Here is a 57671-nt window from a genome sequence, read left to right as displayed (position 1 = left end):
GGAGACAATCTGACACCTATTGATGCTGTGAAATTTGCTGCTTCTTACGGAATCTGGTTGAAAGACTATTCTAAAAAGGATAAATTAAAAGTTGTTATTGGTCGCGATGCTCGTTTGTCTGGCGAGATGATGCAGAATCTTGTAGTTTCAACTTTGGTAGGTTTAGGTATCGATGTAGTTGATTTAGATTTATCTACAACACCAACTGTAGAGATTGCTGTACCAATGGAGAACGCCGATGGGGGAATTATATTAACAGCAAGTCATAATCCAAAACAGTGGAATGCCTTAAAGTTGTTAAACGAAAAAGGAGAATTCTTAGATGCTGCTCAAGGTGCTAAAATTCTTGAAATAGCAGAAAAAGAAGATTTTGATTTTTCTGATGTTGATGATTTAGGAGTAATAAATAAGAACGACAGTTATATAGATATACATATAGATGAAGTTTTAAACCTTTCTTTGGTAGATGCCGAGGTGGTTAAAAAAGCTAAATTCAAAGTAGTTGTTGATGGAGTGAATTCTACAGGAGGTATTGCAATACCAAAACTTTTAAAGGAATTTGGAGTGGAAGTGGTGGAATTGTATTGCAAGCCAACAGGTCATTTTCCACATAATCCAGAGCCATTAAAAGAGCACTTAAAAGATATTTGCGATTTAGTTATTAAAGAAAAAGCTGATTTCGGTATAGTAGTAGATCCAGATGTAGATCGTTTGGCATTCATTAGTAACGATGGCGAAATGTTCGGTGAAGAATATACATTGGTCGCTTGTGCTGATTATGTTTTAGGTAAAACAAAAGGTAATACGGTTTCTAACCTATCATCTTCTCGTGCATTACGTGATATTACCCAAAAACATGGTGGTACATATGAAGCTGCTGCAGTAGGTGAAGTAAACGTAGTTACGAAAATGAAGGCTAATAACGCTATAATTGGTGGTGAAGGTAACGGAGGTATTATTTATCCTGAAAGTCACTATGGTAGAGATTCATTAGTAGGTACGGCTTTATTTTTAATGCTGATGGCTGAAAAAGGAGGTACAGTAGCAGAATTAAGAGCTAGCTACCCAAGTTACTTTATGAGCAAAAAGAAAATTCAGTTAACACCTGGGTTAGATGTTGATGGTATATTAAAGTCCATGGCAGAAAAATATGCCGCAGAGGAAATTTCTACGATTGATGGTGTAAAGGTTGACTTTGCTGAAAACTGGGTGCATCTTAGAAAATCTAATACAGAGCCTATTATTAGAATTTATACGGAAGCTAAAAGTCAGACCGAAGCAGATGGTCTTGCAGATAGAATAATTGGAGAGATAAAGGCTATAGCTGGTTTATAATTTTAGAACCAGTTGATAAAACAAAAAACCGGAAGCAGTTTAACTGCTTCCGGTTTTTTATTTTCTATAGTCTTAACTGACATCGGCAAAAGCTGCAGGTTTTTTACCTCTATGTTTCCAACGTTTGTGGGTCCAAAGGTAGTATTCTGGTTTTTCTCGAATTTGCTCTTCGGTGAGTCTTAAGAATTTGTCCGTGATTTCATGTTCTTTGGTTTCTTTACTATTTATAGCAATAGGGGTAAACTCTGCTTTGTAGTGTCCACGTTTTACTTTACTTACTTTTAAGAATACCGTTGCTAATCCTGTTTTTCGTGCTAGGGCTTCGCCACCATTAAATATTGGAACAGTAATGCCCATGAAATCTGTCCAATAATGTGCTCTATGCGCTTGTGGAGACTGGTCGCTTACCATACCGTAGGTAGCACGGACATTATTTCTAAAATTATGAATGACTGTTTTTGCAGTCTGTGCTTGGGTTATTAAAGTAGTATTCCATCTAGCTCTAGTTTTTTTGATGAAATTATCAAAATAAGAGTTGTTTATTTTTTGGTAAACGGCATATCCTTTAGAGTTTACATAATTGTTAATGCTTACGTTCCATTCCCAATTGGCATAATGTGCGCACAAAATAATAATACTTCGTTCTTTTTCGATTTCCAGTAGAACTTCAGGGTTTACGAGATGGTATTTTTTAGCGACAGCCTCTTTACTAAGGTTCATGGTTTTGACCATTTCTAAAAACATATCACAAAGGTGTTTGTAGAATTTCTTTTCAATACGATGAATTTCATCAGCAGACTTATCTGGAAAGACCAAATTCAAGTTCTCTTGCACCACTTTTCTTCTATATCCGAATACGCGGTATATGAAAAAACAGGCAATATCGGATAAGCCATAAAATAAGCGATGTGGCAAAATAGAAACAACCCATAAAAATGGATAGATCAAAACAAAGGCCAGTAGTTGCATTTTCAAAAAAAATTATGGGCAAATATAGTTATATTTGACGCCAAATAAAGGCCAGATAATGTACAACATTGATATAGCGACCATAGCAATAATAGCGGCAAATGTATTAGTTTCAATGAAGGGATTCAGTGATACTACTTTTTTTGAACGCTATAAATTTAGTATTGGTGCAATTAAAGCAGGTCAGAAAGAACGTATGGCAACATCGGGGTTTCTGCATGTAGATATTTCACATTTATTGTTTAATATGCTTACCCTTTATTTCTTTGCAGGGGTAGTTATCAATTGGTTTGGTACAACACAGTTCTTAATCATTTATGCTGTAAGTCTTATTGGTGGGAGTTTGTTGGCTTTAAGTTTTCATAAAGATGAACCCTATTATTCTGCTGTTGGTGCAAGTGGTGCCGTAACTGGTATATTATATTCTGCAATTCTTTTGCAGCCAAATATGCAATTGGGTATTATGTTTATTCCAATTCCGGTTCCTGCATATGTTGTTGGTATAGGTTATTTGCTATATTCTATTTATGGTATGAAAAAGCGATTAGGCAATATTGGGCATACTGCTCATTTTGGAGGTGCTATAGGAGGGTATGCTTGTACCTTATTGTTCATGCCCAGCTTGTTACAAACAGAAACCCTAATGGTAGGTTTACTAGCATTGCCAATACTACTTTTATTGGTACTTGAGAAAATGGGTAAGATTTAGATTACTTTCCGATTATTTTATTAATAAAGTGTATGATTCACCTTAAATAAGTGTATTTCATCGTATTTCTCTGTGTATAGACAACAAGAGGGCAGTTTGGGACGTTAGTGCCAAAACCCCGAATTAAAATGAAATCAACCCTATCTGTAAGAAATGTATGGCTAATGGCTATTTCTGCTTCATTTTTAGTAGCAAGTTGTAGTGATGAAACCACAATTTTTGAAAATCCTGAAGACAATTTAGTTAGTGAAACCGACCAATCTAAGCTTGACAATAGCGTAAGTTTTGAGCGTGCTGGTGTTTTGGATATTTATGAAGATCCTATTGAGAGTGCAAAAAGATCGAGTTTAACTGGTAAAGATGAAGAAGCTGGTGATTATCCACTTTCGTTAGTTGCTCAAATTGCACCTCCAACATTTACAAATGGAGAAAATTTAGCCGCTACTCATGTTATCTTAGATGGTGATTATGGTTATGTGTCTTACAATACTGTAGGTCAAAATTATGTTGGTGCCATAGATGTCATCGATATTAGTGATCCTACAAACCCGACAATAACATCAAGAGTCTATTATACCAACGCAGATTTGAATTCTATTGCGTATGATAATGGTTATATATATGTTGCAGGTGGCGTAGATTCTGAGCAATCAGTTACTGCAACAGCAAATTCATTAATAGCTAAGATAGCTGTGAGTGGGGGTCGAATGAATACTGCTAATATTGCTTACGGTTTTCAAGAGGGCTTCAATGCTACAGATGTTAGAATTATAGATAACAACGTTGTAGTAACCAGTGGGCAAGACGGCTTAGTCGTTGTATATGATAAAAATGATTTAACAGTTTTAAATGAAGCTCCTTTTTCAGATTTACGTGCCGTAGCGTATAGTGGTAATGAAATCGCTGTTTTAGATGCAGCGCAAGGTGTTAGCTTCTTAGATCAGAATTTGAATACGATTCGTAGTATAGCTATAGAATCTGATTTTGGTATAGATGCCAAACGTACCTTAGATTATTTAAATGAAAACATAGTTGTTTCGGAAGGAACAAAAGGTGCCGGAGTATATAATGCAACGTCAGGAAGCTTTGTAGAATACTTGCCGATTTTAACTAGTCCGGAAAACGCTGAGCCAGGTGAAATTGTGACTAATGGTGTTGCAGTGAACGAAAATGTTCTTTTGATGGCTAACGGTGCTGGCGGATTAAGTCTTTCGGAAACTAGTGATAATAGTACTGTTGGTGTTGGTGTAATTGAGCTAACTGGTTCAATAAATTATGTAGCCACAAAAGGTGATTATATTTTTGCTGCATCAGGTAAATCAGGATTTCAGATTATTAAACTTAATAGACCTAGCGATAGCTTAACAGATCGTTGTTCAGAATTAGAAAGTTATTCTGGCAGTGCAAATTTAAATGTAAATAGCGGAGACGATTTTGCATATAGAGGCTCAAAAAGATTCAATAGTATGAACATTGGTGGCAATTTGTTGCTATGTGGCTCTTGGACCGTAAAAGAAGGCGTCAATATCAATTCAAATGGATTGTTTGAGATGAATGGAACGATAGTGGTTGGTAGAAATAATAGCCAAAGAAATATAACTGTAAACGCAGGAGCAACTTTAAGAGTAGAAGGTAATTTAACCATATATGGTAATTTAAGCCTTAATGAAGGTGCGACTATAGAATTTATAGGTGATGATTCTGTAGTTAATATCTTTGGTAGTGTTACTAGAGGAGCGAATACTACAGTTGAGGGTACTTTTAGAGATGTTAGAGATGTTTTCTAATTGATCAATCGATAAAGACATAAAAAAAAGCCAGAACATTAAATGTTCGGGCTTTTTTTTATGTCTTATTTAAAACCTAGTTCAGTAACTCTGCAACCTTAGCCTCAAGTGCAGGACCTCTTAAATTTTTTGCAACTATTATTCCGTTTTCATCTAATAAGAATGCTGCAGGTATTGCATCAACATTATATAGCTTAGCGATTTTATCATCGAAATATGCGATGTTTGAAATATGGTTCCAAACTAATCCGTCTTCCACGATTGCTTTTTTCCAGGCTTCATCAGTTCTATCTAAAGAAACACCTAGAACGTTTAATCCTTTGTCGTGATACTTATTATAAACAGCAACGATGTTAGGGTTTTCAGCTCTACAAGGTCTACACCATCCGGCCCAAAAATCGATTAAGGTTACTTTTCCCATAACATCTTTCAAGGCAAGTTCAGTTCCATCAGGACTTGGACCTGAGAATTCAGGAGCCTTTGCGCCAATACTAGAGTTTTTACCTGCTGCTTCAGAAGCCTTTAGTTTTTCAATGCCTTCTGAAATTTGCTTTCCTGGTTTAGAACTTTTAATTTCTTCTGAAAGAGTTTTGTAAATTTCTTCTGCTTCTTCTAATTCAACTGCTTTTGTGGCAACAGCTCTATCTAATACCAAAGCAGATATTAATGCTTTAGGATGACTTTTTACATAATCAAGCTCAAATGTTTTATACTCTTCTTGAAGTTCTTTCATTTCATCTTGTAAAGCCAATGCCGCTTCACCAGATGCAGCTTTCATATCTTGTTGAATAGATTGCGCTTGCATAGAAATTTCTCTCGATTGCTCCATATAGTCGGCGAAGGTGTCATTTTGAAAAGTTCCGCTTATATCGGCGAAGCCCATGCTGTCTCTTTGTGCACTAAATTGTATTTCTCCGTTTTCAAGAATTACAGCGGTATAACCAGGTAGTTGTTCAACAAAGATGTAGTGAAGTTCAGGAATATCAGATTTTCCGGTGAAAGTAAACTCACCATTTGTTGTGGTAGCGGTATCAACTTCCATCGGTTGATTGTTTTCTCCTATTTTCTTCAAGAAAACACGAGTGCCATCAGTCATTTCGCCTCTAAGCTTTCCGTTAAGGGTAAAGCTTTCTGGCTTTGAGTTACAGCTAAACAATAAGACTCCTGCAAGCAGTATTAAAATACTATGTTTCATAAATTTCACTTAGGTTAAGTTGCAAATGTACTTATATATAGGATATAAAAAAAGACCTCTAACGCAATGGTCAGAGGTCTTTATCATATTATTTCAATAAAGGTTAAAACTGGTAACGAATACCGAGTCCGATATCAAAATCAAAATTATCAGAGAATCCGTCATAACCGACAACTCCTAACTCTGGTCTAAAATCTAACGATAGTATTAGTGGAATGTCAAAATTATACTCTATACCAATGTCACCAGCTGCAAAAACGAATAGACCGCCATCATCACCGGGGAAATCAACATTTCCTAATCCGCCACCAACGCCGTAGTACCATTGAAAATCACCTTCAATTGGGCGTACCCATTGGTAAAGTCCGGCAATTTTAAATGCATTAAAATTTCTACTATCTCTCCATCCAAGATCAAATTCAACCCTTGTGTCTCTTGTAAGAGATTTTTGATAACTGACTTCAGCTCCAAATCCGTCACTGTCTCCTAATCGTAATCCTAATGCATGATTCGATATTTCTTGTGCAGAAAGCGAACAGGTTGCCATAAATATCAATACGGTAATACCTTTTAAAATCTTCATATAGTTATTCTTTTTTGTGATGAAAAATGAGCCGATTTGTAATGTGGCTCACACAATAAAACTTAATTTAGCAATCAAAATTGTGTTAAGTTGGATAATAATTCGCTGTCAAAGTTACGACAAGATATAGAGGGAGATGTACGATTTGATAATCTTACCAAGACTATTTACGCTACAGATGCATCTGTATATAGAAAAATACCTTTAGGGGCTGCTTTCCCAAAAAGTGTTGATGATATTAAAAAAATTATAAGGTTTGCCAATGATGAAAATATTGGTCTTATACCTAGAACTGCAGGTACATCGTTAGCAGGGCAATGTGTAGGAGACGGTTTAGTAGTTGATGTATCAAAACACTTTACAGAAATCATAAGCCTAGATCAAGAAAAGAAGCAGGTAACCGTTCAGCCAGGTGTTATTAGAGATGAGTTGAATCAATATTTAAAACCCTTCGGATTGTTTTTTGGTCCTAATACATCAACATCAAATAGATGTATGATTGGTGGCATGGTCGGTAACAATTCATCGGGTACCACATCAATACAATATGGGGTAACAAGAGATAAGGTTATCTCAATGAAAACCATTCTGTCAGACGGGAGTGAAGCTGAATTTGGAAGAATTACAGCGTCAGAGTTTAGGAAAAAGCAACAAGAGCATACACTTGAAGCATCACTTTATAATAGTATATTTAAAGAACTCGATAATAAAGATATAGCCTCTGAAATAATTGAATATTTTCCGAAGCCAGAAATACATAGAAGAAATACAGGTTATGCCGTAGACGAGTTATTGAAGTCAGATGTATTAGGTGGTGATTTACCTTACTTTAATATGGCAGAATTGCTGTGTGGTAGCGAAGGTACTTTAGCTTTTACAACAGAAATTACGGTTCAATTAAATGATTTGCCACCAGCATTATCGGCAATGGTCGTTACGCATTATACGTCTTTAGAAGATTGTTTAATGGATGTAGTTCCTGTTATGAAACACCCTTTGCAATTGTGCGAAATGATGGATAAAGTCATTTTAGATTGCACAAAGAATAACCGCGCGCAATTAGAGAATCGGTTTTTTGTAGAAGGTGATCCGGCAGCATTATTAATGCTACAAGTATCAGCACATACAGAAGCTGAATTGAAAGAGGCTGTTGAAGCGTTACAAAAGACAATAGCACAATCAGGACTCAGTTATGCCAACCCTGTACTATTTGGAGATCAAATACCAAGAGCGATAGAGTTGCGTAAGGCAGGCTTAGGTTTGCTGGGTAATATAGTAGGTGATATGAAAGCTGTAGCCTGCATAGAAGACACTGCAGTAGCTTTAACGGATCTTAAAGATTTTATAGCAGAATTTTCTGTGATTATGAAGGGTTATGATCAAAGTGCGGTGTATTATGCACATGCAGGTGCAGGCGAATTGCATTTGCGTCCTATTTTAAACCTAAAGAAATCAACCGATGTTGGGTTGTTTAGAGATATTACTACCGATGTTGCTAAACTAACTAAAAAGTATAAAGGTTCTTTTAGTGGAGAGCATGGCGATGGTATTGTACGTGCCGAGTTTATACCTATAATGATAGGCGATAAGAACTATGAACTTTTAAGAAGAATTAAATCTTATTTTGATCCTAAGGGCATATTCAACCCTGGTAAAATTGTAGATGCCTACCCAATGGATAAGTCATTTCGATATGAGGTAGACCGCAAAGAACCTGAGATTAAGACATTAATGGATTTTTCTGATAGTGAAGGTATACTTAAGGCGGCAGAAAAGTGTAATGGTAGTGGCGACTGTAGAAAGACCCATCATATGAATGGTGGTATGTGCCCTAGTTATCATGCAACCAAAAATGAAAAAGATACGACTAGAGGTAGAGCGAATACTTTAAGAGAGTTTTTGACGAATCCTGATAGTGTGGCAAAGAATAGTTTCGATAGTCCAGAGATTAAAGAGGCTTTTGACCTTTGTTTAAGTTGTAAAGCCTGTGCAAGTGAGTGTCCTAGTAATGTAGATGTAGCAACTTTGAAAGCAGAGTTTTTATATCAATATCAAGAAGCAAATGGCTATTCTTTACGAGGAAAATTATTTGCATATAACACCAAGCTAAACGGGTTGGGAAGTAAGGTTTCTGGTTTGACAAATGCAATTTATGACTCCAAATTTCTAGGCGGTTTGTTGAAAAAAACGAGCGGAGTAGCTAAAGAACGTACTTTACCTAAGGTATATAGCTTTAATTTCGATAAACATCTTCAAAAATATGGTAATCAAAACATTAAGTCTAATAGAAAAGTAGTTTTGTTTATTGATGAATTCACTAAATACTTAGATATTGAGGTTGGTAAAGATGCTATTGAGCTATTAACGAAACTTGGCTACGATGTTGAATTGTATTATGCTGAAAGTGGGAGAACATTTCTTTCTAAAGGATTTTTAAAACAAGCTCAAAAGCTAGCGATTAAGAATACGCAAGAATTAAAAAAGTTTGCAGAAGCTGGTTTGCCAGTTTTAGGTTTAGAGCCTTCGGCAATCTTATCTTTTAGAGATGAATACAAACGTATGACATCAGATAAAGACACGGCTCAGAAAATAGCTGATAATTCATTTTTGATAGAAGAGTTTCTAGCAAAAGAAATAGCAGAAGGTAATTTAAATTCTTCTGAATTTACAGAAGAAGCTAGAGATATAAAAATTCATAATCATTGTCATCAAAAAGCGTTGAGTAATCAGAAAGTAACTTTTGATGTATTGAATTTGCCAAGGAATTATAAGGTTACCATTATAGCATCTGGTTGTTGTGGTATGGCTGGTTCTTTTGGGTATGAAGAAGAGCATTATGAAACCAGTATGAAAATTGGCGGATTAAAATTATTCCCAGCGGTCAATAAATCAACTCCAGAAACAATTATCGCTGCCAACGGTACAAGTTGTAGGCATCAAATATTTGATGGTACGAAGAGAATAGCACAGCATCCGGTGAGTATATTGAAAGAAGCTTTATTAAAGTAGCTAACCTTTAAGTTCGTCTTTTTCTTTTTGGTCGTTTAGTTCTCTTGTCTTGCGTTGTGTAATTGTTTCGATAAGCTCGTTTATGTTCATAGACTTAAGTTCTTCATCCATATAGAAAGTAGCAAGCTTATCATTTTCGTAGCGGTAGAGTTTCCAACGTTTAAAAGAATATTCAAGGGCAGTCATGTGTTTTACCCAATCTCCAGAGTTTAAGTAAAGACATTCTCCCTTTCTAGTTTCAAAAAGTTGCTTGTTCGGTGCGTGACTATGTCCGCAAACTACATGGTCATAATCTTGTTTAATAGCCATTTTGGCTACGTTTTTCTCGAAAAGTGCAATTTGTTTAGGGTCACGTTCTCCATATTCCAATTCCTGATTTGAAAAAGGTTTGTTCTTTTTCCCGAAAACATGAAACGTTTTTGTTTTGAGCTTGGCAAGTTTTAAAAGCAGGTCAAAACCTGTGCCCCCAAAATTCAATAACCATTGCGAGTGCCGAAATGAAAAATCAAAAATATCTCCATGGAAAAAGAGTGTGTTTTTCCCGTTCAGTTTCAATGTTAATCTATTAGAAACTTGTATTGCTCCCATGTAAATCTCATCAATTTTACGAAAAGGTTCGTCACGGTTACCGGTGATATAATGTACATCGGTGCCTTTTGAAGCTAGCGAAAATATTTTCTTAACTACTTTTAGATGGGAGGGAGGAAAGTAATTGTTACGCATTTTCTTTGCGTCTAAAATATCGCCATTCAGAATTAAGATTTTTGGGTCAATACTAGATAGGTATGTTAGTAATTCTTCTGCATGGCATGCATAAGAACCTAAGTGAATATCAGAAAGCACAACAATTTCAAGACGTCGCTTTTTCAAGAGAATGATTTTTAAGGCAAAATTAAACCCAATGGTATAGGTAACAACTACTTGCTAGGTCAACAATTTTTAATCATAAGGTTAAATAATCATTATCACAAATCCATAAGGTTAAGCTAATATTATGCGCTTTTAAAATTTTTCTTTCCAGCATTTAACATTTACCTTTGAAGTCGGTTGATTTGTAAGTATTACAATCAGTATTACATTATTAAGAACGCATATATTATGGCTGGAAATACCTTCGGAAACATATTTAGGGTAAGCACTTTTGGAGAATCTCACGGAAAAGCAATTGGAGGGGTTATAGATGGCTGTCCATCAGAAATAGAATTAGATTTTGATGCCATACAGAATGATCTTAATCGTCGTAAACCAGGGCAATCCGCAATTGTTACTCAGAGAAAAGAGCCAGATGAAGTAGAGTTTTATTCAGGAATATTTGAAGGTAAAACTACGGGGACACCAATAGGTTTTGCGATTCATAATACAAATCAAAAATCTAAAGATTACGGACATATAAAAGATTCGTACAGACCATCGCATGCAGATTACGTGTATGATAAGAAATATGGTTTTAGAGATTACCGTGGTGGCGGTAGAAGTTCTGCGCGTGAAACGGCAAGTAGAGTAGTGGCAGGTGCTATTGCGAAGCAGTTTTTGAAAGGTGTTGAAATTCAAGCTTTTGTATCTCAAGTAGGAGATATGAATTTAGGTAAGCATTATACTGAATTAGATTTATTGTTAACGGAAACTAATGACGTGCGTTGTCCAGATCCAGAAATGGCAGCAAAGATGGAAGAATATATCAAGTCTATTAAAAAAGACGGCGATACCATTGGCGGTATTATTACATGTGTAGCCAAAAATGTACCGATTGGTTTAGGAGAACCAGTTTTCGATAAACTTCATGCCGAATTAGGTAAGGCAATGTTATCTATAAATGCTGTAAAAGGCTTTGAGTATGGTAGCGGTTTTGAAGGTGTTAAGATGAAAGGCAGTGAACACAACGACCAATTTAATAATGATGGTTCTACAAAAACCAACTATAGCGGTGGTATTCAGGGAGGAATAAGTAACGGAATGGATATCTATTTCAATGTAGCTTTTAAGCCTGTCGCAACCGTAATTCAAGGCTACGAAACAATTGATAAAGAGGGTAATACTATTAAAACTCAGGGTAAGGGTAGACATGACCCTTGTGTAGTACCTAGAGCAGTACCAATAGTTGAGGCTATGACCGCATTGGTTTTGGCAGATTACACTTTATTGAACAGGACCATTAAATTATAGGTTCCGTTTTTAGCACTTTTCCTTGCAAAATACTATCTTACTTCCCTAAACTAATTTATATATGAGGAAGCTTGAGTTGCATTGGCAAATTCTAATAGGAATGTTAGCAGGAGTTTTATTTGCTTTAGCCATGGTTCAATTAGATTGGGGACCAAAATTGATTTCAGATTGGATCAAACCTTTTGGTAATATTTTCATCAACTCATTAAAGCTAATTGCCGTTCCTCTTATTTTAGGTTCATTGATAAAAGGAGTATCTGATCTTAAGGATATCTCTAAGCTTTCTCAAATGGGTGGTCGTACTATTGGTATCTATATCGCTACCACAGTTATCGCTGTTACTATTGGTTTAGGTGTTGTAAACATTGTAAAACCAGGTTCTTCTATAAGTGAGGCAACACGTACCGAACTAGTTGAAAATTACAAAGGTGATGCAGATGCAATCAAAAGTAAAGCAGATAAACAAAAAGAAGCCGGACCATTACAGGCTTTAGAAGACTTGGTGCCAAGTAATATTTTTGCTGCAGCATCTGACAATGGTAACATGTTACAGGTTATATTTTTTGCCATTTTCTTTGGTATAGGTTTAATATTGATTCCAGAAGAACAGGCAACACCGGTTAAAAAGTTTTTTGATGGCTTCAATGAGGTAATTCTGAAAATGATAGACCTTATCATGTTAGCGGCACCATTTGGTGTTTTTGCATTATTGGCGGCTTTAGTGGTGGAATCACCTAGTCTAGATTTATTTAAAGCGTTGGCATGGTATGCTTTCTGTGTTGTTTTGGGGCTATCGTTAATGTTAGGTGTATATCTACTTTTGGTTTGGGTTTTTACAAAAACGTCACCAAGTACATTTATGAAAGGTATGTCACCGGCTCAACTCTTAGCATTTTCAACAAGTTCAAGCGCAGCTACCTTACCAGTAACCATGGAGAGGGTAGAGGAGCATTTGGGCGTAGATGAAGAAGTTACAAGTTTTGTATTACCAATTGGTGCAACTATAAATATGGATGGTACTAGCTTATATCAAGCCATTGCTGCAGTATTTATTGCGCAAGCATTTGGTATGGATTTAAGTTTGTCGGCGCAATTGGGAATTATCGTTACCGCTACCTTGGCTTCAATTGGCAGTGCTGCCGTACCAGGAGCTGGTATGGTAATGCTAGTTATAGTACTCGCTCAAGCAGGTATACCTGAAGCTGGTTTAGCATTAATATTTGCTGTAGATAGACCATTAGATATGTGCAGAACGGTTATAAACGTATCAGGAGATGCAACTGTCTCCATGATGGTAGCGAAATCTGTAGGTAAGCTAAATGAACCAAAAGTTAAGAATTGGGATGATAACTATAAAAAGTAAACCTATTTCTTTTTAGTTTTTTTGTTATTCAACTTATCGGCACCTTCAGTGGCATCTTGATAATTAAGATCATCATCTACAACATCCTTATAAGCCTGAATCCATGCATTTCTGAATATTCTAGTGACTGTTGGCCAAACCTTTGTTTTCACATTGTTTAAGTCTCCTTCTACTGGTATTTTAGTAGCAAGGGTATCTTTCTTATGATTTTTTAGAACAAACTTAAAAAAGCCTACAAATCCTTCCCAGAGGGTTTGTAGAAATCCGTCGTCTTTGCCTATAAGTTTTGCATTGTTTAAAATAGGTTTAAAAGAGCCTTTCATGTAACCATCTGCAATTGCTAATTCTCCGAATAAATCGAAAGAGCCTTCATCAAAATCAATACCTGCGTAATAGTTGGTAAAATCATTAAGAGCCTTTGCATTTGCGTTTTCAAGACTAAAAGAAGCATCCATATCGGGAATCTCCTTAACCAAGTTCATATCCCCGTCCAATATGACGTCTCCATTTCCAATTGATGTGGCTGTAGCATGTATATTAGAAGGTAACGTTCTTGTCTTCTCCACAACGTTTCTAAGATTAGATGCTGATAACTCTACGTTAGATAAGTGTAAATCAATATTTGGATCAGCTTGTAATTGTAAAAATGCAAATTTTCCATTCTTAATCGTAAATTGGTTAATGTCAATAGGGACTAAATTGGTTAGCGCTTTAGACCAGTCCTCAGTATCGGCAACTCCTGTGGTGTCCTGTTGATCTTCAACTACATATAATATGGTAGGATCTGTCATTTCAATTTCACTAACTATTTTTCCATGAAAAAGTGCATTCCATTCTACTGAAATGTCGGTTTTTTTGAAGTCTAAAAAAGGAAGTTCAGTATTACCATCGACTGTATTTAAGTACATGCCGTTTATAGTATAAGCTCCACGAATAATAGATAAATCAATATCTTCTACTTGACCGTAGTAACCGGGTATGTCGGCAAGGACTTTATTTATGTAATTTTTTACAAAATAGGGGAGGGATAAACGAATTATAATGAGAAGTATAATTAATACTACCGGTATCAAATATCTTTTTTTCTTATAACGTTTCCTATGTATTTCATTCATATAACTCAATCTTTATTTCAAACATTGATAAGATAAATGAATGAAATTAAAAGTGTTGGGTTACGGGGTAATAGGGTTAAAAGTTTTGTTGTTAGGATTAAAAATAGTTTTAAGGGGTTATTAATGAAGTATTTAAATGAATTTGCTCTTTAATTCTTCGGTAGGTATCATACAAGCCTCTTTTTTACCGTACCATTTGTATCTATTGGCGGCAACAAAATCGTATACGATATTTCTAAAGGATTCTGGTAGCCATAGTAAAATAGAAGATACGGTATTAAGTCCTTTTAAATCCTTGCCAATTTCGAGGGCAGCTGTTGATTTGGTGTAATAGGCAATATTTGGTTCTATTAGAATTATGGAATCGATTTCATTAGTATCGATATTGCGTTCGGTTAATAACCTTTTCCCTGTTTCACTTTGTATGGCAGCATATCTAAAAATGTCATGCTCATCTCGCTTTATAGCAAACTGAACGCTGCTGTTGCATAAGTTGCAAACACCATCAAAAAGAATGATTTTTTTATTTGAATTCACATTGTAAAATTAAAACAATTCTTGATCAACATCTCACAACATTTATATAATAAAACCTCAGTAATTATTCCAAAATATGATGTAATGAATACTATGTTTAGTTTCAAAAGTCACTTGTAAATCGTATACGATTTCATATAACTACCTGTAATATAGTGTTATTTCTTCCTTTCAACCATTTCTAGCTGGTCTACACTTACGTTGGTAGTAAATATGCCGTAATTAACAATAGCCTTACCTTTTTCAAGAGAATCTATACTGCCCACGGCCTTACCATCTAACATGCGAACACGGTCACCTATATTAAAAACCGGTCTAGGTTTGTTTTTTTCCTTAAAGATGGCTTTCTTCTTTTCAACCTTCTTTTCAACCTTCTTTTTCTCACGAATAACCTTTACTTCTTTTTGAACTTCTTCGGCGACTTTTGCTTTTTTAACACGTTCGGCTTTGGCTTGATTAGCAGTCTTCTTCTTTCTTTTGCTATTCTCGGTTTCAACGATTCTCAATAGCTCAGATACTAAAGGACGTTTCTTATTGTCTTGAAAATATTTGTCGGCAGCAACATTTACTTTGTTGCCCAATTGTATCATACGTTGGTCATGGTCGTAAAGCTCTTGATAGTTTTCGAGTTTAGATTTGATTTTAGCGTTCAGCTTTTCTAATCTTTCGTTTTCTTCTCTTGCTTTTGTTTCCTCTTCTTTTAACCTTGAACCAGTTTCAGCCATTTTACTACGCTCTTTTTGTAGTTTGGCAATAGTGGCATCGAAACGAACCTTGCCACGTTCTATTTTCTTCTTCGCTTTATTAATAAGCGAGTAAGGGATTCCGTTCTTCTGCGCTACCTCAAATGTAAATGAACTACCGGCTTGCCCTAAAATCAGTTGAAATGTAGGTTCTAATGTTTTACCATCAAATAGCATATTAGCGTTGGTAACATGGGGTAATTCATTGGCCAATGCTTTTAGATTAGCATAGTGTGTTGTAATAACGCCATATGAGCCTCTTTCGTAAAATATTTCTAAAAAGGCTTCTGCCAATGCACCACCTAATTCAGGATCACTACCAGTACCAAATTCATCGATTAGAAAAAGGGTGTTATGATCACAACGCTTTAGAAACTGGTTCATGTTCTTCAAGCGGTAACTGTACGTACTTAAATGATTTTCAATACTTTGGTTATCTCCGATATCTGTTAAAATCTTTTTAAAGAAGCAAACTTCACTTCTTTCATGTACCGGAATCAACATTCCACTTTGAAGCATTACTTGAAGTAAACCAATGGTTTTCAACGTAATACTTTTACCGCCTGCATTGGGTCCAGAAATAACTATAATTCTGTTTTCTTGATGCAATTCAATTGTTTGCGGATATGTCTTTTCATTTTTGTGCTTATTATTCAAAAATAATAGCGGATGGTATGCATCTCGTAAATACAATCTATTGTCTGAGTTAATTTTAGGCAATAGAGCGTCAATATCTTCTGCGTACTTGGCTTTTGCAGCAATAACGTCCACTTGCATTAAAAAATCTTGATAATCGCTTAAAAGCGCTCTAAATGGTCTTATCTGATTTGTTAGTTGCTTAAGAATACGTTGCACTTCTTCCTTTTCTTCAAACTCTAAGTTATTGAGTTCTCTACTGTATTTCAAAGCCGCTTCAGGCTCTATGTAAACAATGCTTCCAGTTTTTGATGTACCCATAACGGCACCCTTAACTTTCTTGCGATACATGGCTTTAACTGCTAAAACACGTCTATTCTCTACTACAGATTCCCTGATTTCATCTAAATAATCAGATGATTGGTAGGTATTCAAGGCAGAACCAAAGCTTTGACTGATTTTTCCCCGAACTGCGTTTATTTGCCTTCTGATCGTAAACAACTCATCAGATGCGTTGTCTTTTACTTCACCAAAACGATCGATGACATTGTTGATTAAAATCGGAATTTCAGCGTTCTGCTCCAATTTCAAAGCAAAATCATGGAAAAGGGGATAATACTCTTTGAATTTTTTAAAGAATTTTTGGTGTTGTGCAACAGTGGTACAAATGCTCGCTATTCTTTTGAACCCTTGTAGTTCTAAGGTTGTATTTTCAATCTTCAGAAGCTTTAGGTCGGCATTAATAGCGTCGAAACCATGATTAGGAATTCGGTTTTCACTAATAAGTGAAGATAGATATTCGGCTGTTTTGCCAAGTTCTACTTTAATAACCTCGTCAGTGATAAATGGTGCAATTTCTAATGCCGCTTCTTTACCTAATTCGGTATGGCAACGCGCAGAAACTTGTTTTAATACAGAAGGAAATTCTAAGTCTTGTAATGTTTTGGAATGTATGTTAGCCACGTTATGTTTTAATGAGCTGCAAAGGTACGCATTGACAATGAAATTTTATAAATGAGTAAAGTGTCGGACTTATAAAATGCAGTGTAAATACTAATTACTAATTTATGTTGGGTGAAATTAACCATAGTTCTAGGAATTTGGGTATTGTCTTACAGCAGGGTTAACAGTAACTTTGATATATAAAAAGAATGAGCATCATGGATATTGATTTGGTTAAGAGTTGGAAAAATCAGTTGCAGTCAGAATTTGACAAGCCTTATTTTAAAGATTTAATGCAATTTGTTAAACGTCAATATGAGGAGCATACGTGTTATCCGGAGTATGCTGATATATTTTCTGCTTTTAATCACTGTGACTTTGAAGACGCAAAAGTGGTTATCATTGGTCAAGACCCATATCATGGTCCTAATCAAGCAAACGGTTTATGCTTTTCGGTCAAAGATGGTATCAAACATCCACCTTCGTTAATCAATATTTTTAAAGAAATTGAAAGTGATTTAGGTATTCCTTACCCAGAAAGTGGAAATCTTGAACGTTGGGCTAAACAGGGCGTTCTATTATTAAATGCTACGCTTACGGTAAGAGCCCATGAAGCTGGAAGTCATCAAAAACATGGTTGGGAAGTATTTACGGATGCCGTAATTTCAAAACTATCAGAAAATAGCGAGCATATTGTTTTTATGCTTTGGGGTGGTTATGCTAAGAAAAAGGTAAAACTTATTGATGCAGAGCGGCATTACTTATTAACATCAGGTCATCCATCGCCATTAAGTGCCAATAGAGGATATTGGTTTGGGAACAAGCATTTTTCGTCTTGCAATAAAATACTAGGTGATTTAGGCAATAAAAATATAGTGTGGTAAGTTAGATACTTATTAAATGGTTTAAATTTTAGATTGTACTTTGGGGTACAATAGTGGCTAACAACTTAAATAACAGCTCAAATGAATAACTTAGAAAGATTAAATACTATTTTACTGGTAGATGATGATGATGCAAGTAACTTCTTACATTCCATCTTTATTAATAAATTAGATATGGATGTGAATATCAATTCTGCTCTTAATGGTCAAGAAGCTATTGATTTTATTCTTGGTAAAGGTCAAGAGAAATTAGAATTGCCCTGTATGGTCATGTTAGACTTAAGAATGCCTGTTATGGATGGGTGGCAGTTTATGGATGCTTATGAAGAGTTGGTGCCTAAAAAACTAAAGGAACAGATTACTATTGTACTAGTTACAATTAGTGATAACAAAGAAGATAAAGAACGCGCAATTGCTAACCAATATATTGCTGATTTTGCTCAGAAACCTTTATCTGACGAAACTTTTAAAGCATTGATTCAAAAGCATTACAGCCTAGCTGCAATCTAAATTATTTTAGAATTTCGGATACGGGAATTACTTTTTCAATTAGATTAAGTTCCTTCAGCGTATTTTGTACTTTGATCAAAGTAGGTTCCGGTAGTTGTTTTTGACTCCATTTGGTTATTTCTAGCCATTCTTGTATATCTTCTAACTTTTGATGGTATCTGTTTGCTAACGTAGAATCAATACAGGGAATTTGTTTGAATTCAACTGTATACATGTTGATAATTTCAAGAATATGCTTTAAAATTCCCTCGTTTTCTTTCAAAAATGAATTTGTCCCTACCAATACAAAACATGGCCAAGGTGTAGGGCAGTTTCCTAAGTGCTTAAATACACCACTATCAACTAGTGGTTTTGTAGTAAAACGCTCCCACATAAAGTAATCTGCAGTTCCAGAAGACAAACCTTCAACAGCTCCATCAAGATTATTAATTAAATTGAATTTTAAATTTTCAGTGTCCCAGCCCATATTTGTAGCTTGAACGTAAGACATTAGGTGGCTACCGCTACCGTAACGGCTAATAGCAGCTGTAGTGTCCTTTAAATCATTTAGAGCGCTATATGAACTATTGGCGTCCACATGAATTCCCCATAGTAGGGGCGAGGCAATGTATTCTTGAATAATTTTCACCTCATTACCTTCGGTTATGCTTTTTACGATTCCCTCAGTTAAGATGATGGCTAAGTCAGTATCCTTATTTTTAAGCATTTCGCTCATCCTACCTGTACCTTCTGGCACTTCTGTCCATTCTAAGTTTATGCCTCTTTCTTTAAATGCACCTTCTTCTATAGCTAAATGCCAAGGAAGGTTAAAATGTTCGGGTACACCAATAATCTTAACGGTTTTCATCTAATTTATTTTTAAGGTAATCGTAAATGGCATATTGAGAACGTATATTTTCTTGACCAAGTGCTTGAGCAACCTTTTTATTAGAGTTTTCTAAATCTAGAACACGTGCTTTTTGGTTGTCATTTAGCTGTAATGTTAGAATATGCTTCAACTCATCAAAAATATCTGGGTCTAGAATAGGGGTCAGCACTTCTATTCTTCTATCTAAGTTTCGCGTCATCCAATCTGCAGAACCAATATACATAAGTTCGTCTCCATCATTTTCAAAATGGTAAATTCTACCATGTTCTAAATAGCGGTCTACTATACTTGTGATGTAAATATTATCTCTCATTCCTTCACTAGGGTCATCGTTAGCAGTTAAGTAACAGCAAAAGCCTCTGATAATAAGGAGAACATCCACACCGGCGTTAACTGCTCTGTATAAGGCCCTAATCATATCAGAGTCTTCAAGACTGTTCATTTTAGCGGTAATAGCAGCTTTTTTACCCTCGCGAGCAGCATTGATTTCGTTCTGAATAAGATTTAGAAAGGTAATTCTAGTAGTAAATGGTGAAACCAATAAGCGTTTCAACTTTGGAACTATAATTTTTCTTTCTAAAACTTGAAACACTTGACCTAAGTCTTTCGTAATTTTTTTATCAGCAGTAAAGAGTCCGTGGTCACAATATATTTTAGAGGTTTTGGCATTGAAATTACCAGTACCTATGTAGGCATAACGTTTTACTTTATCATCTTCGTTACGGTAGACCATTGCTATTTTAGAATGCACCTTTACTTGTGGTATGCTGAAAATCACTTTGGCTCCTTTCTCTTCAAAAATACGCCCCCATTTAATATTATTGGCTTCATCGAATCGAGCTTGGGCTTCAACAAATAGAGTAACTTTTTTGTTGTTATCTAATGCTGTTAAAATAGCGTCTGCAAGCGAAGACGACTTTGCAATGCGATAAATAGTCATTTTTATAGCACTTACCTGAGGGTCTGTAGCTGCTGTAGTCAAAAATTCTTCGACTACTTTAAAGTCTTGATACGGAAAATGTACCAGTTGGTCTTTTTTTGAAATACTTTCAAAGATATTTTTGGTATAAGATAATTCTGGATGTGGTAATGCCGGTTTTTCGTGGTATTGTAAATGTTCCGTGCCTTTTGGAAGTGGAAAAGAAAAGAAGTCGGATAAATTGTGATACGCCCCACCGGGAGACAAATCTACCGAACCCAATTTGAAATCCGATTTTAAAGCATCTATTAGCCAGCTAGGCATAGTTTCATCGTAAAGAAGTCTTGTGGCTTGTCCTGATAAGCGTTTATTTAGAGAATTATATATTTTTTCTACTAATTCAATATCAGAGTAGTCGTCTTCTAAATACAATTCGGCATCCCTAGAAAGTTTGATAGAGTAGCAGGCATCAATTTCTTTGTTGGGCAATAATTTTTGAATGTTCAACCTAATAGCATCATCTAAATAGCAAAATTGATGACCATCGCCTGGTAAAACTATAAAGCGATCTTGGTTTTCTGTAGGTATCTCGACAATACTGTATTTATGGTCAGAATGTGTAACCGCTAGATAAAGTGCCCCATCGGTTAATTCTAAGTTTTCTTTATGTACCGAACAAAATTCTTTAATACTTTTATCGAAAAGCGATTCTAAGAATTGTTTTTGTTCGTTTGTAAAATTAGATGTGTTGCGAACATAAATATTATGTTCCTCAAGTTCAGAAAGGGTCGCTTTAATTACTTTACCGAACTCAACTTGTTGCTCATTGATCGTTTTTAATATGTGTTGTAACGTGCTATTAGCTTTAAACATTAGCTTCTTTCGAAATTTTTTGTCTAGATGCTTGATTTGGCGAAGTTGAGAAACACGTACTTTAAAGTACTCATCTAAGTTAGAGGAAAAAATGGCCAAGAACTTTAATCGCTCTAATAATGGCGTGTCGGTACTTTTAGCTTCAAGCAAAACGCGTTCATTGAAATAGAGCCAATTAATATCTCTATGCTTCAGGTTGTCTTTTTTCATGATAAGATTTGCGTAAAAATAAGAAGTACAATAGTAAAATACTGTAAATGTATGTTAAGCCAATCGTTTCAAGCAAAATTCAATGAGCTTATCTACAGATTCGGTGGGTGTAATGGAAAATTCCCCAGTCGATCTATTGGCTAAAATACAATTTAGAGATACGGCTTCATGACCAAGAAGTTGGGCCAGTGCATAAATACCCGAAGTTTCCATTTCTAGATTTGTCAATTTTAGATCATTGTAGCTAAAGGTGGATAATTTCTCCATCAATTCCATTTGACTGGGCTTTAATCTCAACTGACGCTGTTGTGGTCCGTAAAAGCCCGTATTTGTTGCGGTAAAACCTAATCGTATACGATTATCGCTAAACAATTCTCCTAGCTTTTTAGAATAGGAGAGTACATATGGTCTTGCTTTATTGGTGTCCCAAGAAGTATGGGCGATAAATTCATCTTCTATCTTAGTATAGTTAATTTCATCATGCTCGTAGAAATGTAAAAGTCCATCAAAACCGATAGAATATTTACTAATCAAGAAAGAATCAATCGGAATATCTGGCTGTATAGCACCTGTAGTTCCAATTCTAATGATATTTAAGGAAATATGATGTTCTTTAAGCGTTCTTGTGTTGAAATCGATATTTACCAAGGCATCTAACTCGTTTAAAACGATATCGATGTTGTCTGTTCCGATTCCTGTAGAAATCACTGAAATACGTTTACCATTTAAATGACCAGTATGTGTATGAAATTCACGCTTGCCCTTTTTAACCTCAATAGTATCAAAATGTCTAGATACTTGATGCACCCTATCTGGGTCGCCAACGGTTATAATGGTGGTTGCAATATCTTCTGGTAATAAATTAAGATGGTAGATACTGCCATCATCATTGATGATAAGCTCAGCAGGCTTTAGTTGCATGCTATAATTTTAAAATTCGGTTTGTACTAGTATTATAAAGGAAATTGTACTTCAAAGCGCCTCCTAAATACACATCATTGTCTTGTATGCAAGAATAATAGCTGGTTTGACCATCTAAAATCTCTTTGCCTTTCTTAGAAATACGCACAGGGTTTAAACTAGTTATTAATGGTTTTAGCCTCGTTAAAGCACGGTCATACTGTGTATTAGAAAAACCTAAGTTACCTTGATTTTTAAGTAAAACATCTATGTATTCAGTTTTAGATTTTGGTTTCCTGTCTATAGCAAGCTGTAAAATGGTATTTTCCATTTCATTTAAGCCGTTGTTAATACTAGGAAAACGTTTTAGATGCGATTTTACCGCATCACCAAGATAATCGAATTGGTAATCGTTAAAATCAGTAAGGTTTTCTAAACGAATAGGATTATTGCTGCAGTACAATTGCCAAACATAATCAGCATACTCGGTATCATCTTGTGTTAATACCTTTTTATTCTTATATAGACCTAATAATTGGTCATCGGTAAGCTCATTAAGGCTGTACATTTTATCTGTACCATCTTCTTTGCCGCTGCACACTAAAGATATTTGAGCATATTTTCTGTGTGTTAATAGCCAGCTAATAACGGCAAGCATATTCACTTGACAAAAAAGATCATACTCGAACCAAAGAACGATATGATCTTGTTGTTTGTGGTTACAAAGAGACCTATATTCTTTAAGGGTCTTTTCAATAAACCAAGATTTTGAAACTTTATAGTTTTTATGGAGAAACTCAAAACGAGCTTTCCAAAAGGTTTCTGAACCAACATTAGGTAGTGTCTGTCCTTCACATAGCATTTCACGCCAAGTGATGACGTCGCCATCTAAGTTTAATTTTTGAAGACGTTCGGTGAAAACATCTCCATTGGTAATGTGCAAGAGAGAACTCATACCAGGTTTGATTTTAGTTTGAATAGATTAAAAATAATACTAATAACAACGTTAAAAAATTATTTAACAGAAAACAAATGGAACTTTTAATGTAGTGTTTTTCGCTAAATTATCCACCTACTCGTTTAACAGAGAAGCCTTTGTCTTTCAATATGCTCATAATTTTGTCTCTGTAATCTCCCTGAATTATTATTTTGCCATCTTTAAAACTACCACCAACACTCAATTTTGTCTTTAATTCTTTAGCTAATTTCTTAAAATCTTCATCGGCACCAGTGTACCCTTCTAGAATTGTAATGGGTTTGCCTTTTCGTTTTTCGTACTTGCAAATGATAGGGTCATCTTGAAGCCAAATAGGATTATCCACTGTTTTTTCGATAGGAGTTTCCTCTGGTTCGTGCTCTGGAAATAGATTTTTTAACTGGTCTTTAAGATCCATATAGACTATTTTTTGATTAATCCTAAATCGATTAATCTTTCATGTAAAAATTCACCTGCAGTAATATCAGTATATAGTTTAGGGTGTTCGTCATCAATACAGTTATCTAAGCAATTCAATGACATTTCACTCACCGGATGCATAAAAAATGGCACAGAATATCTTGAAGTCCCCCATAATTCTCTTGGCGGGTTCACCACTTGATGTATGGTAGATAATAATTTATTATTGGTTAGTCGAGAAAGCATGTCGCCAACATTTATCATCAATTGATCAGGTCTCGCGATAGCATCAACCCATTCACCATCATGGTTTTGAACTTGAAGTCCTTTACCATGAGCACCCATTAACAATGTAATTAAGTTAATATCACCATGCGCTGCAGCACGTACTGCATTTTTAGGTTCCGAGGTAATAGGTGGGTAATGTATAGGACGTAAAATTGAATTTCCATTTTTAATATAATTATCAAAATAGAATTCATCTAAATTTAAATGTAGAGCTAACGCACGTAATACGTATCTCGCTGTTTTCTCTAGCATTTTATAGGTTTCCTTTCCTACTTTATTAAATTCAGGTAGTTCTTTAACCATTACATTGGCAGGATATTCTTTTTCCAGTTCATCATTATCCTCAACATATTGGCCAAAATGCCAAAACTCTTTTAAATCGCCTTCTTTTCTTCCTTTGGCATGTTCTTTACCGAATGAGGTATAACCACGTTGCCCGCCAATACCTTCAATCTGGTATCCGTCTTTTACATTTTCGGGTAAATCAAAGAATTCTTTAATTTCACTATATAATGTATCCACTAATTTTTCAGACAAAAAGTGTCCGCTTAAAGCAACAAATCCGATTTCTTCAAAGGCTTTTCCGATTTCATTAATAAACTTTTGTTTTCTTTTTGGGTCTTCCGAAAGAAAATCCGACAAATCAACACTAGGTACTAAGCTCATATTTATAAAGATTTTACGTAAAATTAATAATTATTGTCGATTTATAAGCGTTGTTGTAATCTATACTTACTATATACATTTTTGTTACATTTATATATTAATAGCCAAAATTGCCTTTATCAATGAATTACACCGATTTTAAAGTAACTCAAGACGTCAAATTAAAGCTTTATAAATCAATGCTCAAGCCTCGTATGATTGAGGAAAAAATGTTGATATTATTACGACAAGGTAAAATATCTAAATGGTTTAGCGGCATTGGTCAAGAGGCAATTTCTATTGGTGTTACTTCTGCGTTAAATAGTGATGAGTATATACTACCTATGCATAGAAACTTAGGAGTATTTACCGCTAGAGAGATACCACTGTATCGGTTATTTGCACAGTGGCAGGGGAAAGCAAGCGGATTTACGCAAGGTCGTGATCGTAGTTTTCATTTTGGAACCCAAGATTTTAAGATTGTAGGCATGATATCTCATTTGGGTCCGCAATTGGGTGTGGCAGATGGTATTGCCTTAGCTCATAAATTAAAGAACGAAAAGAAGGTAACCGCTGTTTTTTCAGGCGAAGGAGCAACGAGTGAAGGTGATTTCCATGAAGCTTTAAATGTTGCTTCGGTTTGGGGTTTACCGGTTCTTTTTTGTATCGAAAACAATGGATACGGATTATCAACACCGACAAACGAGCAGTTTAAATGTGAAAACATTGCAGATAAGGGAGCTGGTTACGGAATGGAATCTCATATTATAGATGGTAATAATATTCTTGAAGTATATTTAAAAGTATCTCATTTGGTTAGAGATATGAGAATAAACCCAAGACCGGTCTTATTAGAATTCAAAACTTTTCGCATGCGTGGACATGAAGAAGCGAGTGGAACAAAATATGTACCACAAGAGCTTTTAGATACTTGGGCAGAGAAAGATCCATTGGAGAATTTTACGCAATACCTTATAGGCGAGAAGTTATTGACCGAAGAAAGTATCGCCAATTATAAGGCAGATATTCAGGCAGAAATAGATGAGCATCTGCGAATAGCTTTTAGTGAAGATTTCATTACACCTAATGAAAGTAAAGAATTAAGTGAAGTATATCAAAAATATGATTTAAAAGAAATTAGACCAAGTAGATTTGTTACAAATATACGTTTAGTCGATGCTATTTCTGAAGGGCTAAGACAGTCTATGAAAAAATTTGACAACCTAGTTATCATGGGGCAAGATGTTGCCGAGTATGGTGGCGTTTTTAAGATAACAGATGGTTTTGTAAACGATTTTGGTAAAGAGCGTGTACGTAATACGCCCATCTGTGAGTCGGCAATTGTATCTGCTGCAATGGGCTTATCAATTAATGGAATGAAGGCGGTTATGGAAATGCAATTTGCAGATTTTGCAAGTAGCGGCTTTAATCCAATTGTGAATTATTTGGCTAAAAGTTTTTATAGATGGGGAGAGAATGCAGATGTTGTAATTCGTATGCCTTGCGGCGGCGGAGTGTCTGCTGGTCCGTTTCATTCACAAACGAATGAGGCATGGTTTACTAAAACTCCAGGTTTAAAGGTCGTATACCCAGCATTCCCGTATGATGCTAAGGGTTTGTTGGCAACTTCGATAGAAGACCCTAATCCCGTTTTGTTTTTTGAACATAAAGGATTGTATAGAAGTTTATATCAAGAAGTACCCGTTGATTATTATACCTTGCCATTAGGGAAAGCCAGTCTTTTAAAACAAGGTGATCAAATTACCATTGTTACCTATGGTGCCGGAGTTCATTGGGCTTTAGAAACCTTAGAAAACAATCCGGGTATTCGTGCAGATCTTTTGGATTTGCGAACATTACAACCCTTAGATACCAAAGCTATTTATGATTCTGTTGTTCGTACAGGCAAGCTAATTATATTACAGGAAGATAGCCTTTTCGGAGGAGTAGCCAGTGATATTTCAGCAATGGTGATGGAGAATTGTTTTGAGTATTTAGACGGTCCTATAAAAAGAGTAGGGAGTTTAGAGACACCGATTCCTTTTAACACTAAGCTTGAAGAGCAATACCTTGCTAAGTCTAGGTTTGAATCTGATTTAAAGGAACTTATCGCGTATTAGGGAAATACGTTAAGAAATATGTTAAAAGAGGTAATAGGTATTTACATTTAGCAGCATCTTTGTAGTGGCATTTGGTCGAATAAATAAAATTAATTCATCCAAAGAATAACAAGCAACGTATATAGATCAAACCTAAATTTTTTACTTATGAAAAAAATAATTTTACTTTTTAGTATTGTACTTTTAATAACCTCATGTTCAGTGTCTAAAGATGCTCGTGCAAAAAGAAATCTACTAAGCGGCACATGGACTTTAAATGATGTTTCTTTTGAGGGTAATACTGGCAATGTAAAGGCAGTATTATTTAATGACGTAGAAGATATATGTTTAGAAGGTAGCGAATGGTTCTTTCGTGATAACAATAGCACTGGTAGATATACTATTGACCAATCTACTTTTTGTACTGGTGGAGACCGTTATATTAGATGGTCGGTTGTTGAACGTGAAGAGAACTACACTAGTCAGTTACAATTCAAATTCATTAACGAAAAAAATCAAGATATTTCTGGAGGTGCAGGTTATCGTTTAAATATAGAAAACCTTACCGAATCAGCTATGACGTTAAAATCTAATGTCATGGTAGAAGGTGCTCCAATAAATGTAGTGTACCAATTCAGTAAAAAATAAATTTACTTAAAATTTAAAATAAGCATATGAAAACAATGATATTACGTAGAACTAGTTACATAATTGCTCTTGCCTTGGTAATGAGCTGTAGTACAGTAAAGAATGCAAATAAAACACAAAAAGGAGCGGTTATAGGTGCTTCAGGAGGGGCTTTAATCGGTGGAATCTTGGGGAATAATGTTGGTAGCGGTAATAATACGGCGCTTGGTGCCATTTTAGGTGCTGCAATAGGTGGTGCTGCCGGTGGTTATATTGGTAATAGAATGGACCGCCAAGCAGAACGTATTGAAGAAGAAATACCTGGTGCAGAAGTAAAGCGTGTTGGTGAAGGTATCAACGTAACGTTCAATGAAGAAGCTGGTGTGTATTTTGATACCAACAAATCTAATGTTCAAGGAACATCTGCAGTGACACTAGATAAACTAGTAGGTATTTTCAAAGAATATCCTCAATCTAATATTTTAGTAGAAGGTCATACCGATAGTGCTGGTGCCGATGAGTATAATTTGAACTTATCTAAGCAAAGAGCAGAATCTGTAACGAACTATTTAATCAGTCAAGGTATCGACGCTAGTCGTTTTGATACGAAATGGTATGGTGAAACACAACCAGTAGGTGATAATACAACTACAGCCGGTAAAGCAAAGAACAGACGTGTTGAATTAGCGATTGTAGCTAGTGAGTCTTTAAAACAAGAAGCACAAACACAAACGAACTAAGAGATACAAATTTTAGTATTGAGTTAAAATAAAAGCCCTGCACTTGCAGGGCTTTTTTGTTTTTGGTGTAACTTCCATGCAGTGAAAGAACACGGCATACTTATTATAGGAGGTGGACTAGCGGGATTAACAGCTGCTATTCATTTGGCTTCGGAAGGATTGGATGTCGCTGTGATTGAAATGCAGCAATATCCGCATCATAAAGTATGTGGCGAATATGTATCTAAAGAAATTGATCCGTATTTAAAACGGTTAGGAGTAGACCTAAAGGCAGAAGGGGCCAAAGATATTTCACAATTTCAAATAAGTACAGAAGACGGATTTATCGTTGAGACCGATTTGCCCTTGGGCGGATTTGGCATAAGTAGATATACGCTTGACAATTTGCTTTTTGAACGTGCAAAAGAGCTTGGGGTCATTTTTTACTTGGAGAAGGTCATAGCGACAGTATTTAAGAATGATATTTTCACTATTACTACCAAGTTTTGTACCTATTATTCTAAAATTGCCATAGGAGCTTATGGTAAACGATCGGTCTTAGATAAGGATTTAGATAGGGCTTTCAGTAAGAAAAAGCAATCATGGTTGGCGGTAAAAGGACATTATGAACTTGAAGATTTTCAGGAAGATGTAGTTGCGCTGCACAATTTTAATGGCGGTTACGGCGGACTCTCAAAAACGGAAACCGGAGCGGTGAATTTTTGTTATCTAGTTAGTTATGAAAGCTTTAAAGGATATAAGGATATTCAAAGTTTCAATACTGAAGTAGTTGCAGAGAACCCGTTTTTAAAAGAGTTTCTATCAAATGCAATCCCTGTTTTTAAGAAACCTATGACCATTGCTCAAATAGCCTTTGACGAAAAAGATAACGTGGTCGATCATATGTTGATGTGTGGCGATACTGCTGGGCTTATACATCCACTTTGTGGAAATGGTATGGCAATGGCTATTCACAGCGCTAAGATTGTATCTGAATTAATATCAAAATATGTTAGTGAATCAGATTATAAACGTATTGACTTAGAAATTGATTATAAAAAGGCATGGTCAAAAGCTTTTAGTAAACGTTTATGGTTCGGCAGAAAATTACAGTCCGTCTTAATGAATAAAAGATTAGTTTCAATGGGAATTAAAACTGTTGGAAAATCTAAATCAATATTGAAGTTTATTATTTCTAAAACCCATGGAGAATTAATATCATAATGGTAGATTTTACACAAAGAAGTAGTGAAGTGGAAATCATGGATACCTTTTTAGGTACAACTAATGAGCTAGAAACGATACTGCAAGATATTAATAGGGTAAATAGGTTGCTTGGGGGTTATAGTATAACCTTAGGTTCTGTTTTTGAGTTACTTGAGAAAAACAATAAAGAATCGTATACGATTTTAGATATGGGTTGTGCCGAAGGAACCATGCTTAGAAAGCTGGCATTAGCAGCAAGAAAGAAGAATGTAAAACTTAAATTGATTGGAGTTGATTTTAATGAACAAGGATTGCAATTAGCAAAGCAATACTCATCTGATTATCCTGAGATTAGTTACCTAAATACCGATATTTTAAAAACTGATTTTTCTGAATGGAATGTAGATGTGGTTATGACGACTTTGACCTTACATCATTTTACAGATGAAGGAGTAATTAAGTTCGTAAATCGCTTTGTAGATATCGCAAAGTTAGGAGTGGTTATAAATGATTTGGAACGGAGTCCCGTTGCATATTATTTATTCAAGACATTTAGTCTATTTTTTATTAGAACAGAAATAGCAAAGAAAGACGGACTGTTATCTATACGTAGAGCATTTAAAAAGGAAGAGTTACAGCATTTTGCCAGTCAGGTTAGCAACGTATCACACTATATTAAATGGAAATGGGCTTTTAGATATGTATGGGTCTTAAAAAAGAAATAAGTAGATTGAAGTTTAAGAATAGCTATGAATTATACAAGAATTGTTAGTGTTACAAAAGAATTACCACCGTATTCTAGAAATACAAAAGATATCATTCCCCTTGTAGAGTTTTGGCTAAGTGGTCAAGAGGAACGCTTTTCTCGTAAGGTCGTTAAGATTTTTGAAGGTGCTGCAGTAGATAAAAGGTTCTCTATTATGCCACCTGAAGATGTATTTGTAACTACTTCTTTTGAAGATAAGAACAAAATTTATAGTAAAGAAGCCAAGCGAATGGGTGCTAACGTACTTAGAAATGCACTTCAGAAAAGCGATTGGGAAGCTTCATCCATTGATTATATTATTACGGTAAGTTGCACAGGTATTATGATACCGTCTTTAGATGCGTATTTGATAAATGAATTAGGGTTGCGTCAAGATGTGGTAAGACTTCCAGTGACTGAAATGGGTTGCGCTGCGGGAGTATCTGGGCTCATATATGCCCATAATTTCTTAAAATCCAATCCTGGTAAGCGTATTGCATTGGTTTCTGTTGAGAGTCCGACGGCAACATTTCAACTCCAAGATTATTCTATGGCAAATATGGTAAGTGCGGCTATTTTTGGTGATGGTGCGGCTTGTGTACTATTATCATCCGAAGAAGATGCTGTAGGACCAAAAATAATAGGAGAAGAAATGTATCACTTTAAAGATGCTACGCAAATGATGGGTTTCGATTTAACCAATCATGGTTTAAAAATGATTCTTGATCCGGCAGTACCTGAAACGATATCGAATCATTTTGCCGATATCGTACATCCGTTCTTAGAAAAGTATGGCAGTGATATTCAAAAGGTGGACCATTTAATTTTTCATCCCGGAGGAAAGAAAATAGTACAAACTGTAGAATCGCTTTTTGGTGCTTTAGGTAAAAATATTGATGATACCCGAGAGGTATTACGTCTTTATGGAAACATGAGTAGTGCTACTGTTTTATACGTGTTAGAGCGTTTTTTAGAAAAGGATATAACAGCCGGTGAGCAAGGGCTGATATTAAGTTTTGGTCCCGGTTTCTCTGCACAACGCGTATTGATAGAATGGTAGCATCTAAATAAAAATTATGAAAAATACCTATTGGGCTTTAATATTAGGCGGAAGTAGCGGACTCGGACTAGCTACGGCAAAGAAATTGGCTAGTCACGGTTACCATATTTTAATTATGCACCGAGATCGACGTGCAGTTATGGATGAGATTGAAAAAGGATTCGATGAAATTCGTGCCTTTGGAAATGAATTGATAGCCATGAATGTAGATGTATTGAATGCTGAAAAACGCGAAGATATTATTTCTAATATTCAGCAACAGTTACCAGAAGGGCATCAAATAAAAGTATTGATACATAGTGTAGCTAAAGGAACGCTTAAGCCCATGTATTCTGAAAGTAGACCAACCTTGGTCGATACCGATTTTAGAATCACTTTCGATGCCATGGCTTTAAGCTTATATGATTGGACAAAAGCACTGGTTACGGCAAATTTATTTGCAGACGATACGCGTATAGTTTCATTTACAAGTGAAGGTAATAAGAAAGCATTACCAAATTATAGTGCTGTTTCGGTGGCTAAAGTAGCTTTAGAAGCACTAACCAGAAGTATTGCGTTAGAGTTTGCACCTATTGGTATAAAAGCAAACTGTATACAAGCAGGTATTACTATGACCAAATCGTTATCAATGATTCCCGGTTACGAGCGAATTAAAGAAAATGCCTTAAAAAGAAATCCGCAGAACCGTTTAACAACTCCCGAAGACGTTGCAAATGCAGTGTATTTGTTAACTATGAATGAAGCAAAATGGATTACGGGAACCGTCATAAAAGTTGATGGCGGCGAAAGTTTGATGTAACATTTATAGATGATGAAAGAATCTTATAATTGGATATTGAAGCAACTACCGTATTCAGAGCCTTTTCTATTTGTGGAAGAGATATTAAATATTAATGATAAAGGCGTGGAAGGTGCTTATCAGTTTTCGCCCGATGCAGATTTTTATAAAGGGCATTTTAAAAACAATCCCGTTACACCAGGTGTAATTTTGACCGAATGCTCCGCGCAAATTGGCTTGGTTTGTTTGGGTATTTATTTATTGGGTGAAAAAACTAAATTGGAAAATATAGGTATAGGAATGAGTAGTTCTGAAATGGAATTTCTATTACCGGTATTTCCTGGAGAACGTGTCAAGGTAGTTTCAGAATTGGTGTATTTCAGGTTTCAAAAGCTTAAATGTGAAGTAAAAATGTATAATGAAGATGATAAACTGGTCTGTAAAGGGATTCTAGCAGGCATGATAGGTGTAGCGAATGAGTAGACGTGTAGTTATTACGGGCTTAGGAGTATGTGCACCAAATGGTGTAGGTCTTACTGATTTTACAAATGCGTTGCTAGAAGGTAAAAGCGGACTTCGGCATCAGCCAAATCTAGAAAAACTAGGTTTTGGGTGTCAGGTTGCAGGTGAGCCATTGGTGAAAGACAATCTCATTGACAATTATTTTACCCCATTAGAGCGCAGAGGATTAAATGCTACGGGAATTGTATATGGAGTAATTGCAGGAGTAGATGCTTGGAAAGATGCTGGTTTAGAAAAGAATACGACCAACGAACCAAGTTGGGATCGCGGAATCATTTTTGGTACCGGTATTTTAGGAGTAGATAAGTTTAGGGAAGCCATACATTTAATAGATGAAGGTAATGTTCGTAGACTTGGTAGCACTTCGGTGGTACAAACTATGGCAAGCGGTATAAGTGCCTATTTAGGTGGATTATTAGGTTGCGGAAATCAAGTCACTACAAACTCAGCGGCATGTACAACAGGTGCAGAAGGTATTATTATGGCATACGATCGCATTAGTCAGGGAAAAGCAGAAATTATGTTGACCGGTAGTTGTAGTGATAGTGGACCGTATGTATGGGGCGGCTTTGATGCCATGCGTATTTTACCAAGATCGTATAATGATAATCCAACCAAGGCAAGTAGACCTATGAGTGCCACTGCAGCAGGATTCATTCCTGGTAGTGGAGCAGGAGCATTGGTGTTAGAGTCCTTGGAAAGTGCCCAAAAACGAGGTGCACATATTTATGCAGAAGTACTTGGAGGTGAAATTAATAGCGGCGGACAATTAGGAGAAGGATCCATGACCGCGCCAAATAGTATTGCGGTGCAACGTTGCATACGAAATGCGGTGACTAATGCGGGTATTGATGCTTCAGATATTGATGTAATTAATGGGCATTTAACTGCAACTACGAAAGACGGACTAGAAATAGAAAACTGGAGTAAAGCACTTGGGAGAAATCATGACGATTTTCCGTATATCAATTCATTCAAGGGTTCGGTGGGTCATTGTTTGGCGGCAGCTGGTAGTATTGAAAGTGTCGCCACGATATTACAATTTAAAGAGCAGGTAGTGTTTAAGAATGTGAATTGTGATGATATACATCCAGAGATCTTAAAGTTGATATCTGATACCTGTATTCCAAGGGAAACAAATAATCATGCTCCGAAAGTTATCGCAAAAGCAAGTTTTGGATTCGGAGATGTAAATGCTTGTGTTATATTTAAGTCATTTACAAAAGAATAATCAAAACTAAAATAATACCAAAGGGTATTTTAATTGAATTAATATATGCTTAAAGAAGAAAAATACCAGAAATTGAAAGATATCATTAAAATCTATCTTCCCGAAGACGTAGCGGTTACTGATATTGAGCAAGATAGTCACTTCATGAATAATTTAAATATCAATTCTGCAAATCTTGTAGATATTGTATTAGATGTAGAAGACGCTTTCGACATTCGCTTAGAAAATGATGATATGGATAAAATGCAAACTGTCAATGATGCCATGGCAATTATCGATGCCAAGCTAGCAGAAAAGTAGCATTTTACAAATGCTTTAAAGAACTATTCTTTATCCTTAATTAACATTGATGCTAAAATTCCTGATACCAGCGCAACTGAAATAACAGTTAAAGACACCCATTCCGGTAAATGTATGTAATGGGAGAATAACATCTTTAATCCAACAAAAGCAAGAATAACTACCAAACTATAATTGATATACTTAAATTTCTCTAACATTCTAGAAATTAGAAAGTACATAGAACGCAAACCTAAAATAGCTAAGATATTCGAAGTAAATACGATAAATGGATCAGCTGTAATTGCTAGAATCGCAGGTATGCTATCTAAAGCGAAAAGAATATCGGTAAGCTCAATAACAATAAGTGCTACAAATAGGGGAGTAGCAGCATTTAGTCCCATTCTTTTCACAAAGAAATCATGACCGTGCATTGTAGAAGTTACTGGGTATATCTTTTTGATCTGTTTAAATACGAAAGAGTTCTTAGGATCAAAGTCATCATCATCACCTTTTAGCATGTTAAATGCTGTATATAATAGGAACACGCCAAACACATAAATGATCCATTCAAATTTGGTGATAAGGGCAACTCCAAAAAATATCATTAATGCTCTAAATACAATTGCACCAAGAATTCCCCAAAACAATACACGATGTTGATATAATGGCGGAATCTTAAATGATGAGAATATAACTGCAATTACAAAAACGTTGTCAACGCTTAATGAAAGTTCAATAAGGTAACCGGTAATATACTTTAAAACCGCATCGTTTGGTGTTAGTCCTGTTGGGTTGGCAATAATTTCTGCACTGAACAACCAATAGATAACGCCACTAAAGGCAAATGCAACCGTTACAAAAATAGCAGTCCAGATTCCTGCTTCTTTAGATTTAATAACATGTTCATCTTTATGAAAAACACCTAAATCTAAGGCAAGGAATATTAGAACGAAGGAAATAAAGACAATCCAGACTATCATACATAAAATTTCAAGATGCAAAGGTATTAAAAATTGACTTTACCTATTTCAATTCTTTATAATGTTGGTGAATTAGCAATGGATTTACAAGTTCATCCTATTATATTACAAATTTGAATTATTATCTCCTCATAGATTGATTTTTTAATTCAAAATTGTAACCTAAAAAAATAGAATCTAAAATTAGCGCGTATCACTGTTAAAAAACAGAGGTTAGCAACTTTATTCAACTTAACAACATTGAAGTGTAATTGAAGGTTGTTTTCTTAAAATATTGAAAATCAGATGGTTTAAGGGGGTGCTTCAGGATTATTGTATAAATTGGATGAACTAACTTCTTTATCCGATTAACTACTATTTTATTTCATATTCAAAGGAATATCGGATTTTTTATCTTAATTTTAAAGTAGAACAAGCTATTAAAATGAAAAAACTAACCATTTTTTGTGGTTTTTTGCTATGCGGTATTTTGAGCATGCAAACTGCCCAGGCACAAGACTCTTTGCAGTCAGATGCTAGAGTAAAACAACGTATGCTATTAAATCAATTTGAGTCTGATTATGTACTAACCGCTTCTGAGCGAGTGGCATTAAGACAGAGTCGTATTGCATATCAATTGCGAATGAAAGAAATATTAGATACTATAAATATATCTGATTCAAGAAGAAAACGTTTAATACAAGAATTGAAGAAAAACCCATTTTCTGAGAGGGTTCAAACGGTGATTGCCAATCACATGGTTTCTGAAGATACTATAAAACAATAAAAAAAATGCAGTCTAATGAGACTGCATTTTTGCTTTTCTTTTTTCCAATTGTCGTTGTAAATCTTCTATAGATGAAGCAATTGCAGCTTCAAAACTAGCAGAAGACGACTGTGCGAACAGGCGAGGACCTGGAGCACTCAAGCGTATATTACATACCATACCTGAATCGGGGGAAGAGGTATTCTCTTTTTTAAAGAAAACATCGGATCTTACGATAAAATCGAATTTATCCAATAGTTTCTCTAATTTCTCAGCAGCCATTATTTCTAATCGGTTGCTTGCTTTTACATCGTCGTATTCAAAATTGATATTCATAAGCTAAAAGTTTAGTTTAAGGTACTCATTTCAATGATGCATTGCAATTAAAAAAATCTTAATAATTTCAATAATTAGATTAAGAATTTCTAATCCTTTTGTTTCTATAAAGTTAGCAAAACCGGTACCAATTTAAAATTAAGTTAAACTTACACAAACATAATTTAAATATGGACTGTTTGTCTTAAATTGAAGTAAATTTCCCACAACTATGTTTTTAAATCTACGGCTATGCAGAATGTACAGAATAAATCTATGTGTTTAGGTAAATTAGAACGTTGTTACAATACGATACAACAATTTAAGGTAAGAGTAGATTCTTATTTATATGAACCAAAAACTATGGCCCTTTTTGAGACAAAAACATATTTAAAGAATAAGATTTCAAAGCTTTCTGATGCTAATGAAAAGTTGTTGAAATATATGAGGTCTTCTAAAGAATTAGTACCAGAGCAATATAAGCTGGTCAATCATCATATTAGGGAAACTTTTGAGCTCGAATTTGATTTTTTAGAGTATACCATGAGATTTAGACAACCCGTTTAACTACCTATATTTTAGTTTATTGGTCATAATTAATTTAATTTCCTGTTAAGTTTTCTGTTTTAGAGCGATTTAAAGAAAATGTTACTAATTTAGACTTAGAACACTAATGAAATTGATATGAAAATTTTTATGCGGCTAGCTATATGCTGCACATTTTTCTGTACAGGTATTTCGTACTCACAAGCGAACGATTCTACAAAAGTAAACTCGAAAGAAGAAGACGAAGGTCCGGTTATGTTTCAATTTGAACCTAATTATGAAACAGCAGTAATGCTTCAAAGAGCTGCATTACAAGAAAAAATTAGAGGATTGGATACTTTAAATATTTCTGATCGTAAACGTCAACGATTAATCAAGGCATTATATAAAGAATCTCGAAATCTTAATTTTAAAAAGTCAGTTTTAGTAAATACTGAATTTGAAGAAGAAGAGTTTGAAGATTAAATTTCATCTTTTGGCATAGATTTCGTAAGTTATTAGGTGATTTAAAATAACACTTATGAGAAGCTCATTTATATTTCTATTCACCTTTAGTATATTATTTGGCTGTTCCTCTTCAAAAACTGCAATTAGCGATTCGCATGCTATTCATGGTTTGGTAGCGTCAAAACAAATAGAATTTACGGCAACATCTGCCAACCCAACAGTCACACAAAGTTTAAATGCCGTTGCAAATAGCGGACTCATTCCGCCCGGTAGTACCATTTCACGTATAGATTTAACGGGTAATGGTAATTACCTAAAGATTTTTGGGGATAGTGTATCGGCTAACTTACCTTATTATGGAGAACGCCAATTTGGTGGTGGTTATGGTTCTGCTACAGGAATTGAGTTTAACGGGCTACCAGTTAATTATACACAGAAGTTTAATAGCGATAAGCAAAAGTATACCATTAGCTTTCAAGTAGCCGACACATCTGATCGGTATACTATTTATATTGATATCTATCCTAGCAAGTCAAGTGTTGTTTCGGTAAACATGGCAAATAGAAATACTATTCAATATAATGGGAACGTAAATGCTATCAAGGAAGATGAATAAGGTGTTCATTAAGAGGAATTTGACCTTGTTTTTCGACTTTTAATGTTAAGAAGAGGCTAAATAAGGAAGGTTTTAGCATAATCTTCGTTATTCCCTATTGAGAATAATACCTTAGCACCTCAATTAAGTTAAATAGTAGAATTTAATAGTATGAGTAAAGTAAAAGCAGATAGTCAGGTAAAAGTACATTACACAGGTAAACTAAGTAATGGTCAAATATTTGATAGTTCAGTAGATAGAGAACCTTTAGAGGTAAAATTAGGACAAGGTAGTTTAATACCAGGTTTTGAAAAGGGATTGTTAGACATGGAGGCAAACGATAAGAAAACAATCGTTATCGCTAAAGAAGATGCATACGGTGAAAAGCAAAAAGAGCTTTTTCAAACCGTTCCAAAATCAGAATTGCCACAAGAAATGGAGCCAAAAGTAGATATGGCACTTATGGCAACCAATGCAGATGGTAGTGAAAGACAATTACGTGTTGCAGAAGTAAACGAAAATGATATCGTTGTAGATGCAAACCACCCTTTAGCTGGTGAAGATTTAACCTTCGAATTAGAATTGGTTGAAGTTAAATAAGAAGTAATAGTTATTATATGAAAAACCGCCTAATAGGCGGTTTTTTTGTTTCTATGCGTGTCGGTTTCATGGCACTAAATATTATATTTGAATATGCATTTAAGAATAGTATATTTTTTAATTTTAGGGGTTGTTTTGGTTGGCTGTAAAGAAGAAAAAACCAAGACAGTAGCACCTGAAGTAATAGAAGCTGTAGTGGAAAAAATTTCCACTACAGCTTATGAAGATTTAGAAGGTAATCCTATAGAATTAAGCAATTACAAAGGTAAGCGTGTATTGTTGAACTATTGGGCAACCTGGTGCAGACCTTGTATTGAAGAAATGCCAGATATGGAGAAAGCACAGACTATTTTAGAACAAGAAAACTATGTATTTCTATTTGCATCTGATCAGTCGGTCAAGAAGATACTAGCTTTTAAAGAAGCACGCGGATTTCAATTAGATTTTATAAAATTTAACGGTGTGTATGCCGAAGAAAATGTGAGTGCCTTGCCGGCAACATTTATATATAATGAAGTAGGGGAGCAGGTATTACGTTTTGATGGCGGATTGAAGTGGGATAGTCCAGAAATGATCGAAAAACTTAGAGCAGTAAAGTAATGCGTAAAATAACGAATACCTTTTTTCTTTTTGTTGCATTCAGTTTGATGCTAGGTTGTAAAGAAGAACCTAAAAATGTACAACCGGAAGCACCGGTAATCGCGATTGTAGAAATGATTTCTCCTGCTGGCGATGCTAGTGCTTTGCCGCACTTAATGTCGAATAAAGATGTTGCATTACTTTCATGGGTAGAAATTTCTAATGATACAGTGGCGACCATGCGGTATTCAGAATTGATTGATGGCGAGTGGCAAGAGGCGCAAAATATATGTAGCGGTACAGATTGGTTTGTCAACTGGGCAGATTACCCTATGATTACCGAAAACAATGGTAATTTATGGTCTCACGTTTTAAAGAAATCCACAGAAGGTACGTATTCGTATGATGTAAAAATGAATGTGAAACCAAAGGGAGCGACAGATTGGAAGACCAATTTAGACCTGCATACCGATGGTACGCCAACCGAACATGGTTTTGTAAGTATAGTACCTTATAATAGCAATTTCTTTGTCAATTGGTTAGATGGTAGAAATACCGAAGAAAATGAAACAGGAGAACGCGGAGCCATGACTTTACGTGGCGGAGTGGTATCTACTACTGGCGAAATGTTAGAGGAGTATGAGTTGGATAATAGCACTTGCGATTGCTGCCAAACGACTTCTGTAATAACAGATAACGGACCGGTGGTAATTTATAGAGACCGCTCAGATGATGAAATTCGCGATATTAGTATTGTACGCCAGGTGAAGGGGGAGTGGTCGGCACCTAAAGTAATACATGAAGATAATTGGCAGATAAAAGGGTGTCCGGTAAACGGACCAAAAGTAGATGCCTTGGGTAATAATTTGGTCGTGGCATGGTTTACGGGTGCTTCGAATAAGCAAAAGGTTCAAATCGCTTTTTCTTCAGATGGTGGAGGGGTATTTTCAGAACCAGTTTCCGTTGCAGAAGGTACAATTATGGGGCGTGTAGATGTTCTTTGGATGGATGAAGATCAAGCAGTTGTAAGTTGGATGGAAGCCAATGACGAAACCGCATTATTTAAAGCTATGATTGTAAATAAAGACGGAACAACTTCTGAAAAACAATTGATTACGGAAATGGCAGATTCTCGAAAATCCGGATTTCCTCAGATGGAAATTGTTGAAGAAACCCTCTATTTTGCTTGGACCGAGCAAGTAGCTGCAGTTACGCAAGTACACACTGCAAAGATGTCAGTCGATGCATTTTCGTTTAATTAACCGAAATTAATTCAATATCAAAAACTAAAACAGAACCACCAGGAATACCGTTAAAATCAAAACTACCATAAGCTAAGTGAGAAGGAATAAGTAATACACCATTTCCACCTTCACTAAAAAGGGGAATACCTTCTGTCCACCCAGCAATAACTTGATCTAGACCAATTGATAATCCCTCAGTGCTTTGGTCAAAAACAGTACCATCTAAAAAATGTCCTCTATAAACAACCGTAACATTTGATGTAGTCGTTGGTTGTGCACCGTCACCTTGGTTTTCAATGATGTAATGCAAGCCCGTTGCTGTGGTTTGCGATTCTAGTTCGTTTGCTATTAAATACGCATTTATTTCTTCTTCATTTATAGCCGTATAATCAATAGCTTCGACTACCGTAGGCGTTTTGTCATCTGATGATAAGCAAGAAACCATAGTGGTTGCAAGAAAAAGTAGAACTAGATATTTCATTATTTAAATTTTTAGGGAAGATAGCAGTTGAATTACTAGTATTAATCCATCTTAAGAAGTATTTAACCAATAAGATGTTATGGCAATAAATGAACTAGGCAATAAAGGTGTTTACAGAAAACCGAACACTACAATTTTTGTAGAGGTATTTTTGAAATTTTATAGCATGAGATTGCGAGTCAAAAATAACGGCTTCGGTAATACTGTTCGCTAGAACAAGATGCCCAATAAGGTATTCTACGTAGTAGGTGTTATTTTCAGAAAGAAGAACAAAATTTGGTTTGGTCGTCACAGTAATTATTTTACGATACTAAAATAAAGCATTTATTTAAGTGATCCTAATTTTTTTGAATTTCCTTGTCAAAAGGGATGCTATTGGGGTTGCAGCTAAAGTTTATTGTGTGGTCAACACTACAACGATTACCTCATATGATGATGATATTAAAAATATAATTATGGCAGTTTTCAATTCTTGGCATCATAGTTGCATCTCTTTTAGTAATTATTAATATCAAATTATATTACATTTATGAGTACAGGAACAGTAAAATTCTTCAACGATGCTAAAGGCTTAGGATTTATTACAGAAGAAGGTTCAAACGAAGAACATTTCGTTCATATTTCAGGATTAGTTGATGAGATTCGCGAAGGCGATGAAGTTGAATTCGAACTAACCCAAGGAAAAAAAGGATTAAACGCAGTTAACGTAAAAGTTATAGATTAAACTTCAATAAGTCCGTCAGCAATGACGGACTTTTTTTTGGAAAATAGTCCAAATTCGGATGGTAGACAGCCGAGCCTATAAAATGTCTATTTTTATAAAATACACAAGGTAATTACAATCTTGTAACACCTTGTTCAAAAACGAATTATACCATTATTAACTATAAATTTTAAACACAAATGTTAGATCAATTAAAGCAAATGGCAATTGAGAAATTGCAAGAAACAATGAGCGCAAATTCTTTAAATTCTGAAGCAACTAGTGGCGCTGCAGAAGAAGGAGCATCATCACTTATCAACAGTCTTATGGAGAAAGTAGGTGCAGGAGATTTAAGTGCGGTAACAAGCTTATTTTCAAATGACGGTAATGCTACAGAAGACAGTGGTATTGTTGAAAACTTAAAAGGAAAACTAGCTGAAATACTAGAGAGCAAAGGTATGAATGCTGCAGATGCTCAGGCAGAAGCTAGCAATGTTGCACCAGGTTTAGTAGATAGCCTTAAAGAGAAGTTCGTATCGAACGAAGCTTCAGATTCAGCGTTTAGCTTAGAAGGTCTTAGCGGTTTAGTTGGTGGCGATGCCGCTAGCTTACTTGACAAAGCAAAAGGTCTTTTCTAAGAATTCAACTTAGAAGATTAGAATTAGAACCGCTCAGAAATGAGCGGTTTTTTTGTTTTTAATAGGCAGGTAATTTATTTTGCTATTATACGATATCATGAAAGAAACTTTCTTTTTTAACACAATCAATTTAATAATGTCTCGTTAGTTATATAAAATAAATTGGTTTATGAAAATTTCAATGAGTTCCCAAAAAGTAGCTGTATTGACCGAATTAGAACGAAAGCGTAAATCGGTGGAACAATTATTATTGAAATTGGAATCTTATTTATATGAACCTCAGACGCATAGTTGCTTTGAGAAAAAAGAAAACTTGAAATCAACTATTAATCGTACTGCAAATAGCACCAATTCTTTGATGTCTATTCTAAAAATGAATGATATCTCTATCATGGAAAGTATGGATGATGTAGAGCGCCAAATGGAAGAGTGCTACGAATTAGAACTAGAAGTAGCATCGTACATGTTAAACAGATAAATATAATTTTATATTATAATACAAACTGCTCAGAAATGAGCGGTTTTTTTGTTTTTAAAATTTCCGACAGTAGTAGGGTATTTAAATATTCTATGAAAGATGTTGCAACTACAAGTTATAGGAGGGTTATTACAAAGTCTATTTTACAAGTATTTACTGCTGTTTGTTCATATTGCTTGGAAAGGTCAATAAATAATATGAATTGGGTTGAATTGGAATAATAGTGTTCATATTTTATGTCCATATTTAATGCTGATAACTTTTCTTATTAATATCCAATTTAAAAACTAATACTAGAAAATTTTTAAAATACTTTCGTCAAAATTACCTTAAGATATCAATGAGTTTTCTATCAAAATTAAATGATTTGATTTTCCAAGATGATTCTCTTTCAATCCAAACTAAACCTAGTTTTTCAAGTTGGTTTATTACTTTCCATATAGCTTCATCTTCTATATTATTATTGAAAATATGTCTATAGATTAGAAATTTTGTTTTCAGATTAATAATCCCTTTTAAAACATTATGTTCCTCCTCAGACAAAAGAGCTAAATTGTAATATAGATCATTTGAAATTAAAGCATCTTTCTTATAATTTGGGGAAAATAATTTACATTTATCACATATCAGATTATTACAAACAGTTACCTCCAACAGCTGCTTTCTATCATGAATAATTATATTTGAATTAGAAGCGCACAGTGCACAGGGCTTGGCTTTAAAAATACAGTAGGAATAACTTAAAATTTCGCTGATTAATATTTTACTAGGAGTATCCTCAAACATAATTTCTTTTAAATTATACTTGAATTTTTCATTATCTATAATCCAGTATTTGTGTATAATTTTTAAAAGTTCCTCTGAAGCATTGTTAGATATAACTATTTCATAATCCATCTTATCTCTATCTTACAACAAATATAATGACATATATGTCATTATTAAAATCATGTTTTATTTAGAGATTTCATCCCACTATGGGAGGTCGTTTACGAAATGAAGAATTACTACAGAAAATTTCAACTCAGTTAAAGCATCTTAGGGATATTAAGGGTTTATCGCAAGAAGATGTATACAATGATACTGGCATACATATTTCTCGCATTGAAACTAGCAAAGTAAATATTACTGTTAGTACTTTGGAATCTCTTTGTAGTTACTTCGGAATATCCATTTATACTTTTTTTAAAGATTTCTAAATTAAAAAAGTAAGATTACTTGTTATTCAATTGAGAATTTAAATACATCCGATTTAGAATTATTATTAGTACTATCAATGGTGAGGATATACCAATAATAGGTGGAATTTGCTTCTATGTCTACTGTTATTTCACTTTGCGATGCTGACCCTATTTTATTTGTAGGTGGATTGTCAGTGCCGAAGTATATATCAAAATATTCAATATCCTCATCTATATCAGCTGCTTCCCATTGTAATGAAATGTTCCCGGATACAGCATCTACTCTTGAATTATTGGAAGGACTGACTGCCTCTGCTGGAAACGGTGCGTAATTTACAGTTGCTGGTGCCGCATTATAAAATTGCCAGATTTCACTCTCCGCTATTTTCTCGCTCATTTGAGACTTTGAGACTACATACCACCGATATGCGTTTCCCCTTTCAAGTGTAATTGCCAATTCATTTGTTACGCTTTCAAATTCTGAATCAATATTTAAATCTATATTTTCAAGATATAACTCATAACTGTCAGTATTCTCTGAAGCGTTCCATCTAAAAATCACTTCACTTTGGGCATCGTTGATTATAACTCCTTCTTGACATTCCAAATTATCTTCAGGAAATACAAGAGTAACAGCCACTGGGTCTTCAATTAACTCTATTTCTTCCTCAATAAGTGGGTCTTTCGATCCTCCACAAGAAAAAACTAATAGTATAAAGACTATAACTAGTATTCGTTTTAAAAAATCCATAGCCTATATTATTTAATAATTATTCTACGAGATTCAGAATTATTTCCTATCTCGATATTTAAATTGTAAATACCTGAAGTTAATCCGCTTACGTTAATTTTGATTGGGTCTCCATTGTTTTTTTCTATCATTTTAGCTACCATTCGTCCATCATTGGCGTATAGTGTCAAGTGAATGTTTTCGTCAAATGAATGAGGTATTTGTACCGAAACTTCATTGCCAACAACTGGGTTTGGAAAAATTAAAATTTCCGACACATCAATTAAAAACATTTCATCATAAATACCTTGACAATCTTTATCCGTTTTAATCTGGACGTTATTTTGCGTATCTGAAAGTGGCAAAATAATTTCTTCAGAAGTTGTTTGGTAAATTACATCGTTGATAGATATCGTATAATTTTCTCCACCTTTCATTTTCAAAGTAATCGATTTTCCAGTATTATCAACTTTTGCATCGATATCCAATGGTTCAGGCTGTGATATATTTATATTGAAACATTGCTCAAAATTAGATTCGCCGGAAACCGTTATGCAGATGTTATAAGCTCCAGCTTCCAAATCTTGAAAAGCGACAAATGTTCTAAAATCTTTGTCGATGGTAGTACTAACGTAATTTAATGTTGCGGTATAATCCAGGTTTTCCATTGCCGTAACTAGAATACTACCATTATTGCTAGAAGCACAGGTTTCACCTACTACCTGAATGGAAAAATTGGTATTGGGCAAACTGAATTTTACACAGCCCGAATTATCTATGTCTGTACCTAAAGGTGTTTCTGTGCAATTATCTAGATTATTGGTAACTCCGTCACCATCAATATCATCATCACATTGATCTCCAATTCCATCATTATCAAAATCAGGACTGTTTGGTTCTGAAATAACCACTTCATTTGAAACAACACATCCATTGAAGTCTCTACACCACACAGTATAATTGCCGGGAGCTATATCATTAAACTCGTTGCTTAATAAAAATGTAGTTCCATCTACACTATATTCATGTGGCAATGTCCCACCCATAGCATTTATTGAAATGTTACCGTCATTTAGCCCTTTACAGCTAATATCAGTAACGGTAGTATTAGCCATTAGAACTATAGGTTCTGTTATTGTTAATGTTTCGGAAATTACACTACAGCCATTCATGTCAATAGTTTCAATAACGTATTGATTTGGTATAAGGTTTTCAAATAAGTTTGATTGTTGTAAATCACCTCCATTTATACGATATTGGTAGGGAGCATTTCCATTAGTCGCAAATACTTCTATCTGACCATTGTTAGCTCCAAAACAAGATGCATCGGTTACTTCAAAAGTAGTTTCGATAGTAAGGGCTTCCAGAATGGTAATATTGAAGAATGATTCTTCGCCATTATTATCAATAACTTTTGTGATATAATTACCTGGACCAAAGTCACCGAAGGTATTATTCGGCTGAGAAATAATTAGTGGGTTAGAGTTTTCATCCCACAATTCGTATAGATAAGGTTCAGCTCCTCCGTTAGCGACAACTTCAATAATCGCATCATTCGCACTTGGACATGAAATTAGATTTATTATTTCCGCTGTAGAACTTAGGAGTTCGCTTTCGTCAACAAACTCAGTATTAACAGTGTTTGTGAAAATAGGTGGATTGAAATCAAAATAAATACTTGCTTGTCCATCGATTAAATCACCCACTGCTACATTTGATTTAGGTTTGATTTTAAATGCTATATATCCATGACTTTCAGGTTCGTTAGACGTGCTATCAGGTAGTTGAATGTTCTCAAAAAGAAATTCAACATATTTACCGTCTGTTATAGTTGTGGTATTACCATGGCTCGATGAAAGCGGGGTAAAGGTTTCCCAATCCAAATCAGCATCTAACTCATGGTCAATTCTCACATTTATAGCTGAGGCTGTTCCTGTATTTTGAAAACGTATTACGTAATTTAAATAAGCTTCTACATTGTCAATATGCACCTCTTCGCCTTCTAAAACCGTAATATCGTTTGGGTCATAAGAGCCTATTATGGTTTGTTCAAGGGTAAACGTATTGTCTTCTTCAGTGAAATCGCCAGTTAGTGGATTTACTGTGGCTGTAAAATTCAGTACATCATTTAAGTTTACTGTAGGTGGGGGAGGAATATCAAATTTGATAGTAATTTTTTTAGTTTCCAAAGCTTTAAAATTTTCAAATTCGAATTCCAATGAATTTAGATTTTGAACACTAGGTGATTCGGAAGCTTCTAAAAAAGTAAGTAGTTGATTAAAATTTAGTTGAACATTTATATTTTTAGCTAAGGTTCCAGCATTATTAATAATTAAAGCATACGTTGTATTAAAACCTGCTCTTGCCTCTCTAATTGGTATAAAACTTATATTTAAATCACTAATGTTCTGCTCGCTGCTAATACAGAACGAAGCATCTATTTGTTTGCCAGTATCAGTAAAAGTTGTCTCTTGAAAATTTGGTGACACATTAAAATAATCTGGCAAATCATGTACTACTGAAGTTTGATATTGACCCTCGTCCACACGGTAACGATAAAATCCATCTTCCGAAGTAAAAGTTATAATACTGTCATTCTCAGATTTTAATAACATTTTTAGATATTGAACACCTGTATCATTTTGAGAACAGCCATTATTTAAAATATCAAATCTGACATTCCCTTTTATTTCATTAGTATCATATAAATATTCTTTTTGCGGTTCGTGAATGATATTTACAGGGCCGTAATAATATACGTTTGTATTATCTTGATTGGTCAAAATATTTTCCATGTTCTCTTGAGAGAAAACATTTTCTGAAATATCAATATATTCAATGTTTTCGTAAAATAAAGGAACATCACCAACAAATAAATTCCCATTTAAGCTAACTCTTCTTAAATCTCGTAGGTTAATTACTTCTTCTGGTATTGAGCCTTGAAATCGATTGTCGTTAACATATAAAACCTCCAAATTACTCAGGGTAGTCAATGTTATTGGGAAACCACCTTCAAAATTATTTTTCGCAACACTAAACTCCCTTAAAATATTGAGTTGAGATAGTTCTGCAGGTAGGTTTCCATGAAAATTATTTTCAGATAAATAAAGTCTTTGCAAAGAACTTAAATTTCCTATTTCTGCAGGTAATTCTCCATGAAACCCATTTCCATATAAGTTTAAATAATTCAAGTTTGAAAGTAGTCCTAGTTCAATAGGTAGAGTACCCGAAAAGGAGTTACCTCCTAATCTTAATATTCTTAATCCGGTCATATTACCAATACTATTATCAAGTTCACCTGAAAGTTGGTTTTGAGTTAAGTTTAATTCTCTTAAATTGTTAAGACTAGATAGTTGTAAAAGAAAATTTCCTTCAAGATTATTATTTGTAAGGTTGAGAATTCCAAGTGTATTCAGTTGGTCAAAAGTTTGTGGAATTTCTCCAGTAAAATCATTATATCCTAGATTCAAATCATAAATACTAGGCAAAAGACTAAAGCTATTTGGCAATTCACCCGTAAAATCATTATTACTAAGATTCAATTCCGTTAAACTTGCCATCGTACTGATTCCCTCTGGAATTTGACCACTTAAGTTATTTTGATTTAAGTACAGCCTAATTAAATTCGTTAGTTGACCGATTTCTTCAGGCAGAGATCCTACAAGCTTATTTCTACTAAGATTAATGAATTTTATATTATTAAGACTTCCTATTTCGGCAGGTATTGACCCTACTAAATTTGGGTTTCCATAAATAACCATGTCAGTAAGCATATCTAAATCTCCCAATTCCTCGGGAAGCTCACCATCTAAATAATTATTAAATCCTAGCAATAGTTTAATAACTCTTCCTTCAGAGTTAGTTGTAACCCCATACCATTCATCAACTTGGTCACTTAAATTCCATTTGTATTTCCAATTTTCTCCATTTGTTGCATTATATAAGGCAATTAATGCTTCTCTGTCGGTACCTGCATCATTTTGAGCATAAAGAGAAAATGACAAGATGAAAATTATGAAAATTAATATTTGTTTCATAAAATTTAGTGGTTAGGTTTGGTGGTTATAATCTTATTAAACTATTCTAACGAGATAATTATATAAATATTTCTATTTCTTACTGAGTCCCATATTTATTTAGCTCAATTACAACGATAAATAAATTAGTCCCTGTGAAACAACCATAATTAACTCTTTACAAAATCTGTATTTTGTAAAGAGTTTGTAAATTTTGAATTATATTACATTGGGATTAGCGAATATTAAAAATCACACACCAACGGGCGAAATGTAAAGAGTATGAAAAATGTAACTACAGATGAACATGAAAGGACTAAAGACTATTTAAGTGACTCAGAAATGAAGTTGCTTCTTCAAGCTTCAAAACAAACCCGATATCCAAAAAGGAATTACATTTTGTTACTTATGATTTATCGACATGGATTGCGAGTAAGTGAAGCTGTAAACTTGAAAAAATCAGATGTAAATCTAAAAGAGTCTAGAGTTTGGATAAATAGATTAAAAAATGGTCTTTCAGTAGAGCATCCTATTTCTGGTGATGAATTAAGAGCGATAAAACGTTATTTAACTTCTCGAAAAGATAATCTACCCTGGTTGTTTGTAAATGAAAGAGGATTACCATTAACCAGACAAGCTGTAAATTATATTACAACATCAGTAGGGGAGAAGGCAGATTTACCAAGTGTTCATCCGCATACTTTAAGGCATTCTTGTGGCTTTTATTTAGCTAACAAAGGCTACGACTTAAGATTAATACAAGATTACTTAGGGCATCGAGACCCCAAGCATACCGCACATTATACTAGAGTAGTTAGTAGTAGGTTTGAAAAACTCTGGAGCTAACTTTACGAATATCTTATTATTTTTCATTCTAAAGTTTACTTTGAAAGTTCCTTAAACCGGCAAAAAGCATTAGCTAACTTTATTTGATGCGGACTTTTACATTCAGCTTCAAAAATAGATGGATTTGCCACCATAATAAAACATGTTCGAGCCCTTGAAACTGCTACATTAAATCGATTCGGGCTAAATAGGAACTCCATTCCACGCGGGGCTTCTTCTAAGCTTGATGTTGCTACTGAATAAATAACTACTGGAGCTTCCTGACCTTGAAATTTATCAACAGTACCAACTTCTAAGGCAGGTAACCTTTTTTTAATAGCCTGTACTTGCGCATTATAAGGAGTTATTATTTTTATTTCACTAGTGGTAAGTATAGCTTCCTTTTTCTCTTCATTAATATAAGTTACTTTTCCACTTGTAAGGTGTGTTACAATTTCGATTATTTTCTCAACTTCTTCAGAAGATGAGTTTGTATTTCCGTCATGCTCAACTTCTTCAAGATACATTCCAGCTCCGGCATACTTTGAGCCTATTATTTGCTGTGCATCAAGATGCTTTTTTGATTTTAATTTACCCTCATAAAAGAGTTCAGATACGAAAGTATTGATTGATGAATGCATGCGCCAGGTTTCTGCCAAGAATACTCCTTGATAATCAGAAATAGTTTTTTCGCCCTTTAATACATTTTCAAGTGCAGATACCTCTGTACCGTCTGGATGCACACCTTGCTGTGGCTGTTTTAGCTGTTGTGGATCACCTAACAAAACAAGATTGGAGCAACTATGTGAAACAGCTAGAGTATCAATCAAAGATAATTGACCTGCTTCATCAACAATAAGATAATCCACACTGTTTTGATAAGTTGGTTTGCTCCACATGAAAGATGTTCCGGCTATAACGTCAAAATTGCCAATTGCTTTTTGGATAGGACTCTCATCTTTAACCAATGTCCATGGTCTACTTTCTTCAGAATCCATTTTAACCTTTTGCATCATTTTAATACTAATACCTTCCTTTTGAGCTGTCTCCCAAATTTTCGTTAGCAAGTTAGAGATGACCTTGTGACTAAGAGCTGTAACACCTATTTTCTTGCCATTTTTAATCAATCTAACAACAAGGTGGCTTCCAGTAAAACTTTTGCCGGTCCCTGGAGGACCTTGAACAGGCAGATAACTATGGTCTAGCTTAGATGCAAAATCATATGTTTTTTCAATAAGTTCTTCAAAATGTGTTTTATCTTCAATTATGCTCTGAGGACTATTCATCAGCAATTGCCTAGCTGCCCTGTATGACTCATCATCGCAATCCATTCCATTATCAACCACCCATTCTGCAAGTTTTATAATAGATTCTTCTTTTACACTAGAATTTACGCTTTCCAAACTGATAACCGAAATTGGGTGTGGTAAATCAATTTTAGATGGACCTTTTTTAATTCGGAGAACACCCGCTTCAACATCAATCTCATGAATGGTGCCTATTTTATTGTTTTCTTGGTCCTCCAAGGATTGATTCTGACGCAAATCACATTCCTGGGGCGGAAATTTATATTTATCTACGACGCTTCTTTTTTCAGGCTCTCGATTACCTGTATATTCTAGAAAAGAAATCGCTTTTCGTTCTTCCAAAAGTTGGTCTTCTGGTAGCTCTTTCAAACGGAAAAACTCCCACCAAAATGATTTCTTTTCTCTGCGATACCAATCCAGCATATGGGCTAGTATATATCTAGCCTGTTCAATTTCGTTTCGTTCTGTTCTTATTGAAGGTATGCCATCAAGCAAAGAATTCATTATAGGTTCTATACGTTCTTGATGAGCAGTAATGTTATCACTTGCTGCACCATCGTCATCCTCTGGTCTTGGAATGTTTTCACCTTGTTTTATTAGACTAGCACGAATCTCTTCCAACCATTCCTGAAGGCGAATTAATGATTGGCAATCATCTTGGTTATAAAGCTGTACGGCATCTTTAGTTTCCTTTGTTAATTTATCAATATTATTAGTTTGAAGAAGTAGCTCTAATTGCGTTTTATGACTTGATAGCTGTCGCAAATCCATCTTACGCTCATAACCAAAAAATACTTCTAAGTCTTTGATCGAGTACTTCTCCACACTAGCTCGAACTGACTGACGAACAACAGTATAGAGATCAACAAATGTGTGTGATCTTAAAAAGATATCAATCTCAGTTTCGCGCGATGCATACTTACCCATTAATCTTTTAAAAGCAGTGACTTCGTAAGGTGCATAATGATAAATATGAAGTGAAGGATCTACTTGTTTCTGTTTGAAAGCAAAGTCAATAAATTTCTCAAAAATCTCTTTCTCTTCTTTTTCATTTTTAGCCCAAAGCGCATGATATTCATCTTTGTATACGTAGCCAATCATATACTCAAGACCATCTGGCTCAACCATTCTGTCCCCTTCAAAATCGAGGTAAATATCATTTACAGATGGTTTTGGCAATTTGTTCAGTCCTCTGCCTTCTTCTATATCTAAGGTTTCGTATATGGGCTCAAATCCGTTTTGTCTACTTGTATATTGTAAACGTGCCTGTTCCCGAAGTTTATTAAAGGTTTCCTTTACTCCTTTTGAGGGATCAAAAGGTACAGGCAGATTTAAATTTGCAAGTTTTTCTAGGGTATCAACTTCATGTAGTTTTAATTCTTTTGCTTGGGAAGTTCCTAATCCTGCTACGAATGTCAAATGATCATCTTTTCTTCTAACCGCATTACAATTCTTCCACCATTTACAGATATCGCAATGGCTTACAGGGTTAGGGTAAGTTTCCTCTTCTTTCAAAATTGCATCTTCAAGGTTTCTTTTTACTAATCTTATGTATGCAGCATATTCATCATATCGATACTTTTCTTCTCCTTCAGGCTTTATTACACGCATATACTCTGGGGTCAGACCTTGTATTGAAGCCACACGTTCAGAATAGAGACCTATTTGCAGTATTGTACCAGCTTTAGTTTCATTTGCTAATTTGGTATCCCAAACTTCGTATGACCAATTTCCAAGAACACTTGGTCTATCAACCTTCTTTAAAAAATCAGCCCAGCCGCTCCATTTACCATCTTCCTTTAACCTTGCCTGATAAATTACATTTACACCTTTTTGCATAGCTTCAATAGTATGCTTCTCAGCATGCGGATCTTCAACACTAATTTCTGCAACAGATTTTCCTTGAGTCTTAATTTCTTGCAGGTGATTATCTTCAAATTCAATTCCTTTGTCCTGTAACATTTGAAGGACACGATTCGTGTATATCTCTGGATCTGAAATTTCTCCTCTTACATGCTGCTTGTTTAGCTGAGTAAGGTGTTTACAACTGCTATGAGAAGATAAATCAGAAGGGCTATAAGTAATTTGGTTGTTCTTATATTTCATGGAAGCAAATTAGATTCTTGAGTGTTTTGATAACATAGCAGTAATTTAAGAGTATCATTTTAAACATCATTACGGTTACCCGTAATTGCATAATGATTTAAATGTATAACTTGTACTTTAAAATTATATTTACCGCTTTTTGGTTCCTTTTTACAACTGAATTTTTAAGATAGATTATAATTTCAAACTTGCAGTATTGGATACTTTTATCATGTTTTATTAAATATTAGATAGCTCATTTATGGAACTCAAATATGTTTGGATAAAAAAATATAAAAATCTAGAAAATATAGATTTCAATTTTCAACATCCAAGCGATGATTTTTTTGAATACAATGATGGTTTTTTAAATATTAAAGAATCTAAAGTCCAATCTAAAAAAGGATTTTTTGGCATAAATATAAAGGGGCTAACAACGATTGTAGGTAAAAATGGTTCAGGAAAAACCAATCTAAGTGAGTTTTTAACATACAATTTAGCTCATGTTGGCAATGGTTTATCTACCTACATGAAAGGAGAGGGTATAATTGTTCTTAAAGATAAGATATTTGTTCAAGAGGATATCAATATAGAAAATACAGCTACCTTAAACAAAGAGGGCTATGATATTATCAAATATAAAAATGCTCCTTTAGATAAAAGTTCTGGAATGGATTGGCATTTAATGGAGAAGAACAAATTTATCTATTACTGTCCTCTAAATAGCTATCGACTTGGATATAGTGGACGTGGATTAGACAACATGATAAACATTTCATCTAGCTATTTAATTAGATATGATGTTTATGATACTCTTAAATCGGTGCTAAATGATGACATATATTCATGGCAAAAAAAAAATTCTACAGATTCATTAAGTGCTCATTTCAGAAACGAAAAATTAAGGGAATCTGACCTTATTTTAAATTATGAACCAATAAAGAAATTAATTGAGGTTCCTAAACTTATGCGCATTTCTGTAGACCATCCTACCGAGAACAACTTACTTAATGGTAGAAATTCTAGAAAGGAAGATAAAAAGACCTTACAAATAGGCAAGAATTTTCAGGAGCTATATCAAATGGATGTAGGGTTTGGATATTATTCCCTAGAGAGTTTCAAATTAGATGTTAAAACCAGAACAGGTTACGAAAAATTTGATATAAAAGCTGATGATAGAAAAAATGCTTTTAAATGGAATTTTTTAATTCAATTTTTTAAAGGCCTTCTCTTTTTTGGTGATAAAACTTTTCCAGATGACTTTTTATTCAATTTCATTTACGACCATGAATATGATTTAGAGGACAAGGCTTTATTGTCAGATTTGGAAAAATTGAAAGCGCAAACTAAAGAGCTTGTCAATTTAAATAATTGGGAAGATGTTACAGCTGAAATAATTGAAGGAAATCTGTTTTCTGACGATAAAAGGGAACTCCAAATTTATAATTTATACAGTAATTTTGAAATTGACATTGAACAAAAGAATGTCAAAGAACTTCTAATTAATCTAATCTCATCCGTTAAATCGTTTTTAAATAACCAACTAAATTTTCATTACGAGTTTTTTCATCAATTGAGTGCTGGTGAACAAAATTTGCTAAACTTCTACTCACGCTTCTATTATGCAAAAAATGAAGTGTTAAAAATTGAAAAAGATTATACAGAAGAAGTAGATGAAAGAATAGTCATTTTTATTGATGAGGGAGAAGTTGGCTATCATCCTGAATGGCAACGGTTATATTTTAATCAGGTAGTTAAATATTTAACGGACCTTTTCGAAAACAGAGAGATTCAATTATTACTTACTACACATAGCCCTTTTGTACTTTCAGATATTCCTAAAGAAAATGTTATTTTTCTAAATAAGGACAAAAAAGGAAATGCTGTAAAAGAAGAATTTGAAATGGAGAAAACCTTTGGAGCAAACATCTACTCTTTACTTGCTGATTCTTTTTTTATGGAAAATGGTACTATTGGAGAATTTGCTAAGAAAAAGATAAAATGGGTTGTTGAAATTTTAGATGCTAACGACGCCCAACTTAGTTCAGAAGTTTTAAAAGAAGTTAATTATATAATAGATAGCGTTGGTGAGCCTCTTATCAAACAACAACTAGAAATATTAAGAAATAATATTCTAAATGAGGATAAGGTAAGTACCTTGGAGAGACAGGTTCGAGAGTTGAAAAATGAAATAAGAAAACGAGATGATAACGATAAAGACCAATAAAAAAACTGTCGATGAATTTGCTGACTTATTACTTACTTCAAAGGGTAAGTATGTTTCTGTTCGTAAAAGAATTGATGGCTGGCTGGCAGCTCATGTAGGTCATGCAGATGAGGATATTTTTAAATATCTACAAAAGGACTTAAAAAAAATCATCATATCAAAACCCGTTGCACTTGAATCTATAATAAATGATTTCAAGGTTAAAGGTTACCAAGCAAGAATTCTAGATTCTAAGGGTAAACTCAATTTAATAGGGGAGGAACTAAAAGACTGTTTTCGTTATAAAAATTTCAGGGCGAGTAAGAAGGCTCATTGGTTATCTGCCCAATTAAATATTAAATCATGTGTCTATTGTAATACCCAATATTCCTTAACTGTAAAGCAGAAAAGCGGTACTAAAATGCTTTTTCATTTAGATCATTTTTTTTCTAAAGAACTCTATCCGTATTTGAGCCTATCTTTTTACAATCTTATTCCATGTTGTGCTAGTTGTAATATGGGCAAGTCAGATAAATCATTTAAACTTTCAGAAAGTATTCATCCATATATTGAAAGTTTAGACGAGATTGCAAAATATGGTACCGAACCAGCTAGTCTGGTTAAGTTTCTTTTGGATATCAATAAGAATGAGAATGAAATTAAGTTATTGCTTGAAATTCGAAATCAACATTTGGGCGATAAAAAGCTTCAAAAAAAATTAGATAATTATAAAGAAGATTTTAATATTGAAGATCAGTATGCACAGTTTAAAGATGTTGTTGCTGAAACTTATCTAAAATCACTTTACTATAATAAATACCGAAGAGAAGAATTAATAAAATTCTTTAAGAAAAAACACAAACAAGTTTTATCTGATGATATGATAAAGAGGTTTGTTGTTGGCAATTATACCGATAGCAAAGATTTATTGAAAAGACCATTAGCTAAAATGACAAAAGATATTAGTGAAGATTTCTTCACTCATTTTTAATTTAAAAATACGAATGACAAACGAACAACTTAAACAATTAGAAGCCAAACTTTGGGACTCCGCCAATGCCATGCGTGCACATGGCGGATTAAAAGCATCTGATTATGCAGTACCCGTATTAGGTTTAATCTTCTTAAAGTTTGCTGAAAATAAATACAGCCAGCACGAAGCTAAAATCTTAAAAGATTATCAAAAAGAAAAAGGCACACGTATGGAACGCACCATACAAGAAGTGGCACTGGCTACCTGTGGTTTTTATTTGCCGGAAAATGCTAGGTACGATCATTTATTAAAGTTGCCTGGAAACAAACGTGCTGAAGCTTTGCGAGATGCCATGAAAGGTATAGAAAAGTATCAAGATGCTAAATTTCAAAATGTGTTGCCTACAGAGGCTTATTTTGATATTGAAAAGAAGAAGGATGACATACTGCCAGAGCTTTTAAAGAGTTTTTCAGACATCCCAAAAGATGCTTCTGGAGATATCTTTGGAAAAATTTACGAATACTTCTTAGGCAAGTTTGCTATGAGCGAAGGACAAAAAGGGGGTGAGTTCTTTACACCAACTTCTGTAGTACGTTTTATTGTTGAAGTTATAGAACCTTACAAAGGTAAAATATACGATCCTGCCTGTGGTTCTGGTGGTATGTTTGTGCAATCTGCCGATTTTATTGCGCACGAAGGGCACGACCTCAATGATATTTATGTGTACGGACAAGAATACATGGGCGAAACGGTACGTTTGGCTAAAATGAACTTATTAGTACACAATTTACGTGGCGAAATTACCGAAGCTAATTCATACGATAGCGACCCTTATGATGGCTTAGGGAAGTTCGATTTTGTAATGGCAAATCCACCATTTAACGTAAAGTCTGTAAAAGAAAGTACCGTTAAAAACGATGAGCGTTTTTACAAATATGGTTTACCAAAAAACAAGGGTAAGAAAGATGATAAAATAAGTGATGCCAATTATTTATGGATTTCACTCTTTGCCACTTCTTTAAACAACAATGGACGTGCAGGTTTTGTTATGCCTAACTCAGCTTCTGATGCTCGTAATTCTGAATACGACATCCGTAAAAACATTGTAGATTCTGGTATTGTAGATTGTATGGTAAGTATGCCAACCAATATGTTTTTAACAGTAACTCTTCCTGCTACTTTATGGTTTTTCGATAAGCAAAAAGTGAATACAGATCGTAAAGACAAAATCTTGTTTTTAGATGCTCGTAATGTCTATAACCAAATAGACAGAGCGCACAGAGAGTGGACTCAAGAAAACCAACAAAATTTGGCAGCTATTGTACGTTTATATCGTGGTGAAACTAACCGCTATTTAGAGTTAATTGACACCTATATAAAAGCAGCAGACCAAGCTGAAAATAAAATTGCACCTGCAAAGGAAACTTTAGTCTTACAAATTGAAAAGGTAGTTAAAAGCTTGAAAAAGCACATTGAAGAAACAAAAGACAGCAAACGCACACCTGCAAAAGTAAAAGCGTTAAAAGAAACTGATTTCTTTAATCTAGTACAGGGTTTCAAAAAAACAAAATCTAAAGAAAATGAAAAAGTATTAAGCAATCTAGCACACCCAATAGAAAACACGCCATTAGATAACGAAGCGCAATTGCAAGTAGCAGAACATTTACAATGGAATGTTGCACAAAACAAGCTAGAAAGCGATGCTTTAAAACAAGATGTAAATACCCTTTTAGAACTTTATAAAATAGCAGACAAAAACCTAAAATTATCTTCAGATAAAGTTTGGAGTAATTACGATTTAGTGAAAGCTGATAAAAATTTAGAAGAAACATTACAACTATATATAGAAGCTACAGAGTTAACTGCCTATTGGGTAACAAATATCAATTGGTTACAATCACGTTTTCCAGAAGCAAAATACGAAGACGTAGTTGGTTTATGTAAAATGGCAGACAAAACGGAATATGTAGAAGAACAAGATTATTCTTTAAATGCAGGACGTTATGTTGGTGTTGAAATTGAAGATGACAACATTACCGAATTAGAGTTTAAGAAATTAATGGGCGAAAAAGCTAAATTATTTGAAACACTTGTAATAAAATCGAAAAATGCCGAAAATCAAATTTCAAACTATTTAAAGAGTATAGCT

The 57671-nt window shown here is 34.5% G+C and carries 54 protein-coding genes (2 of these 54 cut by a window edge); 33 read left to right on the top strand and 21 right to left on the bottom strand.

Annotation, left to right across the window (positions count from 1 at the left end):
• Nucleotides 1-1335, top strand: partial view of a phosphoglucosamine mutase gene (glmM, locus tag Q0871_RS02320; protein WP_299317418.1) — the 3' portion only. 54 nt of this gene lie to the left of the window's left edge; the window shows 1335 of its 1389 coding nt (coding positions 55-1389); the start codon falls outside the window, past its left edge; it ends in the stop codon at nt 1333-1335.
• Nucleotides 1336-1407: 72 nt separating this feature from the next.
• Here the strand turns inward: glmM and Q0871_RS02315 are convergent, their stop codons facing one another.
• Nucleotides 1408-2304: a lysophospholipid acyltransferase family protein gene (locus Q0871_RS02315; protein WP_299317416.1), complete on the bottom strand. Its 897-nt coding sequence runs from the start codon at nt 2302-2304 to the stop codon at nt 1408-1410.
• Between the two features lie 58 nt (nt 2305-2362).
• Between Q0871_RS02315 and Q0871_RS02310 the strand changes: the two genes are divergently transcribed.
• Together Q0871_RS02310 and Q0871_RS02305 are read left to right on the top strand one after the other, a co-directional pair.
• The gene (locus tag Q0871_RS02310) at nt 2363-3013 is read left to right on the top strand and encodes a rhomboid family intramembrane serine protease (protein ID WP_299317414.1); all 651 of its coding nucleotides are present in this window, start codon (nt 2363-2365) and stop codon (nt 3011-3013) included.
• Nucleotides 3014-3141: 128 nt separating this feature from the next.
• The gene (locus Q0871_RS02305; RefSeq protein ID WP_299317412.1) at nt 3142-4800 is read left to right on the top strand and encodes a hypothetical protein; all 1659 of its coding nucleotides are present in this window, start codon (nt 3142-3144) and stop codon (nt 4798-4800) included.
• Between the two features lie 76 nt (nt 4801-4876).
• On the opposite strand, the gene Q0871_RS02300 is transcribed toward Q0871_RS02305, so the two are convergent.
• Entirely contained in the window at nt 4877-5995 is a 1119-nt protein-coding gene (locus Q0871_RS02300) for a TlpA disulfide reductase family protein (protein ID WP_299317410.1), read from the bottom strand.
• A 103-nt stretch (nt 5996-6098) separates the two neighbouring features.
• Complete coding sequence (locus tag Q0871_RS02295) at nt 6099-6578, bottom strand: hypothetical protein (protein ID WP_299317407.1); 480 nt, start codon at nt 6576-6578, stop codon at nt 6099-6101.
• Between the two features lie 90 nt (nt 6579-6668).
• On the opposite strand from Q0871_RS02295, the gene Q0871_RS02290 reads away from it, so the two are divergent.
• Nucleotides 6669-9587: an FAD-binding and (Fe-S)-binding domain-containing protein gene (locus Q0871_RS02290; RefSeq protein WP_299317405.1), complete on the top strand. Its 2919-nt coding sequence runs from the start codon at nt 6669-6671 to the stop codon at nt 9585-9587.
• Here the strand turns inward: Q0871_RS02290 and Q0871_RS02285 are convergent, their stop codons facing one another.
• Nucleotides 9588-10457, bottom strand: a complete 870-nt coding sequence (locus tag Q0871_RS02285; protein ID WP_299317402.1) for a UDP-2,3-diacylglucosamine diphosphatase — start codon at nt 10455-10457, stop codon at nt 9588-9590.
• Between the two features lie 228 nt (nt 10458-10685).
• On the opposite strand from Q0871_RS02285, the gene aroC reads away from it, so the two are divergent.
• Together aroC and Q0871_RS02275 are read left to right on the top strand one after the other, a co-directional pair.
• The gene (gene aroC / locus Q0871_RS02280; protein WP_299317399.1) at nt 10686-11750 is read left to right on the top strand and encodes a chorismate synthase; all 1065 of its coding nucleotides are present in this window, start codon (nt 10686-10688) and stop codon (nt 11748-11750) included.
• A 61-nt stretch (nt 11751-11811) separates the two neighbouring features.
• Complete coding sequence (locus Q0871_RS02275; protein ID WP_299317396.1) at nt 11812-13113, top strand: dicarboxylate/amino acid:cation symporter; 1302 nt, start codon at nt 11812-11814, stop codon at nt 13111-13113.
• A gap of 2 nt (nt 13114-13115) precedes the next feature.
• Here Q0871_RS02275 and Q0871_RS02270 read toward each other — a convergent pair whose 3' ends face one another.
• The 3 genes from Q0871_RS02270 to Q0871_RS02260 all read right to left on the bottom strand — a co-directional run bounded on the left by Q0871_RS02270 (nt 13116) and on the right by Q0871_RS02260 (nt 17107).
• Entirely contained in the window at nt 13116-14228 is a 1113-nt protein-coding gene (locus Q0871_RS02270) for a DUF748 domain-containing protein (protein ID WP_299317395.1), read from the bottom strand.
• Nucleotides 14229-14360: 132 nt separating this feature from the next.
• Nucleotides 14361-14765, bottom strand: coding sequence for a thiol-disulfide oxidoreductase DCC family protein (locus Q0871_RS02265; protein WP_299317393.1), 405 nt, complete (start codon nt 14763-14765; stop codon nt 14361-14363).
• A gap of 158 nt (nt 14766-14923) precedes the next feature.
• Nucleotides 14924-17107, bottom strand: coding sequence for a DNA mismatch repair protein MutS (locus Q0871_RS02260; RefSeq protein ID WP_299317391.1), 2184 nt, complete (start codon nt 17105-17107; stop codon nt 14924-14926).
• A 197-nt stretch (nt 17108-17304) separates the two neighbouring features.
• Here Q0871_RS02260 and ung point away from each other — a divergent pair, with 197 nt between their 5' ends.
• Entirely contained in the window at nt 17305-17970 is a 666-nt protein-coding gene (gene ung / locus Q0871_RS02255) for a uracil-DNA glycosylase (RefSeq protein WP_299317389.1), read from the top strand.
• Between the two features lie 81 nt (nt 17971-18051).
• Nucleotides 18052-18480 (top strand): response regulator, encoded by a 429-nt coding sequence (locus tag Q0871_RS02250; RefSeq protein WP_299317387.1) that lies wholly within the window; start codon nt 18052-18054, stop codon nt 18478-18480.
• 1 nt (nt 18481) lies between these two features.
• Here the strand turns inward: Q0871_RS02250 and Q0871_RS02245 are convergent, their stop codons facing one another.
• The 6 genes from Q0871_RS02245 to Q0871_RS02220 all read right to left on the bottom strand — a co-directional run bounded on the left by Q0871_RS02245 (nt 18482) and on the right by Q0871_RS02220 (nt 24600).
• On the bottom strand, nt 18482-19327 hold the full coding sequence (locus Q0871_RS02245) for a substrate-binding domain-containing protein (protein ID WP_299317385.1): 846 nt from the start codon (nt 19325-19327) through the stop codon (nt 18482-18484).
• A complete protein-coding gene (gene ppk1, locus Q0871_RS02240) occupies nt 19314-21350 on the bottom strand; it encodes a polyphosphate kinase 1 (protein WP_299317382.1) in 2037 nt (678 codons plus the stop codon). Before ppk1 ends, Q0871_RS02245 begins: the two co-directional genes overlap by 14 nt.
• 54 nt (nt 21351-21404) lie before the next feature.
• Nucleotides 21405-22271 (bottom strand): nucleoside phosphorylase, encoded by an 867-nt coding sequence (locus Q0871_RS02235; RefSeq protein ID WP_299317379.1) that lies wholly within the window; start codon nt 22269-22271, stop codon nt 21405-21407.
• Between the two features lies 1 nt (nt 22272).
• Entirely contained in the window at nt 22273-23205 is a 933-nt protein-coding gene (locus Q0871_RS02230) for a DUF1835 domain-containing protein (RefSeq protein ID WP_073244609.1), read from the bottom strand.
• A gap of 109 nt (nt 23206-23314) precedes the next feature.
• A complete protein-coding gene (locus Q0871_RS02225; RefSeq protein ID WP_299317374.1) occupies nt 23315-23644 on the bottom strand; it encodes a translation initiation factor in 330 nt (109 codons plus the stop codon).
• A gap of 5 nt (nt 23645-23649) precedes the next feature.
• Complete coding sequence (locus Q0871_RS02220; RefSeq protein ID WP_299317372.1) at nt 23650-24600, bottom strand: 2-oxoglutarate and iron-dependent oxygenase domain-containing protein; 951 nt, start codon at nt 24598-24600, stop codon at nt 23650-23652.
• A 122-nt stretch (nt 24601-24722) separates the two neighbouring features.
• Between Q0871_RS02220 and Q0871_RS02215 the strand changes: the two genes are divergently transcribed.
• The 10 genes from Q0871_RS02215 to Q0871_RS02170 all read left to right on the top strand — a co-directional run bounded on the left by Q0871_RS02215 (nt 24723) and on the right by Q0871_RS02170 (nt 33866).
• Nucleotides 24723-26699, top strand: coding sequence for a thiamine pyrophosphate-dependent enzyme (locus Q0871_RS02215; protein WP_299317369.1), 1977 nt, complete (start codon nt 24723-24725; stop codon nt 26697-26699).
• A 147-nt stretch (nt 26700-26846) separates the two neighbouring features.
• Entirely contained in the window at nt 26847-27326 is a 480-nt protein-coding gene (locus Q0871_RS02210; RefSeq protein WP_299317367.1) for a lipocalin family protein, read from the top strand.
• A gap of 26 nt (nt 27327-27352) precedes the next feature.
• Complete coding sequence (locus Q0871_RS02205) at nt 27353-28045, top strand: OmpA family protein (RefSeq protein WP_299317366.1); 693 nt, start codon at nt 27353-27355, stop codon at nt 28043-28045.
• A gap of 81 nt (nt 28046-28126) precedes the next feature.
• The gene (locus tag Q0871_RS02200; protein WP_299317363.1) at nt 28127-29248 is read left to right on the top strand and encodes an NAD(P)/FAD-dependent oxidoreductase; all 1122 of its coding nucleotides are present in this window, start codon (nt 28127-28129) and stop codon (nt 29246-29248) included.
• A complete protein-coding gene (locus tag Q0871_RS02195; RefSeq protein ID WP_299317361.1) occupies nt 29248-29955 on the top strand; it encodes a methyltransferase domain-containing protein in 708 nt (235 codons plus the stop codon). Before Q0871_RS02200 ends, Q0871_RS02195 begins: the two co-directional genes overlap by 1 nt.
• A gap of 24 nt (nt 29956-29979) precedes the next feature.
• Entirely contained in the window at nt 29980-31035 is a 1056-nt protein-coding gene (locus tag Q0871_RS02190; protein ID WP_299317360.1) for a type III polyketide synthase, read from the top strand.
• A 16-nt stretch (nt 31036-31051) separates the two neighbouring features.
• Nucleotides 31052-31834, top strand: coding sequence for an SDR family oxidoreductase (locus Q0871_RS02185; RefSeq protein WP_299317359.1), 783 nt, complete (start codon nt 31052-31054; stop codon nt 31832-31834).
• Nucleotides 31835-31846: 12 nt separating this feature from the next.
• A complete protein-coding gene (locus tag Q0871_RS02180; RefSeq protein ID WP_299317942.1) occupies nt 31847-32296 on the top strand; it encodes a FabA/FabZ family ACP-dehydratase in 450 nt (149 codons plus the stop codon).
• Nucleotides 32289-33566 (top strand): beta-ketoacyl synthase, encoded by a 1278-nt coding sequence (locus tag Q0871_RS02175; protein WP_299317356.1) that lies wholly within the window; start codon nt 32289-32291, stop codon nt 33564-33566. The genes Q0871_RS02180 and Q0871_RS02175 overlap by 8 nt, the downstream gene beginning before the upstream one ends.
• Before the next feature lie 45 nt (nt 33567-33611).
• Nucleotides 33612-33866, top strand: a complete 255-nt coding sequence (locus tag Q0871_RS02170; RefSeq protein WP_299317354.1) for an acyl carrier protein — start codon at nt 33612-33614, stop codon at nt 33864-33866.
• A gap of 23 nt (nt 33867-33889) precedes the next feature.
• Here Q0871_RS02170 and Q0871_RS02165 read toward each other — a convergent pair whose 3' ends face one another.
• A complete protein-coding gene (locus Q0871_RS02165; RefSeq protein ID WP_299317352.1) occupies nt 33890-34828 on the bottom strand; it encodes a TerC family protein in 939 nt (312 codons plus the stop codon).
• Nucleotides 34829-35303: 475 nt separating this feature from the next.
• On the opposite strand from Q0871_RS02165, the gene Q0871_RS02160 reads away from it, so the two are divergent.
• Nucleotides 35304-35594 carry a hypothetical protein gene (locus Q0871_RS02160; RefSeq protein WP_299317350.1) on the top strand — a complete coding sequence of 97 codons (291 nt, stop codon included), beginning with the start codon at nt 35304-35306 and terminating at the stop codon, nt 35592-35594.
• 12 nt (nt 35595-35606) lie between these two features.
• On the opposite strand, the gene raiA is transcribed toward Q0871_RS02160, so the two are convergent.
• Entirely contained in the window at nt 35607-35909 is a 303-nt protein-coding gene (gene raiA, locus Q0871_RS02155) for a ribosome-associated translation inhibitor RaiA (protein WP_073244581.1), read from the bottom strand.
• A 231-nt stretch (nt 35910-36140) separates the two neighbouring features.
• Between raiA and Q0871_RS02150 the strand changes: the two genes are divergently transcribed.
• The 6 genes from Q0871_RS02150 (at nt 36141) to Q0871_RS02125 (ending at nt 39917) form a co-directional block, all read left to right on the top strand.
• Nucleotides 36141-36455: a hypothetical protein gene (locus Q0871_RS02150; RefSeq protein ID WP_299317345.1), complete on the top strand. Its 315-nt coding sequence runs from the start codon at nt 36141-36143 to the stop codon at nt 36453-36455.
• Between the two features lie 117 nt (nt 36456-36572).
• On the top strand, nt 36573-36899 hold the full coding sequence (locus Q0871_RS02145; RefSeq protein ID WP_299317343.1) for a hypothetical protein: 327 nt from the start codon (nt 36573-36575) through the stop codon (nt 36897-36899).
• Between the two features lie 55 nt (nt 36900-36954).
• Nucleotides 36955-37497 (top strand): DUF4251 domain-containing protein, encoded by a 543-nt coding sequence (locus Q0871_RS02140; protein ID WP_299317340.1) that lies wholly within the window; start codon nt 36955-36957, stop codon nt 37495-37497.
• A gap of 150 nt (nt 37498-37647) precedes the next feature.
• Nucleotides 37648-38076, top strand: coding sequence for a peptidylprolyl isomerase (locus Q0871_RS02135; RefSeq protein WP_282117946.1), 429 nt, complete (start codon nt 37648-37650; stop codon nt 38074-38076).
• 93 nt (nt 38077-38169) lie between these two features.
• Nucleotides 38170-38676 carry a TlpA disulfide reductase family protein gene (locus Q0871_RS02130; RefSeq protein ID WP_299317336.1) on the top strand — a complete coding sequence of 169 codons (507 nt, stop codon included), beginning with the start codon at nt 38170-38172 and terminating at the stop codon, nt 38674-38676.
• On the top strand, nt 38676-39917 hold the full coding sequence (locus Q0871_RS02125; RefSeq protein ID WP_299317334.1) for a hypothetical protein: 1242 nt from the start codon (nt 38676-38678) through the stop codon (nt 39915-39917). The genes Q0871_RS02130 and Q0871_RS02125 overlap by 1 nt, the downstream gene beginning before the upstream one ends.
• Here Q0871_RS02125 and Q0871_RS02120 read toward each other — a convergent pair.
• A complete protein-coding gene (locus Q0871_RS02120) occupies nt 39910-40380 on the bottom strand; it encodes an FKBP-type peptidyl-prolyl cis-trans isomerase (protein WP_299317332.1) in 471 nt (156 codons plus the stop codon). The genes Q0871_RS02125 and Q0871_RS02120 overlap by 8 nt on opposite strands.
• Nucleotides 40381-40474: 94 nt before the next feature.
• Nucleotides 40475-40672, bottom strand: coding sequence for a hypothetical protein (locus tag Q0871_RS02115; RefSeq protein WP_299317330.1), 198 nt, complete (start codon nt 40670-40672; stop codon nt 40475-40477).
• Between the two features lie 237 nt (nt 40673-40909).
• On the opposite strand from Q0871_RS02115, the gene Q0871_RS02110 reads away from it, so the two are divergent.
• The 3 genes from Q0871_RS02110 to Q0871_RS02100 all read left to right on the top strand — a co-directional run bounded on the left by Q0871_RS02110 (nt 40910) and on the right by Q0871_RS02100 (nt 42199).
• Nucleotides 40910-41104 (top strand): cold-shock protein, encoded by a 195-nt coding sequence (locus Q0871_RS02110; RefSeq protein ID WP_299317327.1) that lies wholly within the window; start codon nt 40910-40912, stop codon nt 41102-41104.
• 179 nt (nt 41105-41283) lie between these two features.
• Complete coding sequence (locus Q0871_RS02105) at nt 41284-41721, top strand: hypothetical protein (RefSeq protein ID WP_299317324.1); 438 nt, start codon at nt 41284-41286, stop codon at nt 41719-41721.
• A 169-nt stretch (nt 41722-41890) separates the two neighbouring features.
• Nucleotides 41891-42199: a hypothetical protein gene (locus Q0871_RS02100; protein ID WP_299317321.1), complete on the top strand. Its 309-nt coding sequence runs from the start codon at nt 41891-41893 to the stop codon at nt 42197-42199.
• Between the two features lie 324 nt (nt 42200-42523).
• On the opposite strand, the gene Q0871_RS02095 is transcribed toward Q0871_RS02100, so the two are convergent.
• A complete protein-coding gene (locus tag Q0871_RS02095) occupies nt 42524-43096 on the bottom strand; it encodes a hypothetical protein (protein WP_299317319.1) in 573 nt (190 codons plus the stop codon).
• Nucleotides 43097-43176: 80 nt separating this feature from the next.
• Between Q0871_RS02095 and Q0871_RS18710 the strand changes: the two genes are divergently transcribed.
• Nucleotides 43177-43398 carry a helix-turn-helix domain-containing protein gene (locus Q0871_RS18710; protein WP_367275112.1) on the top strand — a complete coding sequence of 74 codons (222 nt, stop codon included), beginning with the start codon at nt 43177-43179 and terminating at the stop codon, nt 43396-43398.
• 22 nt (nt 43399-43420) lie between these two features.
• On the opposite strand, the gene Q0871_RS02090 is transcribed toward Q0871_RS18710, so the two are convergent.
• Both Q0871_RS02090 and Q0871_RS02085 read right to left on the bottom strand, forming a co-directional pair.
• Nucleotides 43421-44131 carry a hypothetical protein gene (locus Q0871_RS02090; protein ID WP_299317317.1) on the bottom strand — a complete coding sequence of 237 codons (711 nt, stop codon included), beginning with the start codon at nt 44129-44131 and terminating at the stop codon, nt 43421-43423.
• An 8-nt stretch (nt 44132-44139) separates the two neighbouring features.
• Nucleotides 44140-48147 carry a T9SS type A sorting domain-containing protein gene (locus Q0871_RS02085; protein ID WP_299317314.1) on the bottom strand — a complete coding sequence of 1336 codons (4008 nt, stop codon included), beginning with the start codon at nt 48145-48147 and terminating at the stop codon, nt 44140-44142.
• Nucleotides 48148-48408: 261 nt separating this feature from the next.
• On the opposite strand from Q0871_RS02085, the gene Q0871_RS02080 reads away from it, so the two are divergent.
• Nucleotides 48409-48972 carry a tyrosine-type recombinase/integrase gene (locus Q0871_RS02080; protein ID WP_299317311.1) on the top strand — a complete coding sequence of 188 codons (564 nt, stop codon included), beginning with the start codon at nt 48409-48411 and terminating at the stop codon, nt 48970-48972.
• Nucleotides 48973-49007: 35 nt separating this feature from the next.
• On the opposite strand, the gene Q0871_RS02075 is transcribed toward Q0871_RS02080, so the two are convergent.
• Nucleotides 49008-52364, bottom strand: coding sequence for a TM0106 family RecB-like putative nuclease (locus tag Q0871_RS02075; RefSeq protein WP_299317308.1), 3357 nt, complete (start codon nt 52362-52364; stop codon nt 49008-49010).
• 241 nt (nt 52365-52605) lie between these two features.
• On the opposite strand from Q0871_RS02075, the gene Q0871_RS02070 reads away from it, so the two are divergent.
• The 3 genes in view from Q0871_RS02070 to Q0871_RS02060 are tightly spaced (at most 13 nt apart) and all read left to right on the top strand, a layout consistent with a single transcriptional unit that may run on beyond the window.
• Entirely contained in the window at nt 52606-54570 is a 1965-nt protein-coding gene (locus tag Q0871_RS02070) for an AAA family ATPase (RefSeq protein ID WP_299317306.1), read from the top strand.
• The gene (locus tag Q0871_RS02065; RefSeq protein WP_299317303.1) at nt 54548-55540 is read left to right on the top strand and encodes a hypothetical protein; all 993 of its coding nucleotides are present in this window, start codon (nt 54548-54550) and stop codon (nt 55538-55540) included. The genes Q0871_RS02070 and Q0871_RS02065 overlap by 23 nt, the downstream gene beginning before the upstream one ends.
• Nucleotides 55541-55553: 13 nt before the next feature.
• Nucleotides 55554-57671: the 5' portion of a type I restriction-modification system subunit M gene (locus Q0871_RS02060; RefSeq protein ID WP_299317300.1), read on the top strand. 12 nt of this gene lie beyond the right edge of the window; the window shows 2118 of its 2130 coding nt (coding positions 1-2118); its start codon is at nt 55554-55556; the stop codon falls past the right edge of the window.

The organism is uncultured Maribacter sp., assembly GCF_947500985.1.
Classification (GTDB): Bacteria; Bacteroidota; Bacteroidia; order Flavobacteriales; family Flavobacteriaceae; genus Maribacter.
The sequence above is the reverse complement of the archived record's forward strand: the minus strand, read 5'-3'. Positions and strand labels throughout refer to the sequence as shown.

Coding starts and splice junctions, on each gene's coding strand:
- Q0871_RS02315 (WP_299317416.1), bottom strand. CDS start 2,304: ATGCAACTACTGGCCTTTGTTTTGATCTATCCATTTTTATGGGTTGTT.
- Q0871_RS02310 (WP_299317414.1), top strand. CDS start 2,363: ATGTACAACATTGATATAGCGACCATAGCAATAATAGCGGCAAATGTA.
- Q0871_RS02305 (WP_299317412.1), top strand. CDS start 3,142: ATGAAATCAACCCTATCTGTAAGAAATGTATGGCTAATGGCTATTTCT.
- Q0871_RS02300 (WP_299317410.1), bottom strand. CDS start 5,995: ATGAAACATAGTATTTTAATACTGCTTGCAGGAGTCTTATTGTTTAGC.
- Q0871_RS02295 (WP_299317407.1), bottom strand. CDS start 6,578: ATGAAGATTTTAAAAGGTATTACCGTATTGATATTTATGGCAACCTGT.
- aroC (WP_299317399.1), top strand. CDS start 10,686: ATGGCTGGAAATACCTTCGGAAACATATTTAGGGTAAGCACTTTTGGA.
- Q0871_RS02275 (WP_299317396.1), top strand. CDS start 11,812: ATGAGGAAGCTTGAGTTGCATTGGCAAATTCTAATAGGAATGTTAGCA.
- Q0871_RS02270 (WP_299317395.1), bottom strand. CDS start 14,228: ATGAATGAAATACATAGGAAACGTTATAAGAAAAAAAGATATTTGATA.
- ung (WP_299317389.1), top strand. CDS start 17,305: ATGGATATTGATTTGGTTAAGAGTTGGAAAAATCAGTTGCAGTCAGAA.
- Q0871_RS02250 (WP_299317387.1), top strand. CDS start 18,052: ATGAATAACTTAGAAAGATTAAATACTATTTTACTGGTAGATGATGAT.
- Q0871_RS02245 (WP_299317385.1), bottom strand. CDS start 19,327: ATGAAAACCGTTAAGATTATTGGTGTACCCGAACATTTTAACCTTCCT.
- ppk1 (WP_299317382.1), bottom strand. CDS start 21,350: ATGAAAAAAGACAACCTGAAGCATAGAGATATTAATTGGCTCTATTTC.
- Q0871_RS02235 (WP_299317379.1), bottom strand. CDS start 22,271: ATGCAACTAAAGCCTGCTGAGCTTATCATCAATGATGATGGCAGTATC.
- Q0871_RS02230 (WP_073244609.1), bottom strand. CDS start 23,205: ATGAGTTCTCTCTTGCACATTACCAATGGAGATGTTTTCACCGAACGT.
- Q0871_RS02225 (WP_299317374.1), bottom strand. CDS start 23,644: ATGGATCTTAAAGACCAGTTAAAAAATCTATTTCCAGAGCACGAACCA.
- Q0871_RS02220 (WP_299317372.1), bottom strand. CDS start 24,600: ATGAGCTTAGTACCTAGTGTTGATTTGTCGGATTTTCTTTCGGAAGAC.
- Q0871_RS02215 (WP_299317369.1), top strand. CDS start 24,723: ATGAATTACACCGATTTTAAAGTAACTCAAGACGTCAAATTAAAGCTT.
- Q0871_RS02210 (WP_299317367.1), top strand. CDS start 26,847: ATGAAAAAAATAATTTTACTTTTTAGTATTGTACTTTTAATAACCTCA.
- Q0871_RS02205 (WP_299317366.1), top strand. CDS start 27,353: ATGAAAACAATGATATTACGTAGAACTAGTTACATAATTGCTCTTGCC.
- Q0871_RS02195 (WP_299317361.1), top strand. CDS start 29,248: ATGGTAGATTTTACACAAAGAAGTAGTGAAGTGGAAATCATGGATACC.
- Q0871_RS02190 (WP_299317360.1), top strand. CDS start 29,980: ATGAATTATACAAGAATTGTTAGTGTTACAAAAGAATTACCACCGTAT.
- Q0871_RS02185 (WP_299317359.1), top strand. CDS start 31,052: ATGAAAAATACCTATTGGGCTTTAATATTAGGCGGAAGTAGCGGACTC.
- Q0871_RS02180 (WP_299317942.1), top strand. CDS start 31,847: ATGAAAGAATCTTATAATTGGATATTGAAGCAACTACCGTATTCAGAG.
- Q0871_RS02175 (WP_299317356.1), top strand. CDS start 32,289: ATGAGTAGACGTGTAGTTATTACGGGCTTAGGAGTATGTGCACCAAAT.
- Q0871_RS02170 (WP_299317354.1), top strand. CDS start 33,612: ATGCTTAAAGAAGAAAAATACCAGAAATTGAAAGATATCATTAAAATC.
- Q0871_RS02165 (WP_299317352.1), bottom strand. CDS start 34,828: ATGATAGTCTGGATTGTCTTTATTTCCTTCGTTCTAATATTCCTTGCC.
- Q0871_RS02160 (WP_299317350.1), top strand. CDS start 35,304: ATGCAAACTGCCCAGGCACAAGACTCTTTGCAGTCAGATGCTAGAGTA.
- raiA (WP_073244581.1), bottom strand. CDS start 35,909: ATGAATATCAATTTTGAATACGACGATGTAAAAGCAAGCAACCGATTA.
- Q0871_RS02150 (WP_299317345.1), top strand. CDS start 36,141: ATGCAGAATGTACAGAATAAATCTATGTGTTTAGGTAAATTAGAACGT.
- Q0871_RS02145 (WP_299317343.1), top strand. CDS start 36,573: ATGAAAATTTTTATGCGGCTAGCTATATGCTGCACATTTTTCTGTACA.
- Q0871_RS02140 (WP_299317340.1), top strand. CDS start 36,955: ATGAGAAGCTCATTTATATTTCTATTCACCTTTAGTATATTATTTGGC.
- Q0871_RS02135 (WP_282117946.1), top strand. CDS start 37,648: ATGAGTAAAGTAAAAGCAGATAGTCAGGTAAAAGTACATTACACAGGT.
- Q0871_RS02130 (WP_299317336.1), top strand. CDS start 38,170: ATGCATTTAAGAATAGTATATTTTTTAATTTTAGGGGTTGTTTTGGTT.
- Q0871_RS02125 (WP_299317334.1), top strand. CDS start 38,676: ATGCGTAAAATAACGAATACCTTTTTTCTTTTTGTTGCATTCAGTTTG.
- Q0871_RS02120 (WP_299317332.1), bottom strand. CDS start 40,380: ATGAAATATCTAGTTCTACTTTTTCTTGCAACCACTATGGTTTCTTGC.
- Q0871_RS02110 (WP_299317327.1), top strand. CDS start 40,910: ATGAGTACAGGAACAGTAAAATTCTTCAACGATGCTAAAGGCTTAGGA.
- Q0871_RS02105 (WP_299317324.1), top strand. CDS start 41,284: ATGTTAGATCAATTAAAGCAAATGGCAATTGAGAAATTGCAAGAAACA.
- Q0871_RS02100 (WP_299317321.1), top strand. CDS start 41,891: ATGAAAATTTCAATGAGTTCCCAAAAAGTAGCTGTATTGACCGAATTA.
- Q0871_RS02095 (WP_299317319.1), bottom strand. CDS start 43,096: ATGGATTATGAAATAGTTATATCTAACAATGCTTCAGAGGAACTTTTA.
- Q0871_RS18710 (WP_367275112.1), top strand. CDS start 43,177: ATGGGAGGTCGTTTACGAAATGAAGAATTACTACAGAAAATTTCAACT.
- Q0871_RS02090 (WP_299317317.1), bottom strand. CDS start 44,131: ATGGATTTTTTAAAACGAATACTAGTTATAGTCTTTATACTATTAGTT.
- Q0871_RS02085 (WP_299317314.1), bottom strand. CDS start 48,147: ATGAAACAAATATTAATTTTCATAATTTTCATCTTGTCATTTTCTCTT.
- Q0871_RS02080 (WP_299317311.1), top strand. CDS start 48,409: ATGAAAAATGTAACTACAGATGAACATGAAAGGACTAAAGACTATTTA.
- Q0871_RS02075 (WP_299317308.1), bottom strand. CDS start 52,364: ATGAAATATAAGAACAACCAAATTACTTATAGCCCTTCTGATTTATCT.
- Q0871_RS02070 (WP_299317306.1), top strand. CDS start 52,606: ATGGAACTCAAATATGTTTGGATAAAAAAATATAAAAATCTAGAAAAT.
- Q0871_RS02065 (WP_299317303.1), top strand. CDS start 54,548: ATGATAACGATAAAGACCAATAAAAAAACTGTCGATGAATTTGCTGAC.